The 55,689-nt window shown below is 70.8% G+C and carries 51 protein-coding genes, 3 tRNA genes and 3 pseudogenes (1 of these 57 only partly in view); 30 read left to right on the top strand and 27 right to left on the bottom strand.

Annotated elements, in window-relative coordinates:
* Positions 1–131: 131 nt before the first annotated feature.
* The 4 genes from ACWER9_RS17400 to ACWER9_RS17415 are packed head-to-tail and all read right to left on the bottom strand — an operon-like array spanning position 132 to position 3,064.
* Positions 132–1,211 (bottom strand): hypothetical protein, encoded by a 1,080-nt coding sequence (locus tag ACWER9_RS17400; protein WP_452302790.1) that lies wholly within the window; start codon positions 1,209–1,211, stop codon positions 132–134.
* Positions 1,208–1,924 (bottom strand): DsbA family protein, encoded by a 717-nt coding sequence (locus ACWER9_RS17405; protein ID WP_452302791.1) that lies wholly within the window; start codon positions 1,922–1,924, stop codon positions 1,208–1,210. Before ACWER9_RS17405 ends, ACWER9_RS17400 begins: the two co-directional genes overlap by 4 nt.
* Entirely contained in the window at positions 1,917–2,441 is a 525-nt protein-coding gene (locus ACWER9_RS17410; protein ID WP_452302792.1) for a MauE/DoxX family redox-associated membrane protein, read from the bottom strand. The genes ACWER9_RS17405 and ACWER9_RS17410 overlap by 8 nt, the downstream gene beginning before the upstream one ends.
* 32 nt (positions 2,442–2,473) lie before the next feature.
* Complete coding sequence (locus tag ACWER9_RS17415) at positions 2,474–3,064, bottom strand: sigma-70 family RNA polymerase sigma factor (RefSeq protein ID WP_452302793.1); 591 nt, start codon at positions 3,062–3,064, stop codon at positions 2,474–2,476.
* Positions 3,065–3,236: 172 nt separating this feature from the next.
* On the opposite strand from ACWER9_RS17415, the gene ACWER9_RS17420 reads away from it, so the two are divergent.
* From ACWER9_RS17420 to ACWER9_RS17430, 3 genes are all read left to right on the top strand, one after another.
* Positions 3,237–4,904 carry a copper resistance CopC/CopD family protein gene (locus tag ACWER9_RS17420; protein ID WP_452302794.1) on the top strand — a complete coding sequence of 556 codons (1,668 nt, stop codon included), beginning with the start codon at positions 3,237–3,239 and terminating at the stop codon, positions 4,902–4,904.
* Between the two features lie 17 nt (positions 4,905–4,921).
* A complete protein-coding gene (locus tag ACWER9_RS17425; RefSeq protein WP_452302795.1) occupies positions 4,922–5,656 on the top strand; it encodes a YcnI family copper-binding membrane protein in 735 nt (244 codons plus the stop codon).
* Between the two features lie 152 nt (positions 5,657–5,808).
* The gene (locus ACWER9_RS17430; protein ID WP_452302858.1) at positions 5,809–6,822 is read left to right on the top strand and encodes a hypothetical protein; all 1,014 of its coding nucleotides are present in this window, start codon (positions 5,809–5,811) and stop codon (positions 6,820–6,822) included.
* A gap of 96 nt (positions 6,823–6,918) precedes the next feature.
* Here the strand turns inward: ACWER9_RS17430 and ACWER9_RS17435 are convergent, their stop codons facing one another.
* Positions 6,919–8,202 carry a glycosyltransferase 87 family protein gene (locus ACWER9_RS17435; RefSeq protein ID WP_452302796.1) on the bottom strand — a complete coding sequence of 428 codons (1,284 nt, stop codon included), beginning with the start codon at positions 8,200–8,202 and terminating at the stop codon, positions 6,919–6,921.
* A 66-nt stretch (positions 8,203–8,268) separates the two neighbouring features.
* Here ACWER9_RS17435 and orn point away from each other — a divergent pair, with 66 nt between their 5' ends.
* Together orn and ACWER9_RS17445 are read left to right on the top strand one after the other, a co-directional pair.
* Complete coding sequence (orn, locus tag ACWER9_RS17440; protein WP_452302797.1) at positions 8,269–8,865, top strand: oligoribonuclease; 597 nt, start codon at positions 8,269–8,271, stop codon at positions 8,863–8,865.
* 105 nt (positions 8,866–8,970) lie between these two features.
* A tRNA-His gene (locus tag ACWER9_RS17445) sits at positions 8,971–9,046 on the top strand.
* 64 nt (positions 9,047–9,110) lie between these two features.
* Here the strand turns inward: ACWER9_RS17445 and ACWER9_RS17450 are convergent.
* Together ACWER9_RS17450 and ACWER9_RS17455 are read right to left on the bottom strand one after the other, a co-directional pair.
* Positions 9,111–10,400, bottom strand: coding sequence for an Ig-like domain-containing protein (locus ACWER9_RS17450; RefSeq protein WP_452302798.1), 1,290 nt, complete (start codon positions 10,398–10,400; stop codon positions 9,111–9,113).
* A 249-nt stretch (positions 10,401–10,649) separates the two neighbouring features.
* A complete protein-coding gene (locus ACWER9_RS17455) occupies positions 10,650–11,912 on the bottom strand; it encodes an Ig-like domain-containing protein (protein ID WP_452302799.1) in 1,263 nt (420 codons plus the stop codon).
* 188 nt (positions 11,913–12,100) lie between these two features.
* Here ACWER9_RS17455 and ACWER9_RS17460 point away from each other — a divergent pair.
* The 4 genes from ACWER9_RS17460 (at position 12,101) to ACWER9_RS17475 (ending at position 16,408) form a co-directional block, all read left to right on the top strand.
* A tRNA-Lys gene (locus tag ACWER9_RS17460) sits at positions 12,101–12,176 on the top strand.
* A gap of 151 nt (positions 12,177–12,327) precedes the next feature.
* Positions 12,328–15,408 carry a VWD domain-containing protein gene (locus ACWER9_RS17465; RefSeq protein WP_452302800.1) on the top strand — a complete coding sequence of 1,027 codons (3,081 nt, stop codon included), beginning with the start codon at positions 12,328–12,330 and terminating at the stop codon, positions 15,406–15,408.
* Positions 15,409–15,471: 63 nt separating this feature from the next.
* Positions 15,472–15,547: transfer RNA gene (locus tag ACWER9_RS17470), tRNA-Lys, on the top strand.
* Positions 15,548–15,733: 186 nt separating this feature from the next.
* Positions 15,734–16,408, top strand: a complete 675-nt coding sequence (locus ACWER9_RS17475) for a YdcF family protein (RefSeq protein ID WP_452302801.1) — start codon at positions 15,734–15,736, stop codon at positions 16,406–16,408.
* A gap of 6 nt (positions 16,409–16,414) precedes the next feature.
* On the opposite strand, the gene ACWER9_RS17480 is transcribed toward ACWER9_RS17475, so the two are convergent.
* Positions 16,415–17,641, bottom strand: coding sequence for a helix-turn-helix domain-containing protein (locus ACWER9_RS17480; protein ID WP_452302802.1), 1,227 nt, complete (start codon positions 17,639–17,641; stop codon positions 16,415–16,417).
* A 369-nt stretch (positions 17,642–18,010) separates the two neighbouring features.
* On the opposite strand from ACWER9_RS17480, the gene amcA reads away from it, so the two are divergent.
* The 6 genes and pseudogenes from amcA to ACWER9_RS17510 all read left to right on the top strand — a co-directional run bounded on the left by amcA (position 18,011) and on the right by ACWER9_RS17510 (position 20,426).
* On the top strand, positions 18,011–18,175 hold the full coding sequence (gene amcA / locus ACWER9_RS17485) for a multiple cyclophane-containing RiPP AmcA (protein ID WP_452302803.1): 165 nt from the start codon (positions 18,011–18,013) through the stop codon (positions 18,173–18,175).
* Positions 18,172–18,519 (top strand): hypothetical protein, encoded by a 348-nt coding sequence (locus tag ACWER9_RS17490; RefSeq protein WP_452302804.1) that lies wholly within the window; start codon positions 18,172–18,174, stop codon positions 18,517–18,519. The genes amcA and ACWER9_RS17490 overlap by 4 nt, the downstream gene beginning before the upstream one ends.
* 67 nt (positions 18,520–18,586) lie before the next feature.
* Positions 18,587–18,941: pseudogene (locus ACWER9_RS17495) on the top strand (cyclophane-forming radical SAM peptide maturase AmcB); the annotation flags it as partial.
* Between the two features lie 114 nt (positions 18,942–19,055).
* Positions 19,056–19,109 (top strand): annotated as a pseudogene (locus tag ACWER9_RS17500) (hypothetical protein); the annotation flags it as partial.
* Between the two features lie 69 nt (positions 19,110–19,178).
* Positions 19,179–19,841, top strand: a complete 663-nt coding sequence (locus tag ACWER9_RS17505) for a pentapeptide repeat-containing protein (protein ID WP_452302805.1) — start codon at positions 19,179–19,181, stop codon at positions 19,839–19,841.
* A 15-nt stretch (positions 19,842–19,856) separates the two neighbouring features.
* Entirely contained in the window at positions 19,857–20,426 is a 570-nt protein-coding gene (locus ACWER9_RS17510) for a kinase (protein WP_452302806.1), read from the top strand.
* A gap of 14 nt (positions 20,427–20,440) precedes the next feature.
* On the opposite strand, the gene ACWER9_RS17515 is transcribed toward ACWER9_RS17510, so the two are convergent.
* Together ACWER9_RS17515 and ACWER9_RS17520 are read right to left on the bottom strand one after the other, a co-directional pair.
* Complete coding sequence (locus ACWER9_RS17515; protein ID WP_452302807.1) at positions 20,441–21,172, bottom strand: hypothetical protein; 732 nt, start codon at positions 21,170–21,172, stop codon at positions 20,441–20,443.
* 113 nt (positions 21,173–21,285) lie between these two features.
* Positions 21,286–21,969 (bottom strand): GNAT family N-acetyltransferase, encoded by a 684-nt coding sequence (locus tag ACWER9_RS17520; protein ID WP_452302808.1) that lies wholly within the window; start codon positions 21,967–21,969, stop codon positions 21,286–21,288.
* A 153-nt stretch (positions 21,970–22,122) separates the two neighbouring features.
* Between ACWER9_RS17520 and ACWER9_RS17525 the strand changes: the two genes are divergently transcribed.
* A complete protein-coding gene (locus tag ACWER9_RS17525) occupies positions 22,123–23,379 on the top strand; it encodes a PP2C family protein-serine/threonine phosphatase (RefSeq protein WP_452302809.1) in 1,257 nt (418 codons plus the stop codon).
* Positions 23,380–23,383: 4 nt separating this feature from the next.
* Here the strand turns inward: ACWER9_RS17525 and ACWER9_RS17530 are convergent, their stop codons facing one another.
* The 3 genes from ACWER9_RS17530 to ACWER9_RS17540 all read right to left on the bottom strand — a co-directional run bounded on the left by ACWER9_RS17530 (position 23,384) and on the right by ACWER9_RS17540 (position 27,736).
* Positions 23,384–23,737, bottom strand: coding sequence for an STAS domain-containing protein (locus ACWER9_RS17530; RefSeq protein ID WP_452302810.1), 354 nt, complete (start codon positions 23,735–23,737; stop codon positions 23,384–23,386).
* 178 nt (positions 23,738–23,915) lie between these two features.
* A complete protein-coding gene (locus ACWER9_RS17535; protein ID WP_452302811.1) occupies positions 23,916–26,987 on the bottom strand; it encodes a hypothetical protein in 3,072 nt (1,023 codons plus the stop codon).
* Positions 26,988–27,100: 113 nt separating this feature from the next.
* Complete coding sequence (locus tag ACWER9_RS17540; RefSeq protein ID WP_452302812.1) at positions 27,101–27,736, bottom strand: acyl-CoA-like ligand-binding transcription factor; 636 nt, start codon at positions 27,734–27,736, stop codon at positions 27,101–27,103.
* Positions 27,737–27,831: 95 nt separating this feature from the next.
* Here ACWER9_RS17540 and ACWER9_RS17545 point away from each other — a divergent pair, with 95 nt between their 5' ends.
* The 4 genes from ACWER9_RS17545 (at position 27,832) to ACWER9_RS17560 (ending at position 35,406) form a co-directional block, all read left to right on the top strand.
* Positions 27,832–28,770 carry an oxidoreductase gene (locus ACWER9_RS17545; RefSeq protein ID WP_452302813.1) on the top strand — a complete coding sequence of 313 codons (939 nt, stop codon included), beginning with the start codon at positions 27,832–27,834 and terminating at the stop codon, positions 28,768–28,770.
* A 75-nt stretch (positions 28,771–28,845) separates the two neighbouring features.
* Positions 28,846–29,196, top strand: a complete 351-nt coding sequence (locus ACWER9_RS17550) for a DoxX family protein (RefSeq protein ID WP_452302814.1) — start codon at positions 28,846–28,848, stop codon at positions 29,194–29,196.
* Between the two features lie 194 nt (positions 29,197–29,390).
* The gene (locus ACWER9_RS17555; protein ID WP_452302815.1) at positions 29,391–32,375 is read left to right on the top strand and encodes a glycoside hydrolase family 3 C-terminal domain-containing protein; all 2,985 of its coding nucleotides are present in this window, start codon (positions 29,391–29,393) and stop codon (positions 32,373–32,375) included.
* Between the two features lie 361 nt (positions 32,376–32,736).
* Positions 32,737–35,406, top strand: coding sequence for an RICIN domain-containing protein (locus tag ACWER9_RS17560; protein WP_452302816.1), 2,670 nt, complete (start codon positions 32,737–32,739; stop codon positions 35,404–35,406).
* Between the two features lie 44 nt (positions 35,407–35,450).
* On the opposite strand, the gene ACWER9_RS17565 is transcribed toward ACWER9_RS17560, so the two are convergent.
* The 4 genes from ACWER9_RS17565 to ACWER9_RS17580 form a co-directional block, all read right to left on the bottom strand.
* The gene (locus tag ACWER9_RS17565) at positions 35,451–36,662 is read right to left on the bottom strand and encodes a DUF1996 domain-containing protein (RefSeq protein ID WP_452302817.1); all 1,212 of its coding nucleotides are present in this window, start codon (positions 36,660–36,662) and stop codon (positions 35,451–35,453) included.
* A gap of 188 nt (positions 36,663–36,850) precedes the next feature.
* Entirely contained in the window at positions 36,851–37,072 is a 222-nt protein-coding gene (locus ACWER9_RS17570) for a hypothetical protein (protein WP_145785213.1), read from the bottom strand.
* Between the two features lie 67 nt (positions 37,073–37,139).
* On the bottom strand, positions 37,140–38,045 hold the full coding sequence (locus ACWER9_RS17575) for an ion transporter (RefSeq protein ID WP_452302818.1): 906 nt from the start codon (positions 38,043–38,045) through the stop codon (positions 37,140–37,142).
* Between the two features lie 144 nt (positions 38,046–38,189).
* The gene (locus ACWER9_RS17580) at positions 38,190–38,489 is read right to left on the bottom strand and encodes an amphi-Trp domain-containing protein (RefSeq protein WP_452302819.1); all 300 of its coding nucleotides are present in this window, start codon (positions 38,487–38,489) and stop codon (positions 38,190–38,192) included.
* 96 nt (positions 38,490–38,585) lie between these two features.
* Here ACWER9_RS17580 and ACWER9_RS17585 point away from each other — a divergent pair, with 96 nt between their 5' ends.
* Together ACWER9_RS17585 and ACWER9_RS17590 are read left to right on the top strand one after the other, a co-directional pair.
* On the top strand, positions 38,586–38,882 hold the full coding sequence (locus ACWER9_RS17585; RefSeq protein WP_452302820.1) for a DUF6582 domain-containing protein: 297 nt from the start codon (positions 38,586–38,588) through the stop codon (positions 38,880–38,882).
* A gap of 65 nt (positions 38,883–38,947) precedes the next feature.
* Positions 38,948–40,150, top strand: a complete 1,203-nt coding sequence (locus tag ACWER9_RS17590) for an FUSC family protein (RefSeq protein ID WP_452302821.1) — start codon at positions 38,948–38,950, stop codon at positions 40,148–40,150.
* Positions 40,151–40,158: 8 nt separating this feature from the next.
* Here ACWER9_RS17590 and ACWER9_RS17595 read toward each other — a convergent pair whose 3' ends face one another.
* Positions 40,159–40,584, bottom strand: coding sequence for a VOC family protein (locus tag ACWER9_RS17595; protein WP_452302822.1), 426 nt, complete (start codon positions 40,582–40,584; stop codon positions 40,159–40,161).
* 195 nt (positions 40,585–40,779) lie between these two features.
* Between ACWER9_RS17595 and ACWER9_RS17600 the strand changes: the two genes are divergently transcribed.
* Both ACWER9_RS17600 and ACWER9_RS17605 read left to right on the top strand, forming a co-directional pair.
* Positions 40,780–41,106, top strand: coding sequence for a hypothetical protein (locus ACWER9_RS17600; RefSeq protein WP_452302823.1), 327 nt, complete (start codon positions 40,780–40,782; stop codon positions 41,104–41,106).
* Between the two features lie 139 nt (positions 41,107–41,245).
* Complete coding sequence (locus ACWER9_RS17605; protein ID WP_452302859.1) at positions 41,246–43,075, top strand: glycoside hydrolase family 15 protein; 1,830 nt, start codon at positions 41,246–41,248, stop codon at positions 43,073–43,075.
* A gap of 8 nt (positions 43,076–43,083) precedes the next feature.
* Here the strand turns inward: ACWER9_RS17605 and ACWER9_RS17610 are convergent, their stop codons facing one another.
* Positions 43,084–43,899 carry a DUF72 domain-containing protein gene (locus ACWER9_RS17610; protein ID WP_452302860.1) on the bottom strand — a complete coding sequence of 272 codons (816 nt, stop codon included), beginning with the start codon at positions 43,897–43,899 and terminating at the stop codon, positions 43,084–43,086.
* 112 nt (positions 43,900–44,011) lie between these two features.
* Between ACWER9_RS17610 and ACWER9_RS17615 the strand changes: the two genes are divergently transcribed.
* The gene (locus tag ACWER9_RS17615) at positions 44,012–45,019 is read left to right on the top strand and encodes a glycosyltransferase (protein WP_452302824.1); all 1,008 of its coding nucleotides are present in this window, start codon (positions 44,012–44,014) and stop codon (positions 45,017–45,019) included.
* A 60-nt stretch (positions 45,020–45,079) separates the two neighbouring features.
* Positions 45,080–45,805, top strand: coding sequence for a Clp protease N-terminal domain-containing protein (locus tag ACWER9_RS17620; protein WP_452302825.1), 726 nt, complete (start codon positions 45,080–45,082; stop codon positions 45,803–45,805).
* Between the two features lie 9 nt (positions 45,806–45,814).
* Here the strand turns inward: ACWER9_RS17620 and ACWER9_RS17625 are convergent, their stop codons facing one another.
* The gene (locus tag ACWER9_RS17625; RefSeq protein ID WP_452302826.1) at positions 45,815–46,333 is read right to left on the bottom strand and encodes a hypothetical protein; all 519 of its coding nucleotides are present in this window, start codon (positions 46,331–46,333) and stop codon (positions 45,815–45,817) included.
* Positions 46,334–46,660: 327 nt separating this feature from the next.
* Positions 46,661–46,855 carry a DNA repair protein gene (locus tag ACWER9_RS17630; RefSeq protein ID WP_452302827.1) on the bottom strand — a complete coding sequence of 65 codons (195 nt, stop codon included), beginning with the start codon at positions 46,853–46,855 and terminating at the stop codon, positions 46,661–46,663.
* A gap of 170 nt (positions 46,856–47,025) precedes the next feature.
* Here ACWER9_RS17630 and ACWER9_RS17635 point away from each other — a divergent pair, with 170 nt between their 5' ends.
* Positions 47,026–47,688, top strand: a complete 663-nt coding sequence (locus tag ACWER9_RS17635) for a GNAT family N-acetyltransferase (RefSeq protein WP_452302828.1) — start codon at positions 47,026–47,028, stop codon at positions 47,686–47,688.
* 239 nt (positions 47,689–47,927) lie between these two features.
* On the opposite strand, the gene ACWER9_RS17640 is transcribed toward ACWER9_RS17635, so the two are convergent.
* Positions 47,928–49,382, bottom strand: a complete 1,455-nt coding sequence (locus ACWER9_RS17640; RefSeq protein WP_452302829.1) for a glycoside hydrolase family 3 N-terminal domain-containing protein — start codon at positions 49,380–49,382, stop codon at positions 47,928–47,930.
* A gap of 169 nt (positions 49,383–49,551) precedes the next feature.
* Between ACWER9_RS17640 and ACWER9_RS17645 the strand changes: the two genes are divergently transcribed.
* On the top strand, positions 49,552–50,727 hold the full coding sequence (locus ACWER9_RS17645) for an ROK family transcriptional regulator (protein ID WP_452302830.1): 1,176 nt from the start codon (positions 49,552–49,554) through the stop codon (positions 50,725–50,727).
* Positions 50,728–50,853: 126 nt separating this feature from the next.
* On the opposite strand, the gene ACWER9_RS17650 is transcribed toward ACWER9_RS17645, so the two are convergent.
* Together ACWER9_RS17650 and ACWER9_RS17655 are read right to left on the bottom strand one after the other, a co-directional pair.
* Positions 50,854–51,864 (bottom strand): ABC transporter permease subunit, encoded by a 1,011-nt coding sequence (locus tag ACWER9_RS17650; RefSeq protein ID WP_452302831.1) that lies wholly within the window; start codon positions 51,862–51,864, stop codon positions 50,854–50,856.
* Positions 51,861–52,859 carry an ABC transporter ATP-binding protein gene (locus ACWER9_RS17655; protein ID WP_452302832.1) on the bottom strand — a complete coding sequence of 333 codons (999 nt, stop codon included), beginning with the start codon at positions 52,857–52,859 and terminating at the stop codon, positions 51,861–51,863. The genes ACWER9_RS17650 and ACWER9_RS17655 overlap by 4 nt, the downstream gene beginning before the upstream one ends.
* A 131-nt stretch (positions 52,860–52,990) precedes the next feature.
* On the opposite strand from ACWER9_RS17655, the gene ACWER9_RS17660 reads away from it, so the two are divergent.
* Together ACWER9_RS17660 and ACWER9_RS17665 are read left to right on the top strand one after the other, a co-directional pair.
* Positions 52,991–53,779, top strand: coding sequence for an ABC transporter ATP-binding protein (locus ACWER9_RS17660; RefSeq protein ID WP_452302833.1), 789 nt, complete (start codon positions 52,991–52,993; stop codon positions 53,777–53,779).
* Between the two features lie 23 nt (positions 53,780–53,802).
* Positions 53,803–54,699, top strand: a complete 897-nt coding sequence (locus ACWER9_RS17665) for a ribokinase (RefSeq protein ID WP_452302834.1) — start codon at positions 53,803–53,805, stop codon at positions 54,697–54,699.
* On the opposite strand, the pseudogene ACWER9_RS17670 reads toward ACWER9_RS17665, so the two are convergent.
* The 3 genes and pseudogenes from ACWER9_RS17670 to ACWER9_RS17680 all read right to left on the bottom strand — a co-directional run.
* A pseudogene (locus ACWER9_RS17670) lies at positions 54,698–54,802 on the bottom strand (AraC family transcriptional regulator); the annotation flags it as partial. The gene ACWER9_RS17665 and the pseudogene ACWER9_RS17670 sit on opposite strands and share 2 nt — an antisense overlap.
* 133 nt (positions 54,803–54,935) lie before the next feature.
* Positions 54,936–55,622 (bottom strand): hypothetical protein, encoded by a 687-nt coding sequence (locus ACWER9_RS17675; RefSeq protein WP_452302835.1) that lies wholly within the window; start codon positions 55,620–55,622, stop codon positions 54,936–54,938.
* Positions 55,623–55,668: 46 nt separating this feature from the next.
* Positions 55,669–55,689: the final stretch of a hypothetical protein gene (locus ACWER9_RS17680; RefSeq protein WP_452302836.1), read on the bottom strand. 372 nt of this gene lie beyond the right edge of the window; 21 of the gene's 393 nt are visible here — the last part of the coding sequence; the start codon falls outside the window, past its right edge — the gene reads right to left on this strand; the stop codon is at positions 55,669–55,671.

Below are 55,689 nucleotides of genomic sequence, written 5' to 3' on the forward strand. Positions count from 1 at the left end.
TGCAGGGCGTGTCGCAGACCCCCAGCTTGACCGACTCCCCGCAGACCAGCGCCACCCGTACCCGCTACGGGGGTGGGCCGGGCCGCGCCGGGGCGCGCCGCAGCCGGGGCCGGGGCCGGGACGGGGTGGGATTAGGGGGTTGGTATTGGGGTGGCGGTGCGGGTGGCGGCGTGGAGGCGCAGGATGCCGGCGGCTGTCGCGCCGGCGCCGGTGATCAGGAAGAGCGCCACAAGCACCCGGGCGGTCGTGGGTGACCAGGGCACCGGGGCGATGGAGCGGGCGAACACGGCGGCGTTCGACGCTCCGGCGAGGAGTGCCAGGCAGGCCCCGCCCAGCGCGACCACGAAGTCGGCGGCCGGGCGGCGGCGTAGCGCGTACCAGCCGGCGGCGATGGCGCCGAGGCCGGTGAGCAGGGACCAGATCTGCCCGGACAGCAGCCCGACAAGCACGCCGCCGACGCCCTGGGCGCCCGCGTCGATCTCCCGTCCGACCGGGTAGCCCACGGCGAGCGCGCCGCCGACGACCAGCAGCGCGCCGAGCGCGGACAGCGCCCGCCTCCCGGCCGCTGATCCTGCCGCCGCCAGGCCGAGCGCGCCCACCGCGAGCAGCCCCACGATGGTCACCGCCCACCAGGTGTACGCGTCAGGTGGCGGCACCCAGTCCAGGGTGCCGCCGATCACCACCGGGTCGGCGCCGTCGCGCAGCGGGATGGTCCAGTTCCGGACCCGGTGCTCGCGGTCGGGTGCGGCGCGCACCGCGTCCGGTGGCGCCGCCTCCTGCCAGAGTGCGCGTTGGTCGTGCCAGCGGGCCGTGGTGCCGTCGGCGATCCGCCGCCAGGACGGCGCGGCGGCCGGGTCGGCCTCGGCTGGGAGCGCGGTGTCCCCGGCGATGGTGCGGTTGAGGTACGTGGCGGGGGAGTGGCTGTTCTCGAAGACCCCGTCCGGGCCGACCCGCAGGTAGGGCTCACCGGAGTAGCCGATGACCTCGATGGCGCGGCCGGTGTCGTTGGTCAGCTCCAGTCGAGCGCCCGCCTCGATGACGCGTACCTCGAGCCCTGGCCGCGCCGGAGCGACCCCGCTGGTCCGGGTGCGGTAGTCGGTGCCGTCGGGTGCGTCGGCGCCGTGCGCGGCGGCGGGCGCCGCGCTGGTCAGGGTCACCAGGCCGGCCGCGGCCGCGACCAGGCCGGCGCGGCCCCACAGGGTACGGATCACTTGCCGGCCGCCGCCACGGCTGCGGTGAGAGCGTCCGGGGTGGGGTTCTCCACGGCCTTGCCGTTGACCCTGACGGTCGGGGTGCCGGTGACGTTGCTCCGGCTGGCGTCGTCGGTGACGTGTTCGGTCCACGTCCGGTACGTGTCGTCCTTCACGCAGCTGCCGAAGGAGCCCCGGTCGAGGCCCACGCTGGTGCCGATGTCGATGAGCTGGTCGTCGGTGAGGCCGGCGCTGCCCTCCGGTGGCTGCTGGGCGAAGAGCGCCTTGGCGTACTCGTGGTACTTGCCGCCGGCCGCGGCGCAGCCGGAGGCGGCCGAGGAGCGGGTGGAGTACTCGGTGGTGGAGAAGCGGTTGAGGTAGGCGACCGGGTGGTAGACGACCTTCGCCTTGTTCTCGGCCACCAGCTGTTCGAGGGTCGACCCGCTGGTCTGCTCGAACTGCTTGCAGGCCGGGCAGAGGAAGTCCTCGTAGACGTCGACGGTGACCGGGCCGCCGCCGGTGACGATTCCGGTGCCGGCGTCGTTGGCGCCGGGCGGGGTGGTGAAGTCGTCGGAGCGTTGGTTGGACCAGACGGCCCAGCCGATGACGCCGGCGATGACCAGGACGACGGCCGCGGCGGCGGAGACCCAGATCGTGCGACGGCGGCGCTGCTCGCGGGCCAACTGCTCGCGGACCACCCGGGCGGCGTCCCGCTGCCCCTTGCGACTACTCATCCTCGTCCTCCACAACGGGTTCGCCGGCCAACCACCCGTCCACCGATACCGGCGTACGTGGCCAGATCAGCAGAAATCCGGCCAGAACCAAGAATCCCAGGTCCCGGAGGATCTCCGGGAGGTAACTGGGTGCCTGCCCCGCCGCCAGCTGCCCGCCGCTGCCGAAACAGCCGCAGTCGATGGCCAGCCCACGCGCCCAGGCCGAGGCGATCCCCACGATGAAGACCACGAGCAGCGCGGTGGAGACCCCGGCGACCAGCCGGGTTGCCAGCCCGAGCAGCAGCAGCACACCCAACGCCAACTCGACGAAGGGCAGGGCCGCGCCGATCACGCTCGCCACGTCGTACGGCATCACCTGGTACGCGTTGACCGCCCGTCCGGAGGCGGCCAGGTCACCGACCTTCGACGCGCCGGCGACCAGCCAGACGGCGGCGAGGCCGAGTCGGGCGGCGATGCCGAGCCACGGACGGACCAGGGGCCACCGGCCGCCCCGGGTGGGAGGTGCAGTCACGCTCATTTGTCGTCCCGTCCGCGCCGGAAGTTCCGAACTCAGCCGGTCAGGGCGTCGCCGACCGCCTCGACCAGATCGTCGCGGGCCCGGGCGACCCGGGAACGGATCGTCCCCACCGGCACCCCTTCGACGGCGGCGGCCTCGGCGTACGACAGGCCGAGCAGTTGGGTGAGCACGAACGCGGACCGCCGCTCGGGGCCGAGGCGGCGGATCAGGTCGGCGTCGACGAGCTGGCCGGCCGGGTCCGGGTGTGGCCTGTCGGTGTACGCGTTCGCCGCCAGGCGTTCGTCGAGTCGCCGACGCCGAATCACCGTACGCAGGTGGTCGGCGCAGGTGCGCCGGGCGATGCCGAGCAGCCAGGTGCGGGCGCTGGAGCGGCCCTCGAAGGCGGGGAGGGCCCGGAACGCCCGCAGGTAGGTCTCCTGGGTCAGGTCGTCGGCGCTGTCCGGGTCGACCAGTGCGGCGGCGAACCGCCAGACCTCGGCCTGGGTCAGCCGGACGAACGCGGCCTGGGCGGCGGGGTCACCGTCGCGGGCGGTGAGCGCCGACTCGGTTGCCGGGTCCCGGGCGACCTCACCTGCCGGTGCGGCCGGGCCGGCGGCACCGGAGTCACGCGGGACAGGGATCACGACACATCAGGTTACGCGGCACCCGGCCCGACGTCAGGGTCGTTCGGTCGTTGGATGGTCTGCGCCACGTCGGGAACTTTTCCCCGGCGGCGGCCGACTACCACTTCATGACGTGCGACCACAGAAGCGACCACCCCCCTCGGGTCGCCGAAGGGGACACCCATCGGCAACCATGGCCGGCATGACTGTCGCCCCCCGCCGCTGGGTCGCCCGGCTGGCCGCAGCCGCCGGCCTCCTGGTCACCGTCGTTGCCTTGTTGATCGCGCCAGCCACCTCCGCCAGCGCCCACGCGGTGCTGCAGAGCAGCAGCCCGGCCGCCGCGTCCATCGTGCCGAGCGGGCCCTCCGAGGTGGTCCTCACCTTCAGCGAGGCGGTCCGTAAGGTGCCCGGCAAGATCCGGGTCATCGCGCCGGACGGGTCCCGGGCCGACCGCGGCGAACCCTCGTTCAGCGGTGGCGTGGTGACCATCCCGGTGGACCCGGGCAGCGCCCGCGGCACCTACCTGGTCAGCTTCCGGGTGATCTCCGCCGACAGCCACCCGGTCTCCGGGGCGTTCACCTACTCGGTCGGTGCCCCCTCGACCCCACCCACCGACTCTGGCACGGACAGCCGCGCCAACCCGGTCGTGGAGACGGCGGTGAAGGTGGCCCGCTTCCTGGGCTACGCGGGCCTGGTGCTGCTGGTCGGGCCGGCGCTGGTGCTCGCCGCGCTCTGGCCGCGACGGCTCTCCCGGCGGGGGCCGACCCGGCTTGCCTGGACCGGCCTCGGCCTGGTGACCGTCGCCACCCTCGCCGACCTGTGGTTGCAGGTGCCCTACACGGCCGGCGGTGGCCTCTTCGACGTGACCGGCGAGGGGTTCGGCACTGTCTTCGGCAGCGCCTTCGGTGCCGCGCACCTGGTCCGACTCGGCCTGCTGGCGGCGTCCGTCTTCCTGCTCCGCCCGCTGCTGGCCCGGCCCGCCGGCCGCGCGGACGCGATCATCCTGGCCGTGCTCGGCGGCGCCGCCCTGCTGACCTGGCCGCTGGCCGGGCACCCGGCGGCGTCCCCCGCACCGGCGGTCTCGGTGGTGGTCGACGCGGTCCACCTGGGCAGCATGGCGGTCTGGCTCGGCGGTCTGCTCATGCTCGCCGTCTTCCTGCTGCGGCAGGCCGACGAGCGGGAGTTGGGCGCGATCCTGCCGATCTGGTCGCGCTGGGCGGCGCTCGCCGTCTCGGCGCTGCTGCTGGCCGGCACCGTCCAGGCGCTGATCGAGGTGGCCACCCTGCAGGCGCTCGTCGAGACCACGTACGGTCGCCTGCTGCTCGCCAAGATCGGGCTGTTCGCGATCGTCATCGCCGTGGCCGCGTACTCCCGGCAGCTGGTGCGCAGCCGTGTCGCGGCGCAGCGCCCGGTGCCGGTGCGCCGGGCGGTCCTGGCGGAGTTGGCCGTCACCGTCGTGGTGCTGACCGTGTCCGCCACGCTCGTGCAGACCACGCCTGCCCGTACCGCGGTGGCCGGTCCGTCCGCCGGGGCCGAGGCCGGTCTCTTCAGCACCCGCCTGTCCAGCCCGCTCCTGTCCGTCGAGGTCGAGGTGAGCCCGGCCGAGCGGGGCAACAACACGGTGCACCTGTACGCGTACGACAAGGCCAACCAGCCGCTGCTCGTGGCCGAGTGGAAGGCGACTGTCGCGCTGCCCTCGGCCGGGATCGAGCCGATCGACGTGCCGTTGCTGCGGTTGACGGACAGCCACGCCTACGGCGACATCAGCCTGCCGACCGCAGGCGAGTGGCAGCTGAAGATCACTGCCCGAACGACAGACATCGACCAGGCCACGGTGACCGCCACCGTGCCCATCCGTTAGAGAGGTCCGCGAAACCCATGACCCGATTCCGGCGTACCGCAACCGCCGCTGCCGCCCTGGCGTTCACCGCCGCCGCCACCGCTGTGCTCGGCTTCGCCGGACCGGCGTCCGCCCACGTCACGGTGAACCCGAAGGAGGCGACCCAGGGCGGCTACGCCCGGGTGGCGTTCCGGGTGCCGAACGAGAGCGACACCGCCTCGACCATCAAGCTGGAGGTGGTGCTGCCGGAGAACGCCCCGGTCGGCTCGGTGTCGACGATGCCGGTGCCCGGCTGGACGGTCGCCACCGAGAAGCGCAAGGTGGACCCGCCGATCGAGGTGCACGGCAGTCAGCTCACCGAGGCCGTTTCCAAGATCACCTGGACGGCCTCCGGCGACGCGGGGGTGAAGCCGGGCCAGTTCCAGGAGTTCCCGGTCTCGCTGGGGCCGCTGCCGCAGGTCGAGTCGATGGTCTTCAAGACCCTGCAGACCTACTCGGACGGCACCATCTCCCGGTGGATCGACGAGCCGGCGCCTGGCGCCGAGGAGCCGGAGCACCCGGCCCCGGTGCTCACCCTGGCCGCCGCCGCGGCGCCGTCGGGTTCGGCCGCGCCGGCCGCCGCCGTCGCGAAGCCCGACGACGATGACGACGAGGACGGCAACGGGCTCGCGGTCGGTCTCGGTGTGGCCGGTCTCGTCGCCGGTCTGGCCGGCCTGGCGCTGGGCGGGCTGGCGTTCGCGCGTACCCGCCGCGAGCCGGCCGCCAAGGCCTGACCCCCCGCCCCCACCCGCTGGCCCGCCGGATCACCCGGCGGGCCAGCGTGCTTTCCGGAGTCGGTACCGGCGGTGCCGTGGATATCCCCTGATCAGACGGGCTACGTCGGTAAGGTCGGCCGGGTATTTGGCTACGGAGGGGGACGGTGCGGATGCGGTTCGTGCGGGTGATCGTCGGGGTGCTGCTGTTGGTCGTGGGAATTCCGGCGCTGTTCGCCGGTGGCGGGCTGTGGCTGGTGACCCGACACGCCGATCCGGGCGGGGCCTTCACCGCCCGCTTCGAGACGGTCCGCACACCCGGTCACGCGGTGGTGGTCACCGACCTCGACCGACTGCTGCGCCAGGAGGCGCCGTTCGCGCGTACCGCGCAGACCCGGCTGCGACTCGACGCCCGCACCACGGGCGGCCCGGCCTTCGTCGGGTTGGCGCCCACCGTCGAGGTGCGGCGCTGGCTGGAGGCGGTCCCGCACGCCACGCTCCGCCGGGCGGCGCTGGCCCGAGGTCCGCTGCCGGTCCGGCTCGATCCGGCCGGACCGGCCATCGACGCCCCGGGCGTCGCGGCGACCGACGGGCAGGTCACGCCGCTGGGCAGACCCTTCTGGGTACGCGAGGGGATCGGTTCACTGGAGTGGAGCGCGGACGACCTCGCCGACGAACCGATGAGCCTGGTGGTGATGCGCCCCGACGGTGGTGCCGACCTGGCCCTGGACCTCCGGGCGCAGTGGCGGGCCGGGTGGACCGGCCCGGCCGCCTGGGGTCTGCTGACCGTCGGCGTTCTGCTCGTGGTGTGCGCGGTGCTGCTCCTGCTGCGGCCGCTGCGCCCGCGCGAGGTGATCTTCGTGGTCGAGCCGGACCAGGTGCCGGTGCTCGCCGGTCGACTCGGGGTCACCTCGCTGAGCGGCCTGGGCCCCCGGCAACCGGACGCGGGCCCGTCGTTGCCGGTACGACAACTCGCCCCGGTCGGCTCCGGGGCTGCGGAACGACCTCGCTCGGCGATCGGCGCCGCGCGCGCGGACACCCTCGCCGATCTGGCCGAGCCGGCCCGGCTGCCCCGACCGCCAGAGGTGACGCTGAGCCTCGCCTGGCCGCCGGCCGACGCGGACGACTCGACGGCCCGACCGGTGGCGGTCCCACCGGACGACAGCCCGGCCGGTCGCGGTGGGTGAGAACGGCGAGTGGCCCTCCGCGCTGCCGACGCGGAGGGCCACTCTCACCGGGGGATCGGTGCTACCCGAGCGGCGCTTGAGGTAGATGAGGACAGGTTAGCGCCGAACGTGGCTACTAGGGAGGTCTGTCCAATTGATGCGATTTTCCACACCGCGTCCCGACCGCACCGGCAACGCCGCGAGCAGCAGCAGGCTGAGCAGCACGTAGACGTTCTGCAGGACGAAGTCCACCGGGTTGTGGGTGTGCACCGGCCCCGCGCCCCAGTCCTGGAAGGTGACCACGCCGTAGATGGTCACGGCGGTGATGCCAAGCGCGAGACCGGCAAACCACCGGCGCCGACGAACCTCCTCGGGGCGGTCGGCGCTCAACGCCGCGTCGACGAGCAGCACCACGGCCGGTATGAACCAGTAGATGTGGTGGGTCCAGGTGATCGGGCTCGCCAGTGCACCCACCAGCCCGGTCAACGTCAGGCCCGTCAACGGGTCACCGGCCCGCGCCGCCCGGGCGGCCCGCCACAGCCCGAAGCCGGCGACCACGGCGACCACCAGCAGCCAGAGCAGCCGGCCCGGTTTCTCCGGCTCGGTGAACCGGCTGAGCAGGCCGAACAGCGACTGGTTGCCGACGATGTCGGTGCGTCCCACCCGCTCGGTGGTCCACAACTCGTGGGTCCAGAACCGCCACGAGTCGCGTGGGGCGATCGCCGCCGCGAGCAGGGTCGCCGCCGCCGCGGTCGCACTCGCCACCGCTGCGGCCCGCCAGCGCCGGGTGGCCAGCAGGTACACGATGAAGATGCCGGGGAAGAGCTTGAGTGCCGTCGCCAGCCCCACGCCCACCCCGGCCCAGCGTCGCGCCTGCGGCACCGCGAACAGCAGATCGGCAAGGATCAGCACGACCAGCAGCATGTTGATCTGACCGAAGGTGATGGTCTCGCGGATGCTCTCCACCGCCAGCACCAGCAGGACGGCGGCGACGAGGGTGAACGTTCGGGGCAGGTCGTGTCGGGCGATCACCGGGGCCACCAGCCACCGGGTGGTCAGCACCACGGCCAGCACGGTGAGCACCGTGAAGATCGCCACGGTGGCGCCGAGCCGCAGCAGACCGAACGGCCACAGCAGCAGCGCGCTGAACGGCGGATAGGTGAAGTACAACTCGCCCTGCACCCGGTCGGGTTGAACGTAGTCGTAGAGCGGGTGCCCGACGCGCCACCAGTCCATCGCGGACATGTAGATCTTGAGGTCGAAGAAGTTGTGCACGAGACCGGGCAGGTAGAGCGCTGGCAGCACAGCGGTGAGAGCCACCACCCCGACCAGGCGACGGACCGTACGGCCGCCGGGATCGTCTTCGGTGACGGCGGGCGGTGCGACGGGTTCTGCTGGCACCCCGAAACCCTAGCGGTCCGGTCCGCCGAGAGCGCGCAGCCGCAGGGCGTGGGCTGCGCGTAGGCTGTGCCGGTGGCTGATCTCCTCGTCTGGATCGACTGTGAGATGACCGGGTTGGACCTCGGCAGGGACAAACTGATCGAGGTGGCGGCACTGGTCACCGATCCCGACCTCAACGTGCTCGGTGATGGTGTCGACGTGGTCATCCACGCCGACGAGGCGGCACTGGAGGGGATGCCGGAGATCGTGCAGACGATGCACGCCAAGTCCGGCCTCACCGAGGAGGTCCGTCGTTCGGCGGTCACCCTCGCCGAGGCCGAGGACCTGATCCTTGAGTACGTCCGCACCTTCGTCAAGGACCCGCGTACGGCCCCGCTGTGCGGCAACTCGATCGCCACCGACCGGGGCTTCATCGCCCGGGACATGCCCCGCCTCGACGCGCACCTGCACTACCGGATGATCGACGTGTCGTCGATCAAGGAACTCTGCCGTCGCTGGTACCCCCGGGTGTACTTCGGCCAGCCGCAGAAGGGTCTCGCGCACCGGGCGCTCGCCGACATCCGGGAGAGCATCCGGGAGTTGGAGTACTACCGGCGTACCGTCTTCGTTCCGCTGCCCGGCCCGGATGTCGAGACCGCCAAGGCCATCGCCGCCGAACTCTGACCGGCCGCTGAGCTGACCGGCAACCCGCTGGACGTGCCCGGCTGTGGTGTGGCTATTATTGGTCCGCACCCCGCCCGGAGCGATCGACCGGGCGACGGCGGCATGGTGGCTGTAGCTCAGTTGGCAGAGCACCGGGTTGTGGTCCCGGTTGTCGTGGGTTCAATTCCCATCAGTCACCCCACGAGAAGGCCCCCTCTCCGGAGGGGGCCTTCTGTCGTTGTCGGGGCCTGCCGGCGGTCTCAGGCTCAGGCGGTCGGGGTGGGGGACGGGGTGACCGCCCCGTCCGGGCTCGGGGTGGTGGCGTCCGGGTCGGCCGGAGGCTCGTACGGCAGGGCGCTGCCCTTGACGTACTCGTCCCAGCTCATGTTCCAGTCCGTCCAGCCGTTGCCGTTCTGCAGCTTGCGCTCGGTGCCCTTGACCGTGATCGGGTCGCCGATCTGGGTGTTCTTGAAGAGCCAGTCACCGTTGGCCATCGACACGTTCACGCAACCGTGCGACACGTTCGTGGTGCCCTGCTGCCCCTCGGACCAGGGCGCCGCGTGGATGAACTCCCCGCCCCAGGTGAGGCGCTGTGCGAAGTCAATCTTGGTGCGGTAGCCCTCCTCCGGGCCCAGCTCCTCGAACGTGTCGAAGACCGTCTTGCGCAGCTTCTCGATCACGACCATGGTGCCGCTCGACGACGGGGTGCTCTTCTTGCCGAGGCTGACCGGGATGGTCTTGATCACGGAGCCGTTGCGGGTGACGGTCATCCGCTTGGTCTTGTTGTCCACGGTCATGACCACCGCAGCGCCGATCTTGACGTCGACCGAGAGGTCGGCGCGGCCGTACCAGCCGGCACCCATCGGCAGGCCACCCGCCTGGACGCGGTAGGAGACCTTGCTGTCGGGCTTCCAGAACTCCTTCGGCCGGTAGCGGATCTCGGTGGGGCTGACCCAGTGCCAGATCCCCTCCTGGGCCGGGGTCGAGGTGACGGTCATCCGGCGCTGGACGTCGTCGCGGTAGTCCTCCGGGATGGCCCGGCTGAACTTCACGATCAGCGGCATGCCGACCCCGACCACCTGGTTGTCACCGAGGAAGCTGCTCACGCGGACCTGGTTGCCCGGCTTGGCCATGGTGGTGAAGGTGCTTGTCGCGGTGGCCGGACGCCCGTCGTCGCCGGTGGCGGTCACGGTCGCGGTGTAGCTCGTGCCGTACGCAAGCGCGCCGGAGGGCAGCCACGACTTGCCGTCCTTGGCGAGGGCGCCCTCGACCGTCTTGCCCGCGGCGTCCTTCAGCTCGACAGCGGTCTCCACGGCGTCCTTCGCGGTGAAGGTGATGCCGGTGGACGCCGGCACGTCCTTGGCGTCGGCCGCCGGCTCACTGATCGTCGCGGCGGCCTTCGGTGCCGGGCTCTCGTCGCCGCCGTGCCAGGAGGACGGCTTGCCGCCGTCGTTGGTGCAGGCGGAGGTGAAGGCCAGCGCCACGGCGAGGAGCCCCGCCGCGAACACGCGGCGTCGCCCACCGGGCCTGATCAGCTGGTCCTGGCTAGCTCGCATGATTCCCTCACAGTCGTGGTCGCTGCCCCATCGTCTCCTACTGACGCGCCAGAGCCGGCCCCGGTTGCCGAGGGTGAATCGAAACACGTCATCAATAGTGCCCGAATACTGCTACTATCCGGCGTTTCGTGAGTCTGGCTCGTCTCCGTACCGGCACTGCGGGGGTTCGCCACGCAGTCGTCGGCGCGGCGGAGTGCAAGGGTACGCCGGCCCCGCCAACGGCAGGACCGGCGCAACGAGGCGGACGGGTCAGACCGCCGGGCCGGCGCCACCACTCGGCACCGGCAGCGCGCTGCCCTTGATGAACTGCGACCAGCTCAGGCTCCACGCCGTCCAACCGTTACCGGCGGCGATCCTCCGCTCGGTGCCCTTGATCGTGATCGGGTCGCCGATCCGGGTCTTGTCGAACAGCCACCTGGCGTTCGCCATCGACACGTTCACGCAGCCGTGCGAGACGTTCTGCCGCCCCTGCACGTGCTCCGACCAGGGCGCCGCGTGGATGTACTCGCCACCCCAGGTGAGCCGCTGGGCGAACTGGATGTCGGTCACGTAGCGGTTGGCCGGGTCCGGGTCGTCCCGGGTGTCGAAGACGGTGGCTTCCTTCTTCTCCATCACGACCATCGTTCCGCTCGACGACGGTGTGCTCTTCTTGCCCAGGCTCACCGGGATGGTGCGGACCGGCGCGCCGTTCTCGTACACCGTCATCTTCTTGTTGGCGTTGTCGACCTTCATCTCGAACGATCGGCCGATCTTGGCGGTGGCCTTGCGGTCGACGTCGCCGTACTTGCCGTTGCTCAGCGGCACCCCCGCCAGGGCGATCCGCACGGTGATGGTGGTGCCCGGTTTCCAGTACTCCGGGGCCCGGTAGTAGGCCTGCGTGCCGTTGCTGACCCAGTGCCACGCGCCCGGCTGCGGCGGGTCGGTCTTGACGAACATCCGCTTCTGGACGGCGGCACGGTCCTTCTTCGGGATGCCCGGGTGGAACTCGGTGACCACCGGCATGGCCACCCCGTAGCTCTTGTCGTCGAAGAGGTACAGGCCCGACCCGATCATCGACTTCGGCTTGGCCATCGTGGTGAAGCTGCTGGTGCCCTGGCTGCTCGCGCCGTCCGACCCGCTCGCCGTCACCGTGGCCGTGTAGCGGGTGCCCCACTTGAGGGGCGTGGACGGCACCCAGGCCGACCCGTCGGTACGCAACTTGCCCTCGACCGAGCCGCCGCCGTCCGCCGTCAGGGTGACCGCGGACACCTTCCCGCCGTCCGGGAGCTTCGCGCTGATCTCCGTGCTCACCGGCCTGTTCTTCGTGCCGTTCGCCGGGCTCAGCGTGAGTGCCGGCCCGCTCGGTGTGCTCGGCGTCGACGGTGCGGGGGAGCCAGCGGCGGCGCTCGCGTCCGGCGACGCCCCGCCAACGAACTCCGGCTTCTTCTCGTCGCTGCCACACCCGGTCAGCGCCAGCGACGCCGCCAGAGTCAGGGCGCCCAGAACCGCCCCGGCTCGCGTGAACCGTGCCATGCCCACCTCTGTTCTCGCGTACCTGGCGGACATCGTGCCGCATCGACGCCGCAACCCACGCCCCGATCTTGGCGGCGATGGTCGTTTTGGGGCTTTTTGCCGGCAAAGCTCGACCGAAGGGGGGACCCGGGTAACCGAATTGGAGCCCGCTCGGGAGGGGTGCTAATGTTCTCTCCGTTGCCGAACGAGCGCCGCTAGCTCAACTGGCAGAGCAGCGGACTCTTAATCCGCGGGTTCGGGGTTCGAGTCCCTGGCGGCGCACCAACGATGAAGCTCTGACGGGTGTCTTCCACCTCGTCAGAGCTTTTTTCTCGTCACGCTCCAGGACACGAGGCGGCTCAGCCGGCCCGGCGTCTCAGACCGGTCCCCGACAGAGCGTGCGAAGATCGGCCGCCGCGCCCCTACAGTCCGCACCATGAGGTGGACGGCGCGATTCGCGGTCATGATCCCCGTACTCCTGACCACCCTGGCGGCCGGCACGGTGAACGCCGCCCCGGCGCCCGCCGACGGCGGCCTCGGCCTGGCCCTGCGGCCCGGCCAGGCCGACTACCGGGTCGGCGACCAGGTCCGCCTCGACCTCACGGTCACGAACACGACCGGCGCGGCGTGCGCGCTGCCGACAAGCGCCGTCGGCACCGTCCAGGTGACCGGGGTACGCCTCGACGGTCGTGATCTCACACCGACGCTCGCCCGCAGCTTCCACGACGACGGCATCGGTGCTGCCGCCACCGCCGGTCTCACCACTGTGCAGCCAGGGGCGAGCACGACGGTGAGCCTGACCGGCGTACGCCTGCACGACGGTGACACGCCCGACGCCGTGCTGCTCCGCTCGGTGGCGGCCACCCCGGACGGCGGTGGCTTGGACACGCTGTGGCCCGTCGGCGCCCCCGGCCGGTACGAGGTGACCGCCGGCTACCTGCCACTGCCGGTGACCGGCGCGACGAGCCTCTGCGCGGGCGGGACCACGCTGCGGACCGCCACCTTCAGCATCGGCGACGGCGGCGGCGGGACCGGCCCACGCTGGCTGTGGCTAGTCGGCGCGGCGTTGCTACTGACGCTGCTCGCCGCCGCGTCGGTGGTGGTCCTCCTGCGCAGACGCCGCCGGCCGGCCGCCGCCGTGGTGGCCCTGCTGCTGGTGTCCGTCGGCGCGCTGTCCGTCGGCGGATCCCGACCGGCTCGGGCCGACTACACGGTGGACCCGACAGGTGGCGTGCCGGTCAGCGGCGTCGACTTCCAGGGCGCCGTCGACACCTGCCTCAAGGGGTTCGCCGCGCCCGGCGGGGACCCGTCCGGCCTGCTCCCGAGGCTGCGGGACAAGAAGTCCCCCCGGGTGCGGATCATTCCGACCACCGGCGGCTCGGGCGCGTTCGAGACCCCGGACAGCCCCGACGGGAAGGGCTCCTCGACCGTCACCTGGAACCCGACCTCCGTCGAGCCGTACGGCGACGGCGTGGCCCGGGACCCCTGCGCCGCGCTCTACCACGAGCTGAACCACGCCGACGACATCTCCCAGAACACGGTTCCGCAGGGCGACTGCGGCAGCACCGAGATCCGTACCGCCGAGGTGAAGGCGACACTCGCGGAGAACCGTTACCGGGCGGCGAAGGGCCTGCCACCACGCACCGAGTACGACGGGAAGCCGCTGCCGAAGAACCTCGACGAGTGCAAGAAACCGCCGAAGAAGAAGCCCCCGCAGAAGGGCCCGGTGAAGCTCTGCGAGGAGGGCGCCAACTGCGGCGGCAGCAACGGCGACCCGCACCTGGTCACGTTCGACCGGGTCGCCTACGACTTCCAGGCCGTGGGCGAGTTCACGCTCGTCACCGCCACCGGCGGCGACCCGCTGGAGGTGCAGGTCCGCCAGGCGCCGATGGCCGGCACCCGGACCGCCTCGGTCAACTCGGCGGTCGCGTTCCGGGTCGGCGCGCACCGGGTCGCGCTCACGCTCGCCGACGGCGGCACCCGGGTACACGTCGACGGCGCGGCACTGGCCGCGCCGCCGGAACGCACCGACCTGCCCGGCGGCGGCACCCTCAGCCGCCGTCCCTCCGACACCGGACCCACCGACGGGTACGACGTGACGTGGCCGGACGGCTCCGCGGCGGCGGTGGACCAGATCGGCCACTACGGCTACCGGGTGCTTGTCAAACTCGCCGACGGCCGGGCCGGGAAGGTCCGCGGCCTGCTCGGCGACTTCGACGGCGACCCGGCCGACGACATCGCCCCCTCGTCCGGGAGCGCGCTCACCCAGCCGGTGCCGTTCGCCACGCTCTACCCGGCGTACGCGGACAGTTGGCGGGTCACCCCGGACCGCTCGCTGCTGCACTACGACGACGGTCAGGACACCGGCACGTTCACCGACCGTGCCTTCCCGGAACGGGAGGTCACCGTCGGCGACCTCGACCCGGCACGCCGCGCCATGGCCGAGCAGATCTGCGGGTGGGCGGGCATCACCGCCCCCGCCCAGCTCGCCGAGTGCGTCTTCGACGTCGCGGTCAGCGGCCGTCCCGAGTTCGCGGTGGCCGGCGCCAGCACGGAGCGGGTCGCCCCACCCGCCGCCCCGCCGATCACCGCGGCAGCCGTGGCGAGCGCCAGCCTGGCCCCCGGCGGGGCACCACTGACGTTCCCCGGGCGGGCCGGGGACGCCGTCTTCGTCGACGCCGTCGCGCCCGGGATCGCCGACCGCTGCTCGCCGTACGTGCTCACCGACCCGACCGGCCAGCTGGTCGGGGGCGGCTGCGCCATCAACGGCGTCGGTTACATCGACCGCGTCGACCTCACCACCACCGGCACGTACGCCCTGCGGGTCACCGCCGCCCCCGGTGACACCGGACGAGCCGCCGTCCGGGTCTACGTGGCCCGGGACGTCGACGGCACGGTGCAGGCGAACGGCCCGGCGGTCACCGCGACCCTGGACCAGCCGGGCGCGCGGGCCCGGTACCGGTTCACCGGGCGGCAGGGCGAGCGCGTCTACGTCGAGGTGCCCGCGAGCACGCTTCCCCACCAGTGCTCCCCGCTGGAACTGCGCGACACCGACGACCGGCTGCTGAGCAGCGGCTGCGTGATCAACGGCGTCGGCGAGATCGACGGCACGCTGCTGCCCGCCGACGGGACGTACACAGTGGTGGTCGACCCGACCGGACGCACCACCGGCGCGACCACAGTGCGGCTGGTCAGCAGCCGCGACCGGACGGCGACCATCACCGTCGGTGGCCCGCCGGTCGTCGCCACCGTCGACCAACCCGGCGCGGTCACCACCTACTGGTTCAGCGCCAGCGCCGGCACGTCGGTGAGTCTGACCGCGACCGCCTCCGACCTGCCCGACCAGTGCGGCGTGCTCGAACTCCGCGCCCCCGACGGCAGCCCGATCACCAGCGGCTGCGTCGTCAACGGGGCTGGTGACATCGAGCCGACGACGCTTCCGACCACCGGCACGTACACGGTGGTGGTGGACCCGTCCGGGGTCGCGACCGGGCAGGTCACGCTGACGCTGCGATGAGGCGGACCCTGCCTGTTCGGGGTGGCGTCCGGGGCTGCTACCGTCTCGTCCCGTTGCCGACGAGCGCCGCTAGCTCAACTGGCAGAGCAGCGGACTCTTAATCCGCGGGTTCGGGGTTCGAGTCCCTGGCGGCGCACCAACGAGCAAGGCCCTGATATGGTGGTTCTCACCGTGTCGGGGCCTTCTTCGTGTCTGCGTCTGGGTAGTGGTGGCTGAGTGGGTGCTCGGTAGCTGATCTGGATCGTCCCGGCCTGCCCTACGCTGACGCCATGAGGGAACGGTCCGTGAATCAAGTTCCCGCGCTCGCCCTACCTGGCGGGCGCTGATGGATCGGCAGGCCGCCGCGCCGACCCACGTGTTTCCAGACGAAGTCCGTGCTGATGTGGAGACGCTGTGGCGATACCACGACATGCACCACAAGCTGCGCACGTGCGACGTGGGCATCGGGCTGGGCAGCCATGACCTCGGCGTCGCGGTGATCGCAACACGGCTGTTTCAGGCAGGCATGTTCCCATGGATTGTCTTCACCGGAGCGAACGCGCCGACAACGATCGAGCGGTTCCCCCACGGCGAGGCGGTGCACTATCGGGAGTACGCGGTCGAGCACGGTGTGCCGGCGGAGTCGATTCTCGTGGAGCCGCGTGCCACGAACACCGCCGAGAATCTCGAGTACTCCCGTGCGCTCCTGGCCGAACGCCAGATCCCGGTGAAGTCGGTGCTGATCATGTCGCGGCCCTACCAACAGCGTCGGGCCTACGCCACCTGCAGGCTGATGTGGCCGGAGGTCGATGTGGTCTGCGCGTCGAACCCACTCGAACTGGACGACTACGTGAACAGCATCGGCGATCCGCGGCGGGTGGTGGACATGCTGGTCGGCGACACGCAGCGGATCGAGGTGTACGCCGAGCGTGGGTTCGCGATCCCGCAGGAGATGCCGGACGAGGTACGGGCGGCCTTCGATCGCTTGGTGGCTGCCGGCTACACGAGCCGGCTGATCTGAGCCCAGCTACCAGCGTGGACCGCCCGACCGGACGCCCATCCGGTCACTGAGTTCGACGGCCAGTCGGGGCGGCCGAGGGCGGGTGAGGATGTCGCGGACGAGGTCGCGGGAGAGCTGGTGGTAGCGCACCTGATCAGGGCCGATGACCTCGGCCTCCAGGAGCGCCGCGAGCGCGTCGTCGATGCGGTTCCACCGGGCAAGGGCTCGGGCGGTTTCGATGGCGTGCCGAACCTGCCGCTCGACGGGCACGGTGCTGGTGTCGAGTGGGGCACCGATGGCGATGGCGCGTTGTACGTCGCCGAGTTCCATCGCCACGGTCGTCTTGTGTATCGACACGTTGGTCGGCCCGAAGGCGGTCCAGACGTGGTTGCCATCGGCACCGAGCCGCTGTGCGGCGGCATCGGCCTCGGCGATGTGGGTGTCGGCGGAAGCGCGGTCGTCGTCTCGAGCGGCGGCCAGCGCGCAGACCAGGTGCAGGCTGCCGTAGACCGACAGCAGCTGCGGAGTGGGTTTGGCGAGCCATGGTTCCAGGAACTGCGCCGCCGTGGCGGCGAGGCCACGAGCCTGCGCATATTCGCCGATGGACGCCAGCGAGTGCGCGGCGGAGCGGCTTAGCGAGCCGATGACGACGTGATCGTGGCTGGCGTTGGCGGCGGCCAGCCCTCGGCTGGCTGCGGTCCACGCGAGGTCACCTTCGCCGAGCTTGGTGAGGAACAACGCGGCGAGCTGGTGGGCGTAGGCGGTCATCGCGTGCGCGCGCTGGCCGTCGTCTCCGTCGTACGCCTCGGTGGCGGTGAGGCAGTCGTGGATCAGGTAGGGCAGCCGGCGGGCAAGAGTGCCGTATCGCGAGTGCTGGTAGGCGGTCCAGATATCGGCGACGTCGTTCTCGATCTCGCGCAGGGCGGGCGCTTCGACGTCCCCCGTGCTGGCCAGCGTCGGCGCGAGGTGACGATAGTCGTGAAGCGCGGCCCGCAAGGCCGGGATGGTCTCGCGCCCTGAGTCGTCCGACCACTCGAACAGGCTCGGTGCACCGATCAGGTCGCCGAGGGACACGTCGAGGGCTTTGGAGATCGCGCGTATGACCGACAGCCGGTCGAGGTCGGCCCGGCTCGTCTCGACCTTGCGTAACCACTCCTGGGTCTTGCCGACCAGACCGGCCAGCACCTCCTGGGAAAGCCCTCGTCGACGTCGGTAGAAGGCGACGCGCTGACCGATGGTCATGTCTTCCGTCATCCCTCGCACACCATCACCCTGCCCGCTGAAGGCCGCCGGACCCGGTACGGATTTTCCCGGTTCTCCCTACGGGCCGCCCCTACGTTCAGTTCACCCCGGATCACCGGCGCGTGTCGATGCCGGTGTCGGGATGACTGACAGGGAGCTGCAGATGGAGGGATCGATGAGCGGCGCGCCACTCCACGGGTTGGGTCGCTGGCTCGGCCCGTCCTGTAACGAACTGTCTCGGTGTTCTCCCCGCCCGCGTACCGCCATGAGGGCTGCGTGGGTGGGTGATCGGCGGCCTGCTCCCAGCCGCCGTGATGCGGCGGCGGGCTCGCCATTCCCCCGGCGAGCCCGCCGCTCATCCCTCCTGGTGGGGGTGGAGGCATGACGGTGTACCTCTCGCGTAACGCGATGGCCAGCCAGTCCCGGCGCCCCGAGCCCAGGTGGACGTCCTCGCAGGGGCAGGTGCGGCGCGCTGATCCTCCACTGCTCACCTTCGTGTGGTGTCGGTTGTTCGAGCAGCAGGCCCGCGAGGGTTGTCCCAGGTGACCGGGCAGCAGCGCCGTCTCGCGGCGAACCGGCTCACGCCAGGCGAGGTGGAACATGTGCCGATGCGCCCGCTGTGGCTGTGCCGCCGGTGCGGGCAGCCATGGCCCTGCGGCGCGGCGAAGCTCGCGCTCCTCGCCGAGTACCGGGAAGAGCCGGTGAGCCTGTTCCTCTACCTGGCCGGCTGCCTGCACGACGCGATCGACGACCTGCATCGGCTCAACCCGAGCGTCACGGGCAGCGCCGCCGACATGTTCGACCGGTTCCTCGGCTGGCCCGCCCGCCATACCCACGCCTACCGCGTCACCACCACCGGGGCCGCCGGCATCGAAGAGGCCACCTCGTGAACGGCATCGGCCTCATCAACGCCACCGGCCAGCCGGCGATCGCGGGCAGCTTCCACACCCTGATGGCGTCGCCGGCAGCCCGCTGCGGATCCGCGACGTGGACCGGCTGGCAGACCTCCTCGCCGCCACCCGCGGCGGACACCTCGACCACGCCCCGTACGAGCCGATCCCGACCGTTTCCTGGGATGGGCAGGTGGTGCTGCTCACCGGAACTGCTCGGCATCACCGAGCCGCGATACGGCGACTTCATCGCCGGCAACGTCCTCCAGCAACCCATCACCGCCATGCTCGCCCGCGCCGGCGACCGCTACTTCGAGCACGCGACGTTCACCGCCCGAGAGACGACCTACTGCTGGACCACCCGACAGGGCCTCGTCCGCGCCGCCGCGGATCACCTCACCCCTCAAGAAGAAGCAACATGACCAACGCTCTCGCGGTCCTCGTCAACGCCGCACCCGAGCAACTCGCTCGCCTCCGGCGTCGTCCCTGAGCGGTCGGTAGCGGCCGACGCGGCGAAGTTCGACAACCGCCCCACCTGGGATAACAAGGGTAAGTTCGACAGTCGACCCGGCTGGGACAACTGGAACTAGAAGAAGTAGCCCCACCACGGGACGCGCGGGGTGGCGTGCCCACCCTGCGCCAGCACAGGTTGAGGACACATGCGCACCATCACGATCGGCGACGTGAAGGTCCTGCTGCCGGACCTCGAACCGGACGACCTCGACACCATGACGGACCTGGACGGCGGCCTCACCGAGGCCCTCGTCGAGGGCGCAGCGTGGCGCGGCTCGCACCTGGAGGACGCCCGCGTGCGCAGCAGTCTGATCACCGGCGTGGACCTGAGCGAGAGCACCTGGGAGGCCGGGAGCCTCTACGGCTGCGAGATCACCCGCACCGACTTACCCGGCGCGACCCTGACCGGCATCACCATCGAGCGCTGCGCCATCACCGGCTCCCGGTTCACCGGCACCAGACTCACCGACGTACGCCTCAAGGACGTCCTGTTCGACGGCTGCCGCTTCGACTACGCCACCTTCCAACGCGTCACCGCCGGCGGCTCAATCGCGTTCACCGACTGCACTCTCACCAACGGCGCGTGGTCGTCCTGCCGACTACCTCGCATCGCGCTGCGGTCATGTGACCTCACCGGTCTGGAACTGGACTCCTGCCACCTCGACGGCACCGACCTGCGCGGCAGCCGGCTCCAGGGCCTCAAGACGCCGCTGGTCAACCTGCGCGGTGTCATCCTCGGCGGGGACCAACTTCCTGACCTCACCCGGCTGGCCGTCGCCGCCCTCGACCTCACCGTTCGCAACGACTGAAGCCGAGGAGGCATCGTGCTAGCTGAACCCACTGGCAGCCCGGACACGATCCTCGTCTGCATCCGGGGAAACTCCGGCTCTGGCAAGAGCAGCATCGCCCGCGAACTACGACGCCGGCACGGCCGGGGCTGCGCCTTGGTCGAGCAGGACTACCTGCGCCGTATCGTGCTGCGCGAGCGGGACAAGCCCGGCGGAGCGGCACCGGCGTTGATCGGGCAGACCGTTCGGTTCGCGCTGGACCACGGCTATCACGTGGTGCTGGAGGGCATCATGCACACCAGCCGGTACCGAAGCATGCTGACCGCCCTGCGGGACGATCACCGCGGCCGATCGCTGTTCTGCTACCTCGACGTGTCCCTGGCCGAGACCCTGCGCCGACACCTCACCCGCCCGCAGGCCGGTGAGTTCACCGCCGAGGACATGAGCGGCTGGTACGCCGCCCATGACGTTCTGGGCTGGCCCGACGAACTCGTCCTGCCCGAGACCAGCGGACTGAACGGGGCCGTCGAGACCATCGCGGCTGCCGCCGGGCTACCCCAGACCGGACACGACGACGACCAACTGCCGAACGTCCCGCCCTCGTAGGGCAGTTCATCCGGCTACCGGTGGCGTCCGGTGTGCACTGCGGCTGCCGCGATCATGGCAGCACCGGCTGCGGCGACGACGCGGACACGGCGAGGCCGGCTGGCGGACAGTGCGGTCGTCAACAGCCCCCACCCGGCGGCCAGCGCGAGCGGCAATCGTCCCCGCCGGCTTCGGGCGACCGCGCCGGCTGCCACGGCGGAGGTGGCGAGGAGTCCGACGGCGGACGCGGTGACGGTGCGCGGTGCGTCCGGAGAAGTGCCGGAGGCGACCTTGGCTGCGGCGATGTTGACGGCGCTGGCCACCGTCGTCCACCCCAGGAGGAGGCCGGTGCTCAGCGGTGTGAGCGCGGTCCACGTGGTCGTGTCGGGGGCACGCTGTAGGCGCAGATGAGCGGTGGCCGCGAAGCCGGCAGCGGCCGGCAGGAGGAACGGCGTGAGTGCGAAACGGTCGCGCTGCGCGGCGACCGACCAGGCGGTGTTCATCGCGTAGGCGCCGACAAGTGGCCATCCGACCGCACGACTCAGGGGCTCACCTCGGCCCTGCGGCAGGCACTGGCCGACTGTCGAGGCGACGCATCCGGCGAAGATCGGCGCCCAGACCGCGAAGGCGTAGTCCGGAGGCGTGATCACCGTGTCGTAGCGGTCAGTCTGCTCGCCGTCGCCGAGCAGCGCCCCGAGAACGGGTGTGGCGACGAACGCCGTGCACGTGCCCGCGAGGGCGATCGATCGCAGGCCGTCGTCCATCATCTCTCCGATCATCGTCGGGGTCGATCGATGAAGCTCACTCCGAACCTACCCCAGAACCGGGTGAGGGTCCTGATACTCGGCGCTGCCACCATCGCCCACGACCTGGCGGATCGTCAGGCTTCCCGGACGTACGCCACGGCGATCTCGCTCCGCACTGTCCAGCCGAGTGCGCGGTACAGGCCGCGTCCGTCATCGGTGGCGACGAGGATGCCGGTACCGAGCCCGTTCCGTACTGCGTGGTCGCTGAGCATCCGCATGACGGTGGTGCCCAGGCCTCGGCGCCGGTGCGCGGGAGCGGTCTCCACCTGGTCGACGACGCCGCACGTTCCGGCAGGCGCCAAACGTCCGGAAGCCGCCACGGTGCCGGACGCGTCGACGACGGACGCGACGACGACGTCACCGTCCGTCGTGATGCGGGTCTCGTACGACGGTGGGGGATCGTCGGTACCTGCGGTGAACTGGGTGCTCATCAGGTAGCCGGAGGTGTCGACGGTCCATTGGGATGGCAGGGCGCGGCGCAGATCGGTGGCGTGACCGACGGCTTTGATCCAGGTGCCCGGCGCGGTGTCGTGCCGGGCGATGGCCTCGATCCGGTCGGCGTCCCACGTGTGCAGCACGTGGCGGACCCGGTGGCCGCGCAAGCCCACGTCGGCTCGGAAACCACCCGGGACCTCGACCGGATCAGGAACCCCACGGGAGACGGCCCAGCCGCGACCCCAGGCCATGACCAGTTCGGGCAGAGGGGGCAGTGCCGGGGCTGTCCGGAGGGGCGCTGACGTGCCGGTCCTGTCGATCACCGCAGCATTGTTGCAAATTATGTGCAATAGACGGCGCCGAGGGGTGCGCGGTCGTCCTCACCCGGCGTCAGCCTCTCCGTACACGTCGAGACGGAGCTCCCCGGGGGCCGTCACCTTCGATGCCTGCCGGCGGGGTGTTCGTAGAATCTGGGGGTGCAGAGTGGTCTAGAGCCGGTCCTGGCCGGCGTGTTGGACGCGGCGGAGGCTGCCTCGCCGGTCGAGGCGGTCGAGGCGGTCACCCGCGAGGTCGGGCTGTCGCTCGGTGCGTCGGCCGTCTCGTTCCTGATCGCTGACCTCAGCGGGCGGGCGCTGGTTCGGCTGGCGTACGTGCCGTTCGACGACGCGGACCGGCCCCACCGCTACGGCGACGAGGTCGCCACCGTGCTGCCGTTCGACGGGAGTCCTGCCGAGCAGGCGTTGCGCACCCAGACGGTGCAGGTCGACGCGGGCGCTGACGGCTGGACGGCGTTGGCACCGGTGACCGAGCGCGGTGAGGCGATCGGCCTGCTGGAGATGGTGTTACCGGAGGAGCCGACCGCGCAGGCCCTGGGGGAGATCACGCGTACGGCGCACGCGTTGGCGTTCGTGGTGATCGCCAACCGGCGGCACACCGACCTGTTCGAGTGGGGCCAGCGGACGACTCCGTTCACGTTGTCCGCGGAGATCCAGCGTCGCCTGCTGCCTGGGGCGTTCACGTGCGAGGCCAGCGCGTTCACGTTGTCCGGTTGGTTGGAGCCGGCCGCAAGCATCGGCGGGGACACGTTCGACTACAGCCTGGGCCGCGACGTGCTGCACTTCAGCGTCACCGACGCGATGGGCCACGGGGTGGCGAGCGCGTTGACGGCCACGCTCGGCGTGGGCAGCCTGCGCAACACCCGTCGCCGGGGTGCCGGCCTGGCCGAACAGGCAGATGTCGCGAACACCGCGGTTGCCGAGCACGCCGGCGTGCGCGGCAGTTACGTCACCGCGGTCCTCGGGCGCCTCGACCTGCGCACCGGGGTGTGCGCGCTGCTCAACGCCGGTCACGTTCCGCCACTGCTGGTACGCGGTGGGGAGACCGAGCCGCTGCGGCTGCCGGGCAACTTCCCGCTGGGGATGTTCACCGAGGCGGACTATCTCCACGAGGAGATAACGCTGCAACCCGGTGATCGTCTGGTCGTGGTGACCGACGGCATGCTGGAGCGCAACGCCGCGAACCTGGACCTGCCGGCCGTGTTGCGCTCGATCGGCGACCTGCACCCACGCGAGGCCGCCCGGGCGTTGGCCGACGCCGTGCTCGAGGTGGGCGGCCCGACTCTCGCCGATGATGCGACCCTGCTGATCGTCGACTGGCACGGCGGGCACCAGGAGGGCAGGCGGAGCAGCGCGGGCGCCGACGTGGAGCGCGCCAGCACGGCGCTGCCCGACTGAGTCGTCAGCCGCCGGTGGTCGGTATGGCGGCTTCTGCGGCGGGCACGTCGTCGTAGATGTCGATGACCCGGTCCACCGATGTGATGCTCAGGACGCGGCGCACCCCGGGCTGCACTGCGGCCAGGCTCAGCCGGCCGTCGACGTCGCCGAGCGACTTGAACATCACCACGAGCGTGCCGAGCGCACTCGAATCGATGAACCCCACCCCGGCCAGGTCGACCACCACCTGCCGGTCGCCGGAATCGATGAGTTGCTGCAGGTTGTCGCGCAGTTGCGGGGCGGTGGCCATGTCCAGCTCACCGCGCGCTTCGACCACGGTGCAGCGCCGCCCCGGTCGAGCCGACAACAGCAGATCCATGACATCCTCCCAGCGCGCGGGTCCGCGACACCCACTCTAGGCGCGCGACGTGCGACGACCCAGCCAGCCGATGCCGCGGCGGCACCCGGACCGCTTCGCAGACTATCCCCGGGTACGACGATCTGCCCGCATGGTGGCGAGCGGTGCCGACGCCCCGAGGCCTCGGCACCGCTAGGTTTCAGTTGGCGTGGGTCAGTCGTGTGGTGATGCGCAGGCCCAGCAGGGTGTCGTTCATCCACGGCACCCGCTCGTGGTGCAGACCGGCGGTCATCTGGTCCGCCCATACCTCGTACCGCTGCATGAGCGCGTTCGCCCGGGACCGCGCGCTGGTGATCAGGCAGTCGCCGAGCGGGTCACCCGGCAGGTTCGACGAGTCGACCGCGGGCTCGCAGGGCACCTTGAGGCTGGTCTGGTCGCGGAGCGGGCGGCTGGGGTCGAGCGGGCACGGCGACGCCCCGCAGAGCGCGTAGTTCCCGCTGGCCTTGGCGTAGGCATTCCCGATCTTGGCGTCCGTCGGCATGTTCACCGGGATCTGGTACTGCCCGAACAGGTTCGCCGACAGGACGTCGTCCGAGTCGAGGGCGTTGGGCAGACCAAACCGGGTGTACGCCTGGAGCAGCCGCGCCGCCGTGTTCAGCTTCTTCAGGGCTGCGGGCACCGGCCCACCGACCTGAGTGCTCTGGTCCCGCACCCGGTCGTACATCGACTTCTGCCGGGTCTGGAGGAAACCGCGCAGGGTCGGCGTCAGCGTGGTGTCCAGCGCCGTGTTGTTCGACGCCGTCGCGGCGCTCGCGAAGGCGTACCGCCCGGACGGCCACTTCTGGGTCAGGGCCTGGTCGGGCGTGGTCTCGCTGTCGCAGTTGAACAGCTCGCAGTCGATCTGGTAGACCTGCTCGTCCGGCCAGGTGTAGTCAGCGGTCCGGGAGTTCTGCCAGGCCGCGGTGGAGTTCAGCCGGAACCGGCTGTGGATCTGCAACCGCAGCTTGCCGTAGAAGCGGACCACCCCGGTGCCGTAGCCCGTGGTGCGGGTGTGGACCCAGCTCGGCGTGTAGCAGTGGCCGACCTCGGGCAACTCCCGTACCCCGGCGGGCGGCTCGTCGAGGCGCGGCGTGTACGCGTACTGGAGCGTCCGCACCATGTTCGACATCAGGTCGTAGCGCACGTTGCTGGGCCGGTCGATCTGCCTGCTGCCGTTGCACGAGGGCACCGTCGCCTCGTCGGCCTTCGCCGGAGCCGGGGCGAGCGCCCTGTCGGTGTCCCAGAACAGGTCGTAGTCCTTGAGCGTCTTCACCTGCACGCCGTTGGCGTCCGGCTCCCAGCGGACCTGGACCTCGTTGCTCCGCACGGCCCGCAGCGCGGACGACAGCTCGTTGGTGGCGCCGACATACTCGTTGACCAGGCCGGTGATCAGGCCGTTGGCGTTGCCGTTGACCGGCCGACCGAAGCTGGCCGCGAGGTCGGCGATGCGGGTGCCCTCCGCCTCGATCTGCGCCGCGCGTCCGGCGCTGACCTGGGCGGCGTACGTCGGGTTCTGCAGCATCACCATGGCGTACGCCTGCGCGCCGAGGTTCCACACCGTCGGGTTGCCGACCGGCGTCGACGGTTCGACCATCGAACTGTCCCGACCGCTCGCGACCCGGGCGAGGTAGTTGATCGAACGGGCCTCGCCGAAGCTGTTCAGCACGGTGGTCGGGTCGATCGCCGGGTTGTCGGCGTCGGTCTTGGGCACCACGAAGGCCGCGCCGCTGGCCAGCTGGGTGGCGGTCAGGTGGAACTCGTTCTCCGGGCCGACGAACTCGTTGTACGTCGGGATCGGCTGACCGAAGTTCTCCTGGTAGCCGATGTACTTGTTGATGTCGGCGCGGGCATCGTGCAGGGTGGCGTCGCCGATAGCGGCCAGCACGGTGGCGGCGATGTCCTCCAGGCGCAGCCCGAGCTGGGCGACCTGCTGCTGCACGAGGGTGATCTGCGCGGTGTTGCCGGCGATCGCGGCGTTCAACTTGTCGAACTGGGCCATCATGTTCGCGTACACCGTGTTGATCTGGGCCTCGACCCGCGCGAAGCTGGCGCGCATCTCGTCGCCGAGGGCCCGGACCTCGTCGCGCAACGCTTTGACCTGGGCAAGGATCTGCGCGTCAAGCGATGGTCCACTGCTGCCGAAGAGCCCGACGATCGACATCACGGCACCGAAGACGTTGCCGGTCATCGCCAGCGTCGCGGTGCTGAAGATCGAGCCCGCCAGGCCCCGGCCGGTGATCGCCGCCGCGTACTTGGAGATCGCGCTGATCGTGGTGAGGACCGCCTCGCCGATCACCTTGGACTTCTTGCCGGCGTCGGGGTCGGCGAACCCGATGATCGTGGACACCATGCCCACCCCGGCCTTGATGTCGGAGATCGTCTGCTGGCGGTCCTTGTCCCGGTCCTCCGCGGCCTTCTTGGCCGCGGCGGTGCACGCGGCGCTCGGCGGCCCCTCGGGCGGGCACTTCTGGTTGTTGTCGCCGATCTCGAGGCGGATCTCCAGGCTCAGGCCGAGCAGTTGCGCGTGCAGGGGGGCCAACTGCTGCTTGGCCGCCGCGACGTACGCCACCGAGTCGCCCTGCAGCGCCAGGATCGCGTCGAGGTCCACGTGCGAGAGCCCGGGATCCTGCGTGAGCTGGTCGTAGGTGCTGGTGATGTCCAGCCCGGCCGGCGCACCGAGGACGGCGTTCCAGGCGTTGGCGACCGGCGCGCTCGCCACCCCGGCCTGCCGGATCGCCGACCACACCGCGGCGAGAGCGTCATCACGGCCACGGAGCCACTGGGCGGTTCGCAGCGCGCCGGAGGCCAGCTCCTCGCGGGTGTCCCACGGTTCGACGGTCCTGCCGATCACGGCCCCGACCAGGCCGGTGATCTCCGGCGAGGTCCGGGTGTCCCCGCCGGGCGTGCCGAGCAGGATGTCGACGGACTTGAGCAGCAGATCCTGCTCGGGCAGCAGGAGGTCGTACGCGGTCAGCGAGGTGTCGAGCAGTTGTCTGCGCGTCGTGAGCTGGGTCTGTGCCTGTTCGGCTGTGGCGTTCGGGTGCAGCCGGTGCCACTGGACGAACTCGGCCGACAGCACCGCGGTCCTAGCCCGAGCGGGGCCCTGGAGATGGAGTTCGGCGACCTGGCCGAAGGCCCGGTCGGTGAGCGTCGCCTGGGGGACGGGGACGGGGATGGGATCGGCCGACGCGGGTTCGGCGAGGAGCGCACCTGCCGCTGTGAGCGTGATCATCGCCAGCACAGCAGTCCCGCGCCTCGTGCGCGTGGAACGCATGAATGTCATACGGCGAACGTATTGAGCAGCCTGAAAGGGGGCTGAAACCCCGCTGACTCACGCAGCGTCGGTCAGTCGGCGGCGGGTGACACGGCAGGCGCGTCGAGGGCCGGCGCCACGATGGCGATGGCCTGGTCCGTCAGTGCGGCCAGGTGCCGTTCGTCGTCGCCGGGCTGCCACTGCTGGAGCACCGTGTCGAGGGCCAGCAGGGCCATCCCCGCCGCCATTCGCGGGTAGGGGTCGGTGTGCGGGTCGAGGCCGCAGCGGTCGGCCAGCTGGTCGGCCAGCTCGGCGCGCCACTCGATCTGACGCTCCAGCCAGCGGGCGTGCAGGGCGGGGGTGTCCAGGATGAGACGGACGACGACCCGGGCGCGCTCGGAGTGCTCCGGGTGGTCGTTGCAGGCGGCCAGCGGCACCCAGAGGGCGTGGCGCAGCGCGACCGACGGCGGCTCGGCGGGTGGCCGGGCGGCGAGTTCGGTGATGATGTCGCCGCTCGTGTCGGCCAGGAACCGGACGACCACGTCCTCCTTGGACGCGAAGTAGCGGAAGAAGGTACGCCGGGACATGCCGGCCGCCGCCACGATGTCGTCGACCGTCACCACGTCGAAGCCCTTGGTGGCGAGGAGCATCAGGGCGGCGTCACGCAGTTCGTCGGCCACGAGCTGGCGTTTGCGTTCGGCCAGGCTGCGGTCCGCACCGGATCTCATCCGCCGATGCTACGTCATCCGGTGCCACGTCATGCCCATACTGGCATTGCACGCAGTACTTGACACTCAGTGCCACCGATAGCACAGTGGGCCGCATGACTGTCAATGGCTGGTCCACCGACCGGATCCCCGATCTACGCGGCCGCACCTTCGTCGTCACCGGTGCCACGGCGGGCCTCGGCCTGGCCACCACCCGGGCGCTCGCCGTCCGAGGTGCGCGCGTCGTCCTTGCCGTCCGCGACGAGGAGCGGGGCCGTCGGGTGGCGGCCGACATCGCCGTGGCCCGGCCCGGCGTCGACCTGGAAGTCCGCCGGATCGACCTCGCCGACCTCGACTCGGTACGGACGTTCGCCGACGGGATGCACGCGGACCATCGTCGGGTCGACGTGCTGGTCAACAACGCGGGGGTGATGGCCCTGCCGTTCACCCTCAGCCCGCAGGGGCACGAGATGCAGTTCGCCACGAACCACCTCGGGCACTTCGCCCTCACCGGGCTCCTGCTCGACCTGCTGTTGGCCGGTCGGGATCCGCGGGTGGTCACCGTCACCTCGGTCAACCACCGGCAGGCGACGGTGCGCTTCGCCGACCCGACCGGCGAGCGGGGCTACTCGCCGATGGGCTTCTACAACACGTCCAAGCTGGCCAACGCCATCTTCGGCTACGAGCTGCACCGACGGCTCAGCGCCGCGGCCAGCCCGCTGCGCAGCTTCCTCGCGCACCCCGGCTACACCGCGACGAACCTGCAGTTCAGCGGCACCACGCCGGTCTGGCGGCTCCTGCTGGGCCGGATCGGCAACCCCCTCCTCGCCCAGCCGGTCGACCGGGGCGTCTGGCCGCAGCTGTTCGCCGCCACCGACCCGGGGGCGCAGCCGGGTCAACTCGTCGCCCCCGGCGGGCCGGGCGAGCTGCGTGGCCACCCCGCGCCGGGAAGACTCTCCGTTGCCGCGACCGACCCGGAGCACGGCCGCCGTCTGTGGGAGCTGTCCGAGCACGCCACCGGCGTACGGTTCGGCGCGCTGCGACAAGCGAGCTGAGGTGGAGCACCCTGCGGCGGTCACACTTCAGCAGGCTGGATCGTCCAGGTAGCGACAGACCACAATGGAGGATTCATGTTCGCTGCTTATGTCACCGTCACCACTCTCGCCTCGGTCTTCACGGGCATCGCCGCCGTCACCTACCTGATCGGCCACGCCTACCCGAAGGCCCAGGCGGACATGAAGCGCGTGCCACGGTCGTGGCTGCCGTGGTTGGGCCTCGCGCTGGCGGCCGGTTCGGTGGGGCTGCTCGCCGGTTTCGCCGTACCGCTGCTGGGCACCCTCGCCGCCGGCGGCCTCGTGCTGTACTTCATCGGCGCGCTCGTCGCGCACCTGCGCGTCGGCTCCCGGCAGCTGGTGGGATGGGCCGTCTTCTTCGTCACCGTGGTGGCCACGCTGACCGTGAACCTGGCCTATCACCGCTGAGTGCCCGGTATTGCCGAGCCATAGGCGCCCATCTATAGTTGCGCGGATCACCGCAATCATGGCCGTGGTGACGCGGCCGGGTCGTCGAAGCGCTTCGACGATTCGTCGTTCAGGCCCGTCAGCCGGGTGTCGAGCCTGGTCACGCCGGTCTCGGCGCCCGCTGGGCGTCTGTCGTACGACATGAGGAGAACCGCATGCGGAAGTGGCGCCTCCGGCGCGGAATCACCGCGCTCGCGCTTGCCCTGCTAGCCCTACCGGCCGTTCCCGGCACCGCGCTGGCCGAACCCACCTACCCGTTCAGAGATCCGCACCTGCCCGTGGACGCCCGGGTCGACGACCTGCTCGGCCGCCTCACCCAGGACGAGAAGATCTCCTGGTTGCACCAGTACCAGCCGGCCATCCCGCGGCTGGGCATCGGCCTGTTCAAGACCGGCACCGAGGCACTGCACGGGGTGGCCTGGTCCACCGACATCGACAACAACGGCGCGGTGGTCAAGGCTCGCGGCACGGTCTTCCCGCAACCGGTGGGCATGGCGAGCACCTGGAACCCCGACCTGATCCGACAGGTCGGTTCGGCCGTCGGTGACGAGGCGCGCGGCTACCACGCGCAGAACCCCCGGGTCTGGGGGCTCAACCTCTGGGCGCCGGTGGTCAACCTGCTGCGCGATCCCCGGTGGGGCCGCAACGAGGAGGGCTACTCCGAAGACCCGATGCTCACCGCGGCGATCTCCACCGCGTACGGCTCGGGAATGACCGGCGGCGACCCGAACCACCTGAAGAGCGCACCGACCCTCAAGCACTACCTGGCCTACAACAACGAGGTCCGGCGCGACGTGACCTCCTCGAACGTGCCGCCTCGGGTGCTCAACGAGTACGACCGCGCCGCCTTCAGGCCGGCCATCGCCGCCGGTGCGGCGACCGGGGTGATGGCGTCGTACAACCTGGTCAACGGTCGGCCGGCGACAGTCGACCCGGACCCGATGACGGTGTTCCGGGACTGGACCGACAGGCCGCTGATGAACGTCACCGACGCCTGGGCGCCGAACAACCTCGTCAACACCCAGAAGTACTACGCCACCCAGGCCGAGGGCAACGCGGCGATCATCAAGGCCGGCCTGAGCAGCTTCATCACCGACGACACGAACGCGCAGCCGACCATCACCGCGATCAGGCAGGCGCTCGCCACCGGTCTGCTGACCGAGGCCGACATCGACGCCCGGATCCGCGAGATCCTGCACATCCGGTTCCGGCTGGGCGAGTTCGACCCGGGCGGCGGCCGGTACGGCGGCATCACCCCGGACGTCATCAACAGCCCCGAACACCAGCGGCTGGCCCGGCGGGCCGCCGGCGAGGCGATGGTGCTGCTGAAGAACGAGCGGCAGTCGCTACCGCTGGACCCGGCCCGGACCGGCAAGGTGGCGGTGCTCGGCCCGTTGGCCGACACGCTCTACTCGGACTGGTACGGCGGCGACCTCCCCTATCGGGTGACCGCGCTCGGCGGCATCCGGGAACGGTTGGGCGGCTCGGCGAGTGTGCGCGGGCTCGACGGGGCGGACCGGATCGCGCTGAAGGACGTGTCGACGGGCCGGTACGTCTCGGCCACCGGCACCACCGACGCCGACCCGGTCCTCGGGACCGGCGCCGTCCCGGCGCTCGTCGCCCAGTTCGACGTCGTCGACTGGGGCCAGGACGTGGTGACGTTGCGCAACGCCGCCAACGGCCGCTACCTGGGCTACAACTGGGGGCCGTTCGTCACCCGCGACGAGCAGCCCAACGGTTGGTACGTGCAGCAGCAGTTCAAGCTGGAGCCGCAGGCCGACGGCACCGTGGCATTGCGCTACGTCGGCTACGAGACCAAGGAGAGCTGGTTCGGGGCCAACCGCTACGTCACGGTCGGCGAGGACGGCGCCCTCGCGCTCGGCGCACCGACGGCTGCCGAGGCGACCCACTTCAGTCGGGAGCTGATCAGCAGCGGGATCGACCGGGCCGTGAAGGCGGCCAAGGCCGCCGACACCGCCGTGCTCGTGGTCGGCAGCAACCCGTTCATCAACGGCCGCGAGGCACACGACCGGACCTCCACGGCACTGAGCGCCGGCCAGGAGGCGCTGGTCAAGGCCGTGGCCAGGGCCAACCCGCGGACAGTGCTCGTGCTCCAGACCAGCTACCCGGTCACGACGAGCTGGGCGCAGGAGCACGTGCCGGCGATCGTCTGGACCACCCATGCGGGCGCCGAGACTGGCCACGCCATCGCCGACGTCCTCTTCGGCGACCGCAACCCGTCCGGCCGGCTCACCCAGACCTGGTACCGCTCCGACTCGCAACTGCCGCCGGACCTGCTGGAATACGACATCATCTCGTCGAGGCAGACCTACCTGTACAGCACCGCGAAGCCGCTCTACCCGTTCGGCCACGGACTGTCGTACACCCGCTTCCGGTACGGCCAACTGCGTGCCGATGCCCAGTCGGTGGCGGCGGACGGCACCATCACGGCAACTGTCGACGTGACGAACGTCGGCAGTCGGGTCGGGACGGAGGTCGTGCAGCTCTACACCCACCAGCGCACCTCACGGGACACCACTCCGATCCGCCAGCTCAAGGCGTTCCAACAGGTGAAACTCGCACCCGGGCAGACCCGTGCGGTGACCCTGCGGCTGCCCGCCGCCGACCTGGCGCACTGGGACGTCACCCGCAGCCGGTGGGTGGTCGAGTCGGCCGTCCACGACCTGCTGGTCGGGGCGTCCGTCCAGGACATCCGGGCCCGCGCCGCGGTCCGGGTCCGCGGTGAGACGATCCCGGCCCGGGACCTGTCCCGGCCCACCAGGGCGGAGAACTTCGACAGGTACGCGGGGGTCCGGCTGGTCGACGAGACGAAGCCCAGCGGTACGGCGGTCGGTGCCACCGCCGCCGGTCAGTGGATCTCGTTCGACGGTTCCGCGCTGCGCGCCGACGCCCGCACCTTCACCGCGAAGGTCGCGCGGGCCGGCGCGGGTGCCGGCACAATCCAGATCCGGCTGGGCTCGCCCACCGGCCGGCTGCTCGGCACGGCCACCGTGCCCAGCACCGGGGACGACTACCGCTATGTCACCACCAGCACCGAGTTGGCCAGGGCCGTCGGTACCCGCGACGTGTACCTGGTGTTCGATTCCCCGCTGCGGCTGGCGGAGTTCTCCGTCGGGTGACCGGAGCCTGGGGCCGGGTCGATCGTCGACCCGGCCTCGGGCCAGCACTGGCCGGTGCTCAGCCGTGGATTCGTCGGACGACGTAAGCGGGCTGTGCGGTCGATATGGCTGATCCGTCCGATAGGGACACAATTCTACATAGACGCCCTCCGATTGACTGTTGCATTGGTCAGACGTGTGACCTACGCTCCCAGTAGAAATTTCGGGGCGGTTAACAAAGAGTGCGGTCGGGGCGACGGAAGACCCCGCCGGCCCTCAGTGGCGTCGCTGTTCCGTACTCGTCGCTCGATACGCACGTTGGGCACCACATCGACGACCAGTGAGAGGAACAGACGTGAAGTCAGCCCTATCCACGGCTCGGATGTCATGGCTGGCGGTGGCGGCGCTTGTCGCTGCCACGCTGCCAGCCGTGCTGACGAGCCCACTGCCGGCCTCGGCCGCGGTCCAGGCGACCTACTACGTCGCCCCGAACGGTGACGACGCCAACCCGGGGACGCTGCAGTCGCCGTTCAAGACGATCCAACGTGCGCGCGACGTCGTGCGAACGATAAGCGGAAACCTGACCGGCGACGTCAACGTCCTCCTGCGGGGCGGCACCTATCCGGTGACCAGCACCATCGAATTCGGGTCCAGCGACTCCGGCACCAACGGATACCGGGTCACCTACGGGGCCTACGCCAACGAGAAGCCGGTCCTCGACGGTGGCGTCCAGGTGACCGGGTGGACCCAGCACAGCGGCAACATCTGGAAGGCGCCACTCGACCGCGCCAACAAGCTGCGGGCGCTCTACGTCAACGACAAGCGCGCCGTCATGGCGACGAAGACGGTCAGCTCGGGCGGGTGCTTCGGGACGTACAACATCACTGCCAACCAGGCCGCCTGGGCCTGGGAGTCGGGGTCGCAGTGTGACGGCGCGAAGTACAACCAGAACGACTTCCCCGCCATCGCGCGCAACCAGGACGACATCGAGATCGAGACGGGCACGACCTGGACCACCGCCATCGTCGGTGTCCGGCAGGTGACCACCGACAGCGGCAGCCGGGTCGCCCTGTTCCAGCAGCCGGGTGCGGCCATCGCCCAGGGCGCGTTCAACGGTAACGCCCAGGTCGGCGGCACCCACAAACTCATGAACGCGTACGAGTTCCTGGACGCGCCCGGTGAGTTCTACTTCGACAAGGGCACCAAGACGGTCTACTACTACAAGGCCAGCGCCGAGAACATGTCGACCGCGACGGTCTACGCCCCGAACAACGTCACCACCGTGCTGCGGGTCGCCGGCACCTCGACGACCAGCCACGCCCGCAACATCACGTTCTCCGGACTGACCGTGCGGCACTCGGACTGGAACCTGTTCAACGTCGCCGGCTCGTCCTTCAAGCAGGCGCAGCAGGGCAACCTCGGTGCGCAGGTGTACGCGAAGGGCAACTTCCACGTCTACTACTACCGCAACGTGGATGTCACCCCCGGCATCATCCAGATCCAGAACGCCGACGGCCTCCTGCTGCAACGCAACCGCATCGAGCACACCGGCGCCGACGGCATCAGCATGGTCAACGACGTGCAGGGCACCCAGTTGATCGGAAACGCCACAAACGACATCGCCGGGTCCGCCATCACCGTCGGCCACCCGCAGCACGTCTACATCGGCGACGGCACGTCGAGCAACCGGGAGAAGTACTCCGCGTCGGTCGAGGGGTTGCCGAAGAACATCGACATCAAGAACAACTACCTCTACGACAGCGCGGTTCTGTTCAACGGGCACAGCCCCATCTCGGCCTACTTCGCCGACACCCTCACCATCCAGCGCAACCGGATCGAGAAGGCCCCGTGGTCCGGCATCACCATGGGGTGGGGATGGTGGAACTTCGACGGGTCGTCGGGCTCGATCCAGCCGAACCGACCCACCACGACGGCGCGCAACAACACGATCAGTTACAACCACATCATCGACACGGTGCAGCGCCTCAGCGACACGGCGCCCATCTACACGCTTGGTAGCCAGCCCGGGACCACCATCACCAACAACTACCTCCAGGGCGTCCCGTCGGGCCACAAGTACGGGTTACACCCGGACGAGGGCTCGGCGTTCATCACGTTCCGGGACAACGTCCTGAGCATCGACAAGAACGTCACCTGGATGATCAATTCCGACGACTTCGGGCGCAAGCACGACCTGAGCATCACGCAGATCTACGGCCCGATCAACAAGGTCTCGAACAAGAACCTGCCGAACAGCACCGTCGCCGACATCCTCGTCTCGTCCGACTATGTCTGGCCGGCGGCGGCCTACAGCATCGCGGCGAACTCCGGCCTTGAGGACGCGTACCGGGACATCGTCCCGTCGAGCACCTACTCGGCACCGAACTACGTGCTGCCGGCCAGCACGTTCGTCGCCAGCACCACGGCGTCGATCCCGATCCGGAGCACCGGCGACGCCACCAGGTCGGTCTGGTTGGCGCCGTACGGCACGACCACCTTCACCGCGGGAGCGACGATGACCAGGGCGGGCGGCACCGCCACCTCCATCGCCGTGCCGACGGCCCAGGGCGAGTACCGCCTCTACGTCGTCGACGCCCAGGGCAACAGGTCGGCCGAGTCGACAGCGATCGTCCGGCAGCAGCAGGGCGGCGGCAGTGGTACGGGGCAGGGGCAGCTCGTGGGTGCCCAGTCCGGCCGCTGTGTCGAGGTGCCCAACTCCTCCACCACCAACGGCACGCAGACGCAACTCTGGGACTGCTCCACCGGCACCAACCAGCGGTGGACCCACACCAGCAGCAGGCAGTTGACCGTCTACGGCAACAAGTGCCTGGACGCCTCCGGGAACGGCACGGCCAACGGCACCCAGGTCATCATCTGGGACTGCCACGGCGGCACGAACCAGCAGTGGAACGTCAACGCCAACGGCACCGTGACGAACGCCCAGTCCGGGCTCTGCCTCGACGCCAACGGCGCCGCCACCGCGAACGGCACGAAGATGATCCTCTGGTCCTGCAACGGCGGCACGAACCAGCAGTGGACGCTGCGTAGCTGACCCGACCAGACCCCGGGGCCAGGCCGACACGGGCCTGGCCCCGGCTACTTCTGGTAGCCGTAGTTGTCGCAGGTCCGGCGCCCCTGAACGCAGTTCTTGGTGCGCTTGTTCATGGTCGTGACGTCCCACATGACGAACGCGTCGCCGTGCATCGACGAGGCGCTCTTGCCCTCCTTGTCGGAGGAGAGGTAGTAGCCCGCCGGGGTGCCCTTCGCCGGGTACTGGATGTCGAAGGTGATCGCCGGGACCCGGACCGGGTGACTGCTCGGGCAGGCGTTGCCGCTGCCGTACGCCACATGGTCCTTGTGGTTCGGGCTGTCCAGGTGCTTGCCGTCCCAGCAGTCGGGGAACTGCATCATGAAGTGAAGCGTCGCGTCGCCACCGCAGATGGGCCAGTTGCCGTTGGTGCTGCGGGCGATGCCGTCGAGGTCGCCGGGGCCGTAGAAGGCGCAGTAGAACTGGCCTGTCGCGCCACGGGGCGTCGGCTTCTTCTTCTTGGCGTCGCCGGAGATCATGCGCAGGCCGTTGGGCATCGGCATCTGGCCTGTCGAGTTCTTCGCGAGCGAGCGGTAGTAGACCCGGAACCCGCTGGTCTCGACCGGCTTTCCGGTCGCGTTGTCGTAGAGCGTGGGCACCCAGTAGGCGGAGTGGTCCTGGACCGGCTTGCAGGAGGTGGCCGTGAACTTCGTCAGGTCTCCGGCGACGGTGTTCGCGTCGACGGCCTTGTTGCCGACGAACGAGTGCATGTGGGATGCGCCGGGTAGGCCGGGGGCCACGATCGGGTCGTCCGGCAGCCGGTGGCTGTACTGGCAGTCCGCCCGGAACTCCGGGAGGTTGCCCACCCCGGACGGGACGGGGTCGGCCTTCAACGCCCGGTACGCGTCGGCCTGCGCCTTCCAGGCGGCCCGGTCGACAGGAATCCAGCCGGTGGTGGGGACCTTCGGCGTGGCCGAGGTCGACGGTGTCGTGGACGCCGACGGGGTCATCGAGACAGCAGGTGTCGCGGAGGTCGACCCCACCGCGCTCGGTGACCCGGTCTGCCCGGCCGACGGCGACTGGTACTCCTGAGCGTTGGCCGCGTTCGAGGGTTCGGGCGTCACGTCACCGTTGCCGAGGTACACGCCGGCCGCCGCGACGACGAGCGCGACCGCCGCGCCAGCGGCCAAGCCCAGCCGGTTGCGAACGAACCAACTCGGCTGCCGGTGACGGGACGGCGGTTGGCTCGCGTCCGGTTCGGGCAACGAGGCGTACGACACGGGTCACTCCCATCGAGCAGACGACGGCGCTGACCCGGACGGCCACGGCCGCCGTATGGTAGGCGTTTCCCGATCTCCACCGACAGCTTCCTAAAGCTTCCTTAAAGAAGGTTGCCTGCCGGAAATGCAGTGGGGCACCGACCGTCAGGTCTGACGATCGATGCCCCCAGCCGGCGCTGCCGGCGTTGTTACTTGGCGGCGCTCAGGGCGACCAGCGCCTGTGCGGTGCGGAAGTACGGGCTGCGACCGAGGTCGCCCACGGTGGTGATGTTGAACGCCTCCTTGAGCAGCTTGGCGTCCCCCGCGCTGACGCCGGTGAGGGCGCTCACGGGGGAGTCGACCAGCTCGGCGAGGGTCTTGTCCTGGTAGGCCTTGACGACGAGCTTGCTGAAGTCGGCGGTGACGCTCATGCGATCTCCTACGAGCAGCAGGTGGGACATCCCACCCGGAAGTGGATCTAGCGGATGAATTAGATCATCACGCGCGGACACCGTCCACAGGGGACTGTCGTGTCGTCTGAGCCGCGTCCTCGGCCCTCGGCAGTCGGTGCTCCAGGTCGGCGATGATCGTGCGTAGCTGTGCCAACTGCTCGTGCACGGTCGGCTCGCCGACGTCGTTGCCGGCCTCCGGCCGGGCAACCCGCGCCGCCGCCGCGCGCTCCTCCTGGTGGGCCTCGTCCAGGGCGTTCAGGACCACCCCCACCAGGAGGTTCGTCAGCAGATAACAGGCGGCGACCATGTACGAGACGTAGTACAACACCGCCCACTCGGTGACCTCCCGGCCGACCTGGAGGGTGTCGGTGATGCCGTCAAGCGACAACAGCAGGAACAGCGTGAGCATCGCCTGCCCCACCGTGCCGTACCGCTCGGGAATCGCCACGCCGAACAACATCCAGCCGAGCATCGCGTACCCGTACAGCACGAGGACCGTGACCAGCAGGAAGCTGCCGAGCCCGGGAAGGCTGCGCCGGATCCCGACGAGGATCACCCGCAGGCTGGGGAAGAGGCGGAACGCGCGGACGATGCGGGCGAGGCGCAACAGCCTCAACATCGTGACGTTCTCGCGTACGCCGGGCGCCAGTGGCGCCACGATGATGAGCAGGTCGAAGACGTTCCACGGATCGCGGAAGAACTCCCCTGGCCGTCGCAGGTGCGCCCCGAACCGGGTCAGGAGTTCGGCCACGAAGTACGCCAGACACCCGTACTCGATGGTCTGGAGCGGGGCTCCGGCCAGCGCGATCGTTCGGCCGTACGTCTCCAGGCCCAGCGCCACCGCGTTGAGGACGATGACGAGGAAGCTGGCCAGACTGAACCACGGGGCGGTCGTCAACTCCTGGCAGGCGTCGGCCAGCCGGTGCGTCCAACCGGGTGTTGCGCTCGTCATCGTTCCTCTCGACCCGTTCGGGATCTCGTTGCGGAGCAGGTCACCGCGTCTCCGGGGCCGCTCCGGACCGTTCGTACAGCGGGGTGACGACGGTGGCGGCCACCAGCATCGATGGCCGCCGTGCGACACGTCGTCGACCCGAGGTCACGCCTCCGGCGTGGCCTCGGCCTGCTGGTCTGCGCTCGGAGACTCCTCGACCTCGTCCACGGCCGGCACGGACGCCGGCACGGTCCACGAGAACTCGATCTCGACGGACACCTCCGTCTCGCTCTCCTGCTCGATCTCCAACTCGCACCGGACGGTGTCCGCCACGGACACGGAACCCGCCGCGCCGTAGAAGAGCCGCCCATCGGACTCCAGCTGGTTCGCCAGCTGACGCAACCAGGCGGCCAGGTCCGAGCGCGACACCGTACGGGCGTCCTCGTAGATATCCATGCCGGCCATGCTCGCACTCCACAAGGGACTCACCGGGGAAGGGCTTGGGTCGCGCGTGCGTCGGCCGCATGGTATGGATCTTGTTCGGGTGGGTACGCGTGGGAGATGACATCAACCTGGAAACCCCACGAGAAGCACGGCGGCCTGTCGGACAAGGACAAGCGCGAGCTGCCGGAGAGCGTTTTCGCGTTCCCCGACAAGCGCAAGGAGCCGATGACCGACGCGGGCCATGTCCGTAACGCCGTCGCCCGGTTCGACCAGGTGCAGGGCGTCACCGACAAGGAGCGTGACCTGGCGTTCCAGAACATTCTCGCCGCCGCCAAGCACTACGGTGTCGACGTCGCGGAGACGAACTGGCGTCAGCTCGGCAAACTCCCGCACACCCCGAATCCCGCCCACTGACCTGACACGTACACGTTTCGGCCCGCTCGCCGGATAGGTCGGCCTGAGCTGGGTAAACGGCGCGGATGCCCGCCACGCAGGAGTCGGCAGCCGCCTCCGACCCGGACCCGTACGGGCAGTCCCGGGTCGATCGGGCCTGGGCCGTCCTCCGCGGGCGGGTGCGGTACGGGGTCAGGTCCCGCGTCTGGCGTCTCCGCCTCTACGGGCTGCTCGCCGTGCAGGCCGGCATCGCGGCGGCGCTCGCCTGGTTCGTGGGGTACCAGTTCCTGGACAACCCCGCCCCGGTGCTGGCGCCCACCACCGCGGTCGGCATCGTGGCCGCCTCGATGGGCTCACGCCTGCGGCGCACCGTCGAGTTGCTGGTCGGGGTCGTCCTCGGGCTCGCCGTGGGTGACACGCTCATGCCGCTGTTCGGCATCGGGGCCTGGCAGACCGGCGCGGTCGTCGTGCTGGCCATCATCGTCGCCGTGCTGCTCAAGGGCGGCGGTTCACTGCTCACCCAGGCTGGTGGCACCGCGGTGCTCATCGCCACCCTGGAACCACCCGTGCGGGACCTGTCCGTACCCCGTTTCGTCGACGCCGCGGTCGGCGGGTTGATCGGGCTGGCGGTCGGTCTGCTCGTGGTGCCCATCCACCCGCAGCGGACGGTGCAGCGGCTGGCCGAACCTGTCCTCGACCCGGCCATCGCCGCCCTGCACGACCTGGCGGCGGCGCTCGGCCGTCGCGACCTCGGCGAGGCCCAGCGGAGTCTGGGGGCGCTGCGTGACCTCAGCCCCCGGCTGACCGCGCTCGACGAAGGGCTCGACGCTGCCCAGGAGGTGGTCCGACTGGCGCCGCTGCGCTGGCGTGAACGCCCATCCCTGGCTTTCTACACCGAGGCCGTCCGGCACATGGAGCGCAGCCTGCACAGCTGTCGGTCGATCGCGAGACGGCTCACCAAGGCGCTGCGGGACGATGAGCCGGTGCCGGCGGAGTTTCCGGCGGCGATCGACCTGTTCGCCTCGAGTGTGCAGACCCTGCGATGCGCGATCCGCACGCGGGACGACCCGGGGGAGGCGCGCCAGCAGATCCTGGCCGCCGTCGAACTGATCGGGCGGGCGCAGGGGGATGCCGCCTCGGACCCCACCCGCCCACACACCCACCGATTGGGCTACTCCGGCATGATCGCTGCGGGCGAGTTCCGGACGGCCGCCCACGACCTGCTCATCGCCAGCGGGCTCGACGCCGACCGGGCGGCGGAGTTGGTGCGGCGGCCGGCCATCCGGTGACGTCCACGTCAGGCCGACGTGAGCGAGGCGAGGACGTCGAGGTAGTGCGGGTTCTTCATGACGCCCAGCACGTTGCCGAACGGGTCGACGACCGCCGCGGTGATGAAGCCCTCGCCCCCGTGCGCAGTGATCGGCTGGTACTCCGTGGCACCCATCGCCAACAGTCGTTCGACTGTCGCGTCCAGGTCGTCGACGCACCAGTGCATGACCACGCCGCCGGGCCCGACAGCCGCGCCGGCCGGCGCGTACCTGCGGTCGATGATGCCCAGCTCGGCCTGGTAGTCCCCGATGCGGAACTCGGTGTAGGCCGGGCGTCCGTCGGGGCCGGGGCGCATGAAGTACGCCTCGATGCCGAGGAAGTCCGCGTACCAGGCCGTGGCCGCGGCCACGTCGTCCGCCCAGATGTTGAGTGTGGCAAATCCGCGCAGGCTCATCGGGTGTCCTCTCGTCGATGTCGTCGGTGCTGACGCTATCGGCGATTGCGGAAGCTACGCTTCCGCGATTCCGCGCGGGTTCGATGATGTCGTGCTCCCGCTGTGAAGTTGCTGAATAGTTCAACTAAATTGTTGCGTTGTCAACTAAGCGTGGTGAGGATGGTGGGGAATCCATCGATGCATAGGAGAGTGCGCATGCGAGTACGAGCAGTCCGGACCGCAGCGGTGTTGACCATGTCCGCGATCATGACCGCCGGGCTCGGCGTCCTGGCCTCGCCCGCCTCGGCGCAGGAGTCCGGTCTGACCTTCTACAGCGGGACCTTCACCACCGCCGTCCTGAACGTCCCGGCACCGACCGGCGCCTGCGCGCCGCTGCCCTCGACCGCCGACAGCCACGTCGGTTGGAGCGGCTTCCAGGACGTCACCTTCTACCGGACCGCGGACTGCACCGGGCAGGCGACAGGCGTCGGCACGCTGCGGACCTATCCGGCCGGGCAGTACACGAGCTTCCGCGCGATCTGAGCCACCGAGCGCGTTCCGGGACGGGGCCGACACCGTCGACACGCCCCGTCCCGGGCCGGGGGCAGCCCCTCGGCGAGCCGCATCTTTCGTCGGGCGCCGGGTAGTCGCCGTCATGCCGGCACGGATGGCGGGGGACAGCATGGAGAGTTACCCGGCAGTCGAGAACCACGGTCTGATCGGTGATCTGCAAACCGCCGCGTTGATCAGCACAGACGGGACCGTGGACTGGTTCTGCGCACCCCGTTTCGACTCGCCGAGCGTCTTCGGCGCGCTGCTGGACCGCCGCAACGGGGGCCACTTCCAACTCTCGCCCGACGGCGTCGACTACACGAGCAAGCAGCTCTACCTGCCCGGTACACCAATCCTGATCACCCGCTTCCACAGCGCCGACGGTGTCGGTGAGCTGTTGGACTTCATGCCCGTCACCGGCGAAGAAGCCACCGACCGGCACCGGTTGATCCGGTTGGTCCGCATGATCCGGGGAAGCATGCCGTTCCGCTTCGACTGTCAGCCCCGGTTCAACTACGGCCGCGACCCGTTCGAGCTTGAGGTGCACCCCGAGGGCGACGTCTTCCGCAGCCAGACACTGAGCTTCGCCCTCACCCTCTTCAAGGACGCGAAAGGGCTGATCGACGCGGGGGCCATCAACCGCGACGCGCAGGGCGTATCGGCCCGGTTCAGGCTGCACGCCGGCGACGTCGGCGGAGTGGTCCTGGAGACGGCCTGTCCGCACGCGCCCCGCGCGCTCAGCACCGAGGAGGCGTGCGAACTGCTCGCCGAGACCCGCGACTTCTGGCGGCGGTGGGTGGATCGTTCCCGCTATCGGGGCCGTTGGAGGGAGGCGGTCGAGCGGTCGGCGATGACCCTGAAACTGATGACGTACGCGCCGACCGGCGCCCTGGTCGCCGCCCCCACCGCGGGGCTACCTGAGCAGATCGGCGGGCAGCGGAACTGGGACTACCGCTACACCTGGATCCGGGACGCGTCCTTCTCGGTGCACGCGCTGCTGAAGCTCGGCTTCACCGACGAGGCCCAGAAGTATCTGCTCTGGCTCGACGCGCGCATCCGGGACGCCCGGGACCCTGATCTGCCCCTACAGATCATGTACCGGATCGACGGCTCACCGGACCTGCCCGAGGAGGTGCTCAGCCATCTGGAGGGCTACCGCGGGTCGGCGCCGGTGCGCATCGGCAACGCCGCGTCGGGTCAGCTGCAACTCGACATCCACGGCGAGGCGCTCAATTCCCTGGAACTCGCCGACCGGAACGGCCTGGTCGCGCCGTACGAGGGGTGGCGCAAGACGGCGGAGTTGATGGACTGGCTCTGCGAGCACTGGGACCAGCCCGAGGACGGCATCTGGGAGACCCGGTCCGGGCGGCAGGACTTCACCTACGGACGGATGATGGCCTGGGTGGCGCTGGACCGCGCCATCCGCCTCGCGCAGCGGCGTGGGCGCCCGGGTGACACCACCCGTTGGGCGACCGAACGCAACACCATCTACGAGCAGGTCATGACGCGTGGCTTCCACTCGGGGCGGCAAGCCTTCGTGCAGCACTACCGCACCGACATCCTGGACGCCTCACTGCTTGCCATGCCCGGGCTCGGCTTCATCTCGCCGATGGATCCGATGTGGGAGTCGACGCTGCGGGCGATAGACGCCGAGTTGGTCTCCGACAGCCTCGTCTACCGCTACGACCCGAACGCCTCGCCGGACGGCCTGGCCGGCACCGAGGGCACTTTCAGCATGTGCACCTTCTGGTACGTGCAGGCCCTCGCCCAGGCCGGCCGGATCGACGACGCGCGGTTGACCTTCGAGAAGATGCTCACCTTCAGTAACCCGCTCGGCCTCTACTCCGAGGAGATCGCGCCGACAGGTGCGCAGATCGGCAACTTCCCGCAGGCGTTCAGCCACCTCTCGTTGATCAGCACGGCGACCCATCTCGACGAACTGCTGGACCGGCAGGGCTGACGAGCCGGTCAGAACAACGTCAGCGGCTCGACCGGGATCGGCTCGGGCAGCGGGTCCAGTTCGGGCACGCGGGCCCGTACCTCGTCGTGGAACCGGCGGGCGAGCGCCGGCGCGTCGGCGTTGTCCGGAGTGTGGATGAACATCGTCGGCGAGCGCCCCTCGCGCAGCCAAGTGGCTGTCACGTCGACCCACCGCTGCCACCCCTCGACCGTGCGCGTCGAGTCGTCGCGACCGAGGTAGCGGACGATCGGCCGGTCGGTCAGCGCGACGGACCGCAGCGGCACGCGCGGCTTCTTGGTCCAGGCGTCCCGCTCCGCGTCGCTCGTGGGCGGGCTGGTGAAGAAGGCTGTCGTGTCGAAGGGGACCCACTCGGCGCGGGCGGCGGCGAGGGTCTCCCCGAGCAGTCGGGCTGCTCGGTCCTCGGTGAAGAACGCCTGATGGCGCACCTCCACCGCGTAGCGGTGGGACTGTGGAAGCCGCTCCAGGAAACGCTTCAGAACCGGGACGTCGGCGGGCGCGAACGAGCCGGGTAGCTGGATCCAGAGGGCGTGGGCGCGTGGGCCGAGCGGCTCGATGGCGTCCAGGAAGGTGCGCAGTGGTTCGTCGACGTCGGTGAGTCGGCGTTCGTGCGTGATGACCTTGGGGAGCTTGAGGACGAACCGGAACTCGGGATCCGTCTGCGCGGCCCACGAGGCCACCGTTTCCCGGGTCGGGGTCGCGTAGAACGTCGTGTTGCCCTCCACGGCGTCACACCAGCTGGCGTAGTGCGCCAGGCGCTCGGTGGGCGGCAGCCGGTGGCCCGGCCACGACCTGTGGCTCCACATCGCGCACCCCACGTGCAGACGCATGACCCGCCCTCCCGACTTGACCGGACCCACCGTATCCGGGCCGTCGGACCCGACCGGGCCGACGGTGCGGCCGGTAGGGTTCGCGGTCATGCGTGTGCTGTTCGCAAGTCTTGCGTCAGTCGGTCACACCTATCCGCTGATCCCGCTCGCGGTCGCCGCCCGGGACGCCGGGCACGAGGTCCACTTCGCCGCCGGTACGGAGGTGCACGCGCCGCTCGCCGCGAACGGCTTGCGGCCGTTCCGTCCCGGCGACGCCTTCTACGAGGTGTACGCCGAGGATCTCGAACCGGAACTGGCGCGGCTGCGGCCGGACCTCGTGGTGCACGAGTGGGGGCTGCCGGGGGCGGCGGTGGCGGCTCACCGGGCCGGGATACCGGGCCTGTGGCACGGGTTCGGCCGGATGTTCCCCGAGGGCATCGGCCTGGAACTCCCCACCAGGAACGCCGAGGTCGTCGGTCGGCCGCACCTGGACATCTGGCCGCCCTCGTTGCAGGACGGGGACTTCCTCGCCACCGAACGTCGCATCGAGCTGCGACCTGTCGCGTTCTCCACCCCGGCCCCGCTGCCCGTTCGGGTGGGCCGGCCGCTGGTCTACCTGACCCTCGGTACGGCGTTCGGCACGCCGGAGCTGCTCCGCACCGCCATCGCCGGTCTGGCGACGCTTGACGCGCAGGTGGTGGTCGCGGCGGGCCGGGTGCCCCTGGAACAGCTGGGAGAGATCCCCGACCAGGTCAGCGTGCATCCGTGGGTGTCGCAGGCGGAGTTGCTGCCGCTCGTCGACGTGGTGGTCCACCACGGAGGCAGCGGCACCACCCTCGGCGCGCTCGCGGCGGGCGTACCCCAGTTGTTGCTTCCGCAGGGCGCGGACCAGTTCGCAAACGCGGAGGCCCTCAGCGCGGCCGGGGTCGGTCTTCGGCTCCTCCCTGGAGAGACGGACGCGGGGGCCATCGCCGAGCAGGCCCACCGGTTGCTGCCGCAGCACCGCAGCGCCGAGCAGCGCGACGCGGCCCGCGCGGTCGCCGAGGAGATCGCCGCCATGCCCTCGCCGGAGGCCGTCGCCAAGCTCCTGCCGGAGTACGCGGGACCAGGGGTCTGATGACAGCACAGGCGTCAACCCAGGGTTGACGAAGAGCTGCCGTCAACCTATAGTTGACGCATGACGGAACCCAGCCAGCTGAGCAACGCGCTGAAGCTCGACGACCTCATTCAGTCGATCAAGAAGCTGCACACCGACGCACTCGACCAGCTCACCGACGCGGTGCTTGTCGCCGACCACCTCGGCGAGGTCGCCGACCACCTGATCGGGCACTTCGTCGACCAGGCCCGGCGCTCGGGTGCCTCCTGGACCGACATCGGCCGCAGCATGGGCGTCACCAAGCAGGCCGCCCAGAAGCGCTTCGTGCCGAAGGCGACAGACGCCGGGGCGCTCGACCCGAACGCCGGCTTCGGCCGGTTCACCCCGCGCGCCCGCAACGTCGTGATGGCCTCGCAGGAGGAGGCCCGCGCCAGCGGCAACGCCGAGATCGGCCCCGAGCACCTGGTGCTGGGCCTGCTGGCCGAGCCGGAGGGGCTGGCGGCCCGGGTGATGGCTAATCGGGGCGCCACGCCCGAGGTCGTACGGGAGGCGGTTGGCGCCGTCCTGCCACCGCGGGCGGAGCAGGTCCCGGACCTCATCCCGTACGACGCGCGGGGCAAGAAGGCGTTGGAGCTGACCTTCCGGGAGGCGCTGCGCCTCGGGCACAACTACATCGGCACCGAGCACATCCTGCTCGCCCTGCTGGAGCACGAGGACGGGGCTGGCGTGCTCACCGACCTCGGCCTGGAGAAGGCGGCGGTCGAGGCCGACCTCGCCGCCATCCTCGCCGTCATCGCGCAGAAGTAGGAACCGAGGTCAGGACGCCTCGGGGAAGCCGTAGCGCAGGGCGTGCTCCGGATCGGTCGGGTCGATCTGGCGTACGCCCGCGTCGGCCAGGCGCTTGTTGACCTCGTCGAGCTGCTCGCGCACCAGGCGGGCCTCCTCCTCGGTGACCCGGCCCCGGTGTGGCTTGCCGGCGTGCTCCAACGTGCCGTAGTCGATCTTCTCGGCGCTCTTGCGGGCCTTGGGTGGGCGAACCCGCTCGGCCGTCTTCAACAGCTGCGCCATCGGCACGTCGGTGGCCATCGCGTCGAACTCACTTGCGGTCAACACCACCCGGCGGGGCTCACCGTTGCCGTGCCGGTCGTGGATCTCGACCACCGCCACGTCCAGCGCGGCATCGTCGATGCTCTCCACCTCGCCGGGAGTGGCGTCCAACTGCACGGGCCCGGCGACCAGGTCCGGGTGCTCCAGCACGACGACGCGGACCACCTCGTCGTCCTGCTGCAGAACCGTGCCGGTGAAGTCGGAGACGTGGATCGTCTTCTTGCCCATGCGCGGAGCTTCTCCTGTCGTAGGCCGGGATGGCGGACCACAAGAAATTACCCGACAGGTGTGCGAAAGCCGCCGCTGGACCTCCTCCGGTGTGTCGCCCGGGGCGACCGTCAGAGGCTGCCCTTTGGTGCCACCCACTCGGTGGGCTGGCCGGTGGCAGCGGTGATGCGCCATCAGGCTGCCTCGGCATCGCGTGCCTGCTCGGCGAGCGAGCCCAGGTCGCGACCGCCGCCATAGCGCCAGGCGTCGGCGGACCCGGAGAAGTCCATCTCCACCTGATCGAACGCGGCAACGATCTCGCGAGCCTGCGGTGCCGGCCGTGGTGCGTCAGTGGGTGTTCAGGCGGTGTCGACTGGAGCTGCCGACGGGGAGCATGTTCAGCCCGGCCCAGGACAGGGCTCCGCTGCCGACCGTCCGCGGGTTCCGGTAGCGCGGCTGGGGCGGATTGCCCCCGACGGCCTCCGCCGCCTGCCAGAGTCGCTCGGGGTCCTGCTGGTAGCTGTCGTTCGGCTGAATCGGCATGCGTTCACCGTCCCAAACAAAGGTGTCCAGGTATGGAAATACATATGACGGTCGATTTATGCAGATGGTTCCCGTACCCCTGTCTTGCCCGGCCCGGACGTATGGTGCGCCCGGCCCCGCCGTCCGGCGTACGGTGATCCACGACTGTTCGGGTGACGGGGGAGGTGCGCATGCTCGACCGGCGCCTTCACCTGCACCTGGCCACCTGGCTCGGCCAGTGGCCGGCCGGGCCGGGGTTGCACGTGGTCGCCTCCCAGCGGCGGGCCGAACCGGCCTGGGATGGCCGGCTACGCCCCGCGCTCGCCGTGGACACCGGGCAGAGCACCGTGCTCTCCGTTGCGCCGGACCACGTGGCGGCGGTCCGCGCGTTGGTTGGTCGTACGCCGGCTCGGCTGCTGGCCGCGCTGCCGGAGGCCGTCGGTCGGCCTGAGTTCTGCGTGCACGACGGCCCCTTCCGGTGGAGCCTTGCACCCGCGCCGCTGCCCGACGTGGGGGAGTGGACCGAGCCGACCGCCCCCGGGCTGCCGCCGTGGCTGCGCCTCTTCGACCGGCAGGTGCTTGTGGTCCGTGACCCCGACGGGGGCTACCTGGCCGGTGCCGCGATCAAACGGCACGACGCGTACGGGCACGAGTTGGCCGTCGGCGCCGTGTCGGCGGCCGAGGGGCGCGGCCTCGCCCGTCGACTCGTGGCCCAGGCGGCGCGGCGGGTGCTCGACGAGGGGGCGGTCCCCACCTACCTGCACGAGCGGGACAATCACGCCTCGGCCCGGGTCGCCGAAGCGGCAGGTTTCCCGGACCGGGGCTGGCGCGCGTACGGGGTCTATCCGCGCTGAGCGAGCGATGGGCGCGGACCGTGGATCCCGGGCCGGATCCACGGTCCGCAACCTCCCCCCAGGCCCCGGTTCCGGTGGTAGCGGCCCCGCTGTGGGCGAGCCGCTACGTGTCGATCACGCTACGTATCGAACAGGGTCTGAGCAAGGTTCAAGCTGTCGATTCGGAGTGTCGAAAAGTGGACTTGACCTGCGGCAGAGTCTGATCGGCGTGCCGACCTGCCCGGTGACGTTGCGTGCGGTCAGCCGGCCAGGCCGAGCGCCTCGGCCGCCGCGCGACCGTTGGCGTGGCTCGCACCGTAGGTGGTGACGAAGGCGCGGACGCCCGCCGGCCGCCACTGCGCCGGCCAGCCCATCTCCACAACTGTCACCGGGTGCTGGGCCGCCAGGTCGGCGATCAACTCCGGGCCGCCGGGCAGCCGGTGCAGGTGTCGCCCGACCAGCACGATGGGACGGTCACCGGCCAACCCGCGCAGCGTTGCCGGGTTGGTCTCGGTGGCGATCACCCGGATCTCCGACACGCCGTGCAGGTGGGGACCGAGGCCCCACGGCACCCGACCCTCGGCGATCGTCGACTCGGTGTGCAGCTGCACCACGAGTGGCTGGTCCAGGCCGGTGAGCAGGCCGTCCACTCGGACCGCGCGGCGCGCTGCCGCGTACCCCAGCTCGGTGTCTCCGGTGGCCGGCGACGAGCCGGCGGCCCGGGTCCAGGCGGCGAGGTCGGCGGCGCGGCCGGCCGCCTCCTCCACCCGTGCCGTCGGGAGCCGGCCGTCGGCGAGCGCGTCGACGATCTCGACGGCCACCCGCTCGACAAGCTCGGCGTCCACCTTCGCGCCGATGCAGAGCAGGTCGGCGCCCGCGCTCAGGGCCCGGACCGCGGCCGGGCCGACGCCGCCGGCGGCCACCGCGGCACCCTTCATCTCCAGCGCGTCGGTGATGACGGTGCCGGTGAAGCCGTACTCGGTGCGCAGCAGGTCGACCAGGACGGCCCGGCTGAAGGTGGCCGGGTCGGCGCCGGTGAGCGCCGGCACCCGGATGTGCGCGGTCATCACGGCGCGCGCCCCGGCGGCGACGACGGCCGCGAACGGCGGTAGGTCCCGTTGGCGGAGCAGGCCCAGCGGAGCGTCCACGGTGGGGAGTTCGTGGTGGGAGTCGGTGACGGTGGCGCCGTGCCCGGGGAAGTGCTTGGCGCAGGCGGCCACGCCTGCGGCCTGCAACCCGGCCACGGCGGCGGCCGAGTGGGCGGCCACCCGCACCGGGTCCGCGCCGAAGGACCGGGTGCCGATCACCGGGTTGTCGTCGGCGGTGTTCACGTCGACGGTGGGGGCGAGGTTGACGGTGATGCCGAGCGCGGCCAGCTCGGCGCCGATCGACTGGTAGACCCGTCGGGTGAGAGCCACGTCGCCGATCGCACCGAGGGCGGCGTTTCCGGGGTACGGGCTGCCGGTGGCGTGCGCCAGCCGGGTCACGTCGCCACCCTCCTCGTCGATGGCGATCAGCGCGTCCGGCCGGCCGGCGCGCAGCGCGGCGGTGCTCGCCGCCACCTGTGCGGGGTCGTACACGTTGGTGCCGAACAGGGTGTGCCCGGCCAACCCGTCGGCGAGCAGGTCGACAGCCCAGTCCGGCGGGACCGGGCCCGGGTACGCGGCCAGCAGTGTGCCCAACGCCAGCCGGCGCAGTCCTGGATCCAAACCCACGTGATCTCCCCCTTCGGTGCCCCACGGGTACGAAACGTCGTACCGGTCGGTGGTCTTGGCCCTGCCGACTCGGCCGAGCGTCCCACCGTCGGGTGACCGTTACGCTACGGCTACCCGTTCGCAGGTCGGTTTACAGTTAGCAAAGTTTACTAAAACTAGAGGACGTGTCATGAGTGCGACCCGGCTGCCCGGCACCCCCCGCCTGTTGCGGGCGCTCAACGACCGTGCCGCGCTGGAGCTGCTCCTCGAGCGCGGCCCGCTGACCCGGGCTCGGCTCGGCGAGCTGACCGGGCTGTCGAAGGTCACCGCCTCGCAGCTGGTCGAGCGGCTGGAGGAGCGCGGCCTCGTCGCGCGGGTCGGCGAGCAGGCCGGCGGGCGAGGGCCGAACGCCCAGCTCTACGCCGTCCGCCCGGGCAGCGCCCACGTGGTCGGCGTGGACGTCGGGCCGGACCGGGTGGTGGCCGCGTGCGCCGACATCACCGGCGCGGTCATCGGCCAGGTCGAGCAGTCGACAAGGGACACCGACGACCCGGTGGGCGTGGTGCACAACGCCGTCGTGCAGGCGGCGAGCAGCGCCCAGGCGCAGCTCAGCAGCGTACGACGGATCGTGCTCGGCACGCCGGGCCTGGTCGACCCCGGCACCGGCGACATCACCTTCGCCTTCAACCTGCCGCGCTGGCACAGCGGTCTGCTCGCCGCGCTGCGGGACGACCTGCACACGCCAGTGGTCTTCGAGAACGACGTCAACCTGGCCGCGGTGGCCGAGGCGCAGTCCGGTGCGGCGCAGGGGCTGTCGGACTTCGTGCTGGTCTGGGTGGGCGCCGGCGTCGGTCTGGCGATCATGCTGGGCGGGCGGCTGCACCACGGCAGCAGCGGCGCGGCCGGTGAGATCGGCTACCTGCCGGTGCCCGGAGCGCCCATCCCGCGCGACGTGTCCCGCCGCGCCAAGCCGGCCTTCCAGCAGTTGGTCGGCGCGGACTCGGTGCGCGCGGTGGCCGCCGAGCACGGCTACCCGGACGGCGACGCCGCCGAGGCGGTCCGTGCTGCCGTCGCGGCCGGTGCCGACGGTGGCCCGATGCTCGACGAGCTGGCCCGCCGCCTGGCGCTCGGCGTGGCAAGCACCTGCGTGGTGCTCGACCCACCGCTTGTCGTGCTCGCCGGCGAGGTGGGCCAGGCCGGCGGCGCGGCGCTCGCCGACCGGGTGCAGCAGGAGGTCGCGGCGATCACCCTGGTCCAGCCACGGGTGGTGCCGACCGGGCTGACCGAGGAGCCGATCCTGCGCGGCGCGCTGCGGACCGCCCTGGACGCGGTCCGCGACGAGGTGTTCGGCTCCACCGTCGGCTGAGCCCGCTGCGGCGGTCATGTGAAGAAATATTTCACCGCACGTCCGTATGGTGCAAGCTCTTGCCGCATGACCGGGCGACCTGGCCCGTCAGGCCGCCCGTCGCGGGACGGGCGGCCCGGAGCAGCCTCAGATCAGGTCGCGGCGTCGGAACACGGTGAACGCCGCAGCGGTCAGCCCACCGGTGAGCACGAGCAGCACCAGCAGCGACGCCCCCCAGCTGACCGTGTAGAACCCGTCGCAGTAGGGGCCGTTGCTGCCCACGCAGACCTGTTCGTCGTAGAACCGCGCCCCGCCGCTGAGCCATGCCCCGATGTGGCTGGAGAGCATGAACAGGTCCGACCTCGGCGCGTCGATGATCTCCAGGACGACCCGGGCACCCAACTCCCAGACCACCACGTACGCCGCGAACACGCCGAGCGCCGCCGAGGTGTGCCGGCCCAGTGTGGCGATCGCGAAGCCCAGCGCCGAGGCCAGCAGCACCAGCACCAGCCCACGGCCGTGCACCGCGCCGAGCGAACCCCAGAAGTCGCCGTCCAGCCGACCCGGCAGCCCGGCGGTCTGCCCGATCACCCAGAACGTGCCGAGGTACGCCACCGACGCCAGCAGGGCCAGCACCAACACCGCGCCGAGCAGGGTGCCCAACTTGGTCGCGAGCACCGTCAACCGGCGCGGCCGCCACAGCAGCAGGTTCACCACGCCGCCCGAGTTCAGGTCCGCGCCGATGTAGGAGGCGCCGACCAGGAACCCGAAGAGCACCAGGAACGCGATGAGGAAGTACAACAGTGGCCGCGCCTGCTCGGCGAAGCTGAACACACCCGGCAGGAAGTCGGCCGCGATCGGCAGCCGCTCCTGTCGGATCGGGTCGAGCGCCGAGCAGTGCTCCAGCACGTATCTGTCGGTGTCGACCGGGAAAGTTTCCTTCTGGCGGTCCAGGCACTCCTGGTGGGTGGCCTCCAGGTCGCGCCGCGCCTCGGCGGCTCGCTCCCGTGCCAGGTTCAGCTCGGTGACGCTCGGCTTGTGGGAGCCGGCAAGGGTGGTCGCCCCGGTGACGGCGAACGCCAACACCAACAGGACGACCATGAGTTGTACGAAGCGACGCGCGGACAGTCGCTCCACCTCGGCACGCACCAGGTTCACGCGTCCACTCCCCGATCGATGTCGATCACAGCTTCGCCCTGCGGCAGCGACGAGTCGTCGACCTGACGCGGCACCGGCGGATGCTCGTACGCGCCGGTCAGCTCCAGGAAGACGCTCTCCAGATCCGGCCGCAGCGGCGTCAGCTCGCCCACCCACAGCCCCTGCTCACCGAGCACCCGGCTGACCACCGTCGGGTCGCTCACCCCGCTCACCACCAACGTCTCGCCGTCCACGACGGCCGTCAGCTCGGCCGCGTGCAGCAGCTCGACGGCCCGCTCCGGCTCGGCCACCCGCACCAGGAACTCGTGCCGGTCGTGGCCCGCCAGCACCTCGTCCACGCGGCCGGTCGCCACCCGCCGACCCTGCGAGATGATCGTGACGTGGTCGCAGATCAGCTGGATCTCGCCGAGGATGTGACTGGACACCAGCACCGTCACCCCGTTGGCCGCCAGCGACCGCATCAGGTCCCGCATCTCGCGGATGCCCGCCGGGTCCAGCCCGTTGGCCGGCTCGTCGAGGATGAGCAGCCGCGGGTCCTTCAACAGCGCGGACGCCACCGCGAGGCGCTGCTTCATGCCCAGCGAGTAACCCTTCACCCGCTCGTCGCCCCGGTCGTGCAGGCCCACCAGATCGAGCACCTCGTCCACCCGCGAGACCGGCACTCCACCAGCGCGGGCCAACAACCGCAGCGTGCGGTGACCGGTGAAGTTGCCGAAGAACTGCGGGCTCTCCACGATGGCGCCGACCTGGCCGGCCACCCGGGGCAGCAGCTCCGGCGACGGTTCGCCGAGCACGGTCATCCGGCCGCTGTCCGCGCGTACCAGCCCCAGCAGGGCCCGCAGGGTGGTGGTCTTGCCGGAGCCGTTGGGGCCCAGGAAGCCGTGGATCTGGCCCGCCTCGACAAGCAGGTCGAACCCGTCCACCGCCACCCGTCGGCCGTTGCGCACGCTGTAGAAGGTCTTGCGCAGACCCTCGATTTCGATGACCGCGCTCATCCGCGCGGCTCCGGACGTCGACGGGGCATGAGCCGTCCTTCGGTCGTGGTGATCAATGACACGGCGCTTCACCCTATGACCGGGGTGCCGCCCATGGGGGGCACCCCGGCGCTGCGTGGTTGGATGGAGCGGTGAACCCGGATCTGGTGGTCAGCCTCGACGGCGTCGGCGTACGCCGCTCCGGCACCGCCCTCCTACAGGACCTGACCTGGCACGTCGAACTGGACGAGCGGTGGGTCGTGCTCGGCTCCAACGGTGCCGGCAAGACCACACTGCTCAACCTCGCCTCCGGCCGGCTGCACCCCACCACCGGTGTCGCCCACGTGCTCGGCGAGCGGATCGGCCGCACCGACGTCAACGAGTTGCGTACCCGGATCGGGCTCACCACCGCAGCGATCGCCGAACGACTGCCCGCCGACGAGCGGGTCAGCGATGTGGTGGTGACCGCCGCCTGGTCGGTGGTCGGCCGCTGGCGGGAGAACTACGACCGTGGCGACGAGGCGCGGGCGCGGGCACTGCTGGGTCAACTCGGCGTCGGTGGCCTCGCCGAGCGCCGCTACGGCACCCTCTCCGAGGGTGAGCGCAAGCGGGTGCAGATCGCCCGTGCCCTGATGACCGACCCGGAGCTGCTGCTGCTCGACGAGCCCGCCGCCGGGCTCGACCTGGGCGGTCGGGAAGACCTGGTCGCCCGACTGGCCGAGCTGGCGTACGACCCGGACGCCCCGGCGATGGTGCTGGTCACCCACCACGTCGAGGAGATCCCGCCCGGGTTCACCCACGCACTGCTGCTGCGCGAGGGCGGGGTGGTCGCCCAGGGCCTGCTCGCCGAGACGCTCACCGGTGACAACCTCTCCAAGACCTTCGGGCTGCCACTTGTGGTCGAGCGGTCGGGCGACCGCTTCACGGCTCGCGCCGCCTGAGCGTCGGACGGGCAGAGCCGACCGTGCCGCAGACCCGGGTCGCCGTGGTGGGCAGCGCCAACATGGATCTGGTCGCGATGGCCCCCGCGCTGCCGCGACCGGGCCAGACCATGCTCGGCACCGACTTCGTGATGGTGCCCGGCGGCAAGGGCGCCAACCAGGCCGTGGCCGCGGTGCGGGCCGGCGCATCCGGTGTCTTCCTCGGTGCGATCGGCTCGGACGCCTTCGGCGTCACCCTCAAGGCCCGCATCACCGCGGCCGGCGTGGACACCAGCCACCTGCGCGTGGTCTACGGGGCCTCCGGGGTGGCGCTGGTGATGGTCAACGTCCAGGGGGAGAACGCCATCGTTGTCACCCCCGGCGCGAACGACGCCCTGGTCGGCCTCACCGAGGAGGAGTTGGCCGCGGTGCGCGGGGCGGACGTCCTGGTCGCCCAACTGGAGATCCCGGTGCAGACCGTCACCGCCGCCGCGGTGGCCGCCCGCGAAGCCGGCACCAGGGTCGTCCTGAACGCCGCCCCGGCACGCGACCTCCCGCCCGACCTGCTCGCCGCCGTGGACCTGTTGGTCGTCAACGAGGGCGAGGCGCAGGCACTCGCCGGTCGAGGTCGGGAGGAGCCCCGGGCGTTGCTCGACCTGACCCCCCGCGCCGTGCTCACCCTCGGCGATGCGGGCGCCTGGTACGTCGACCGGGACGGCGCCGAGGTGCACGTGCCGGCGGTACCCGTCGACGTGGTCGACTCCACAGCGGCCGGTGACGCGTTCACCGCCGCGTTGGCGGTCGGCTGGGGCGAGGGGCGTGAGCTGGTCGACGCGGTGCGCTGGGCGTCGGCGGCCGGCGCCGCCTGCGTCCGCAGGCTCGGCGCGTCGGTGGCGCTCCCACGACGCGCCGAGATCGACGAACTGTACGTGCCGGCCTGACCGCGGCGTCCGTCTCCTCCAACAGGGTCAGGCTGGCGCGGATCCGCTGGTCGACGAGCCAACGGATCGGGCTGGTGCCGGTGGCTCGGGCGAAGCGCCGCAGTTACGTGCGGGGTGCGGGAGGGGCTGCCGGTGGTGACGGAGGCGGGGCTGACCCGGCGACCTGTCGACGACCTCACCGCACCCACCACGACCGTCACCTGCGACTGCTGACCTCCGGGCCGGCGGGCGGTGGCTCAGTTCACGGGCTCGTCGGCGAGCTTCTCGCCGCGTCGGCGCAGCATGCCCAACCCGGGGATGCCGGCCACGGCGAGCTTGAGGTCACGGGTGACGTCGAGCAGGTCGTGCAGGTCGGGGCCGACCCGGTCCAGGGTGGCCAGGATCGGCAGGATGTCGGCAGTCAGATGCTCCTTCAGCTTGGGCAGCTCGTCGATCAGGTGGATCGCCGCGCTGATCTCCTCGTGACTCAGCTCCTCGACGAACCGCCCGGCCATCGGCGCGGCCCGGCGCAGCGCCGGCTCGTACGCCGTCAGCAGTTCGGCCGCCGTGGCAGCGGCCTGCGCCGCGGTGTCCACCGTCTCCGCAGCGCGGCTCGCGACCCGGTCGGCCTCGGCGACCACCACGGCGGCGGCGGTGGCCACCTCGCTGGCCGTGTCGATGGCGGTGGTCGCGGCGGCGCTGATGACTGCCACCTCGCGGACCGCGGCCTCGGCGTCGGTGAGCACCTGGTCGGTCCGGTCCAGGGTCGTCTCGATCCGGTCGACCACACCGTTGATCCTGGCCAGCAGGGCCTCCACCCCGTCCAGCACCGCGAACGCGCGGGCGGGCACGGCGGCCATCGAGGCGGCCGAGCCGAGCGCCTGGTCGAGAGCGGAGCGGGTCAGGCCGACCACTGCGGTCGGGGTGGGGAGGGGAATCGCCATGGGTCAAGTGTGCGTCGCCGGTGCCAGGACCGCCCGACGGAGCCGGTCAGCGTGACCGCCGACCGGT

It is taken from the genome of Micromonospora sp. NPDC003944 (genome assembly GCF_053605225.1).

What these genes read in the sequence shown, in the direction of transcription:
- amcA (WP_452302803.1), top strand. Translation starts at nt 18,011, where the DNA reads ATGACGGTGTACCTCTCGCGTAACGCGATGGCCAGCCAGTCCCGGCGC.
- ACWER9_RS17655 (WP_452302832.1), bottom strand. Translation starts at nt 52,859, where the DNA reads ATGAGCGCGGTCATCGAAATCGAGGGTCTGCGCAAGACCTTCTACAGC.
- ACWER9_RS17465 (WP_452302800.1), top strand. Translation starts at nt 12,328, where the DNA reads ATGAGGTGGACGGCGCGATTCGCGGTCATGATCCCCGTACTCCTGACC.
- ACWER9_RS17505 (WP_452302805.1), top strand. Translation starts at nt 19,179, where the DNA reads ATGCGCACCATCACGATCGGCGACGTGAAGGTCCTGCTGCCGGACCTC.
- ACWER9_RS17625 (WP_452302826.1), bottom strand. Translation starts at nt 46,333, where the DNA reads ATGGGCAAGAAGACGATCCACGTCTCCGACTTCACCGGCACGGTTCTG.
- ACWER9_RS17420 (WP_452302794.1), top strand. Translation starts at nt 3,237, where the DNA reads ATGGCCGGCATGACTGTCGCCCCCCGCCGCTGGGTCGCCCGGCTGGCC.
- ACWER9_RS17555 (WP_452302815.1), top strand. Translation starts at nt 29,391, where the DNA reads ATGCGGAAGTGGCGCCTCCGGCGCGGAATCACCGCGCTCGCGCTTGCC.
- ACWER9_RS17450 (WP_452302798.1), bottom strand. Translation starts at nt 10,400, where the DNA reads ATGCGAGCTAGCCAGGACCAGCTGATCAGGCCCGGTGGGCGACGCCGC.
- ACWER9_RS17475 (WP_452302801.1), top strand. Translation starts at nt 15,734, where the DNA reads ATGGATCGGCAGGCCGCCGCGCCGACCCACGTGTTTCCAGACGAAGTC.
- ACWER9_RS17560 (WP_452302816.1), top strand. Translation starts at nt 32,737, where the DNA reads ATGTCATGGCTGGCGGTGGCGGCGCTTGTCGCTGCCACGCTGCCAGCC.
- ACWER9_RS17675 (WP_452302835.1), bottom strand. Translation starts at nt 55,622, where the DNA reads ATGGCGATTCCCCTCCCCACCCCGACCGCAGTGGTCGGCCTGACCCGC.
- ACWER9_RS17410 (WP_452302792.1), bottom strand. Translation starts at nt 2,441, where the DNA reads ATGAGCGTGACTGCACCTCCCACCCGGGGCGGCCGGTGGCCCCTGGTC.
- ACWER9_RS17585 (WP_452302820.1), top strand. Translation starts at nt 38,586, where the DNA reads ATGACATCAACCTGGAAACCCCACGAGAAGCACGGCGGCCTGTCGGAC.
- ACWER9_RS17425 (WP_452302795.1), top strand. Translation starts at nt 4,922, where the DNA reads ATGACCCGATTCCGGCGTACCGCAACCGCCGCTGCCGCCCTGGCGTTC.
- ACWER9_RS17570 (WP_145785213.1), bottom strand. Translation starts at nt 37,072, where the DNA reads ATGAGCGTCACCGCCGACTTCAGCAAGCTCGTCGTCAAGGCCTACCAG.
- ACWER9_RS17455 (WP_452302799.1), bottom strand. Translation starts at nt 11,912, where the DNA reads ATGGCACGGTTCACGCGAGCCGGGGCGGTTCTGGGCGCCCTGACTCTG.
- ACWER9_RS17430 (WP_452302858.1), top strand. Translation starts at nt 5,809, where the DNA reads ATGCGGTTCGTGCGGGTGATCGTCGGGGTGCTGCTGTTGGTCGTGGGA.
- ACWER9_RS17530 (WP_452302810.1), bottom strand. Translation starts at nt 23,737, where the DNA reads ATGGATCTGCTGTTGTCGGCTCGACCGGGGCGGCGCTGCACCGTGGTC.
- ACWER9_RS17620 (WP_452302825.1), top strand. Translation starts at nt 45,080, where the DNA reads ATGACGGAACCCAGCCAGCTGAGCAACGCGCTGAAGCTCGACGACCTC.
- ACWER9_RS17630 (WP_452302827.1), bottom strand. Translation starts at nt 46,855, where the DNA reads ATGCCGATTCAGCCGAACGACAGCTACCAGCAGGACCCCGAGCGACTC.
- ACWER9_RS17610 (WP_452302860.1), bottom strand. Translation starts at nt 43,899, where the DNA reads ATGTGGAGCCACAGGTCGTGGCCGGGCCACCGGCTGCCGCCCACCGAG.
- ACWER9_RS17635 (WP_452302828.1), top strand. Translation starts at nt 47,026, where the DNA reads ATGCTCGACCGGCGCCTTCACCTGCACCTGGCCACCTGGCTCGGCCAG.
- ACWER9_RS17545 (WP_452302813.1), top strand. Translation starts at nt 27,832, where the DNA reads ATGACTGTCAATGGCTGGTCCACCGACCGGATCCCCGATCTACGCGGC.
- ACWER9_RS17550 (WP_452302814.1), top strand. Translation starts at nt 28,846, where the DNA reads ATGTTCGCTGCTTATGTCACCGTCACCACTCTCGCCTCGGTCTTCACG.
- ACWER9_RS17615 (WP_452302824.1), top strand. Translation starts at nt 44,012, where the DNA reads ATGCGTGTGCTGTTCGCAAGTCTTGCGTCAGTCGGTCACACCTATCCG.
- ACWER9_RS17405 (WP_452302791.1), bottom strand. Translation starts at nt 1,924, where the DNA reads ATGAGTAGTCGCAAGGGGCAGCGGGACGCCGCCCGGGTGGTCCGCGAG.
- ACWER9_RS17580 (WP_452302819.1), bottom strand. Translation starts at nt 38,489, where the DNA reads ATGGCCGGCATGGATATCTACGAGGACGCCCGTACGGTGTCGCGCTCG.
- ACWER9_RS17480 (WP_452302802.1), bottom strand. Translation starts at nt 17,641, where the DNA reads ATGACGGAAGACATGACCATCGGTCAGCGCGTCGCCTTCTACCGACGT.
- ACWER9_RS17535 (WP_452302811.1), bottom strand. Translation starts at nt 26,987, where the DNA reads ATGATCACGCTCACAGCGGCAGGTGCGCTCCTCGCCGAACCCGCGTCG.
- ACWER9_RS17595 (WP_452302822.1), bottom strand. Translation starts at nt 40,584, where the DNA reads ATGAGCCTGCGCGGATTTGCCACACTCAACATCTGGGCGGACGACGTG.
- ACWER9_RS17515 (WP_452302807.1), bottom strand. Translation starts at nt 21,172, where the DNA reads ATGATGGACGACGGCCTGCGATCGATCGCCCTCGCGGGCACGTGCACG.
- ACWER9_RS17575 (WP_452302818.1), bottom strand. Translation starts at nt 38,045, where the DNA reads ATGACGAGCGCAACACCCGGTTGGACGCACCGGCTGGCCGACGCCTGC.
- ACWER9_RS17540 (WP_452302812.1), bottom strand. Translation starts at nt 27,736, where the DNA reads ATGAGATCCGGTGCGGACCGCAGCCTGGCCGAACGCAAACGCCAGCTC.
- ACWER9_RS17590 (WP_452302821.1), top strand. Translation starts at nt 38,948, where the DNA reads ATGCCCGCCACGCAGGAGTCGGCAGCCGCCTCCGACCCGGACCCGTAC.
- ACWER9_RS17600 (WP_452302823.1), top strand. Translation starts at nt 40,780, where the DNA reads ATGCGAGTACGAGCAGTCCGGACCGCAGCGGTGTTGACCATGTCCGCG.
- ACWER9_RS17605 (WP_452302859.1), top strand. Translation starts at nt 41,246, where the DNA reads ATGGAGAGTTACCCGGCAGTCGAGAACCACGGTCTGATCGGTGATCTG.
- ACWER9_RS17645 (WP_452302830.1), top strand. Translation starts at nt 49,552, where the DNA reads ATGAGTGCGACCCGGCTGCCCGGCACCCCCCGCCTGTTGCGGGCGCTC.